The 57671-nt window shown below is 40.3% G+C and carries 50 protein-coding genes (1 of these 50 running past the window's edge); 19 read left to right on the top strand and 31 right to left on the bottom strand.

Going from position 1 to position 57671, the window contains the following annotated elements; translation table 11 throughout:
* On the bottom strand, positions 1-711 hold the 5' portion of the coding sequence (locus E0E36_RS14095; RefSeq protein ID WP_130856484.1) for a hypothetical protein. Its footprint begins 126 nt before the window's first position; 711 of the gene's 837 nt are visible here — the first part of the coding sequence; the start codon lies at positions 709-711; its stop codon lies off the left edge, out of view.
* Between the two features lie 81 nt (positions 712-792).
* Between E0E36_RS14095 and E0E36_RS14090 the strand changes: the two genes are divergently transcribed.
* The 5 genes from E0E36_RS14090 (at position 793) to E0E36_RS14070 (ending at position 11029) form a co-directional block, all read left to right on the top strand.
* Positions 793-2880 (top strand): TonB-dependent receptor, encoded by a 2088-nt coding sequence (locus tag E0E36_RS14090; protein ID WP_130856483.1) that lies wholly within the window; start codon positions 793-795, stop codon positions 2878-2880.
* Positions 2881-3188: 308 nt separating this feature from the next.
* On the top strand, positions 3189-6359 hold the full coding sequence (locus E0E36_RS14085) for a SusC/RagA family TonB-linked outer membrane protein (RefSeq protein ID WP_130856482.1): 3171 nt from the start codon (positions 3189-3191) through the stop codon (positions 6357-6359).
* 11 nt (positions 6360-6370) lie between these two features.
* Positions 6371-7825 (top strand): RagB/SusD family nutrient uptake outer membrane protein, encoded by a 1455-nt coding sequence (locus E0E36_RS14080; protein ID WP_130856481.1) that lies wholly within the window; start codon positions 6371-6373, stop codon positions 7823-7825.
* 50 nt (positions 7826-7875) lie between these two features.
* Entirely contained in the window at positions 7876-9357 is a 1482-nt protein-coding gene (locus E0E36_RS14075; RefSeq protein ID WP_242627216.1) for a sulfatase, read from the top strand.
* 10 nt (positions 9358-9367) lie between these two features.
* Positions 9368-11029: a sialidase family protein gene (locus E0E36_RS14070; RefSeq protein WP_130856480.1), complete on the top strand. Its 1662-nt coding sequence runs from the start codon at positions 9368-9370 to the stop codon at positions 11027-11029.
* A 27-nt stretch (positions 11030-11056) separates the two neighbouring features.
* Here the strand turns inward: E0E36_RS14070 and lpxB are convergent, their stop codons facing one another.
* From lpxB to E0E36_RS14035, 7 genes are all read right to left on the bottom strand, one after another.
* Positions 11057-12196, bottom strand: coding sequence for a lipid-A-disaccharide synthase (lpxB, locus tag E0E36_RS14065; protein WP_130856479.1), 1140 nt, complete (start codon positions 12194-12196; stop codon positions 11057-11059).
* Positions 12197-12214: 18 nt separating this feature from the next.
* Positions 12215-12481 (bottom strand): hypothetical protein, encoded by a 267-nt coding sequence (locus E0E36_RS14060; protein ID WP_013668362.1) that lies wholly within the window; start codon positions 12479-12481, stop codon positions 12215-12217.
* 145 nt (positions 12482-12626) lie between these two features.
* A complete protein-coding gene (surE, locus tag E0E36_RS14055; protein WP_013668363.1) occupies positions 12627-13397 on the bottom strand; it encodes a 5'/3'-nucleotidase SurE in 771 nt (256 codons plus the stop codon).
* A 530-nt stretch (positions 13398-13927) separates the two neighbouring features.
* On the bottom strand, positions 13928-14113 hold the full coding sequence (locus E0E36_RS14050; protein ID WP_013668364.1) for a CsbD family protein: 186 nt from the start codon (positions 14111-14113) through the stop codon (positions 13928-13930).
* A 112-nt stretch (positions 14114-14225) separates the two neighbouring features.
* A complete protein-coding gene (gene acs, locus E0E36_RS14045) occupies positions 14226-16145 on the bottom strand; it encodes an acetate--CoA ligase (RefSeq protein WP_013668365.1) in 1920 nt (639 codons plus the stop codon).
* 258 nt (positions 16146-16403) lie between these two features.
* Complete coding sequence (locus E0E36_RS14040; protein ID WP_130856478.1) at positions 16404-16622, bottom strand: DUF6814 family protein; 219 nt, start codon at positions 16620-16622, stop codon at positions 16404-16406.
* A 24-nt stretch (positions 16623-16646) separates the two neighbouring features.
* Complete coding sequence (locus E0E36_RS14035) at positions 16647-18224, bottom strand: MFS transporter (protein ID WP_130856477.1); 1578 nt, start codon at positions 18222-18224, stop codon at positions 16647-16649.
* 469 nt (positions 18225-18693) lie between these two features.
* On the opposite strand from E0E36_RS14035, the gene rpmB reads away from it, so the two are divergent.
* The 8 genes from rpmB to E0E36_RS13995 all read left to right on the top strand — a co-directional run bounded on the left by rpmB (position 18694) and on the right by E0E36_RS13995 (position 27197).
* Complete coding sequence (gene rpmB / locus E0E36_RS14030) at positions 18694-18927, top strand: 50S ribosomal protein L28 (protein ID WP_013668368.1); 234 nt, start codon at positions 18694-18696, stop codon at positions 18925-18927.
* An 80-nt stretch (positions 18928-19007) separates the two neighbouring features.
* The gene (gene rpmG / locus E0E36_RS14025; protein WP_013668369.1) at positions 19008-19190 is read left to right on the top strand and encodes a 50S ribosomal protein L33; all 183 of its coding nucleotides are present in this window, start codon (positions 19008-19010) and stop codon (positions 19188-19190) included.
* A gap of 44 nt (positions 19191-19234) precedes the next feature.
* Positions 19235-19417: a DUF4295 domain-containing protein gene (locus E0E36_RS14020; RefSeq protein WP_013668370.1), complete on the top strand. Its 183-nt coding sequence runs from the start codon at positions 19235-19237 to the stop codon at positions 19415-19417.
* Between the two features lie 205 nt (positions 19418-19622).
* The gene (gene ftsY, locus E0E36_RS14015) at positions 19623-20585 is read left to right on the top strand and encodes a signal recognition particle-docking protein FtsY (RefSeq protein WP_013668371.1); all 963 of its coding nucleotides are present in this window, start codon (positions 19623-19625) and stop codon (positions 20583-20585) included.
* Positions 20586-20598: 13 nt separating this feature from the next.
* The gene (gene rimO, locus E0E36_RS14010; RefSeq protein WP_130856476.1) at positions 20599-21927 is read left to right on the top strand and encodes a 30S ribosomal protein S12 methylthiotransferase RimO; all 1329 of its coding nucleotides are present in this window, start codon (positions 20599-20601) and stop codon (positions 21925-21927) included.
* Positions 21928-22037: 110 nt separating this feature from the next.
* Positions 22038-23630 carry a bacillithiol biosynthesis cysteine-adding enzyme BshC gene (bshC, locus tag E0E36_RS14005; RefSeq protein ID WP_130856475.1) on the top strand — a complete coding sequence of 531 codons (1593 nt, stop codon included), beginning with the start codon at positions 22038-22040 and terminating at the stop codon, positions 23628-23630.
* A 99-nt stretch (positions 23631-23729) separates the two neighbouring features.
* Positions 23730-24083, top strand: a complete 354-nt coding sequence (locus tag E0E36_RS14000; protein WP_130856474.1) for an MmcQ/YjbR family DNA-binding protein — start codon at positions 23730-23732, stop codon at positions 24081-24083.
* Between the two features lie 87 nt (positions 24084-24170).
* Positions 24171-27197 carry a protein O-mannosyl-transferase family gene (locus E0E36_RS13995; RefSeq protein ID WP_130856473.1) on the top strand — a complete coding sequence of 1009 codons (3027 nt, stop codon included), beginning with the start codon at positions 24171-24173 and terminating at the stop codon, positions 27195-27197.
* A gap of 1 nt (position 27198) precedes the next feature.
* Here E0E36_RS13995 and E0E36_RS13990 read toward each other — a convergent pair whose 3' ends face one another.
* The 21 genes from E0E36_RS13990 to ubiE all read right to left on the bottom strand — a co-directional run bounded on the left by E0E36_RS13990 (position 27199) and on the right by ubiE (position 49067).
* A complete protein-coding gene (locus E0E36_RS13990) occupies positions 27199-27735 on the bottom strand; it encodes a CopD family protein (RefSeq protein WP_130856472.1) in 537 nt (178 codons plus the stop codon).
* 121 nt (positions 27736-27856) lie between these two features.
* Positions 27857-28882 carry a uroporphyrinogen decarboxylase gene (gene hemE / locus E0E36_RS13985; RefSeq protein ID WP_041388786.1) on the bottom strand — a complete coding sequence of 342 codons (1026 nt, stop codon included), beginning with the start codon at positions 28880-28882 and terminating at the stop codon, positions 27857-27859.
* 13 nt (positions 28883-28895) lie between these two features.
* Entirely contained in the window at positions 28896-29408 is a 513-nt protein-coding gene (locus E0E36_RS13980) for a tetratricopeptide repeat protein (RefSeq protein WP_013668378.1), read from the bottom strand.
* Positions 29409-29411: 3 nt separating this feature from the next.
* Positions 29412-30122, bottom strand: a complete 711-nt coding sequence (locus E0E36_RS13975; protein WP_013668379.1) for a response regulator transcription factor — start codon at positions 30120-30122, stop codon at positions 29412-29414.
* Positions 30123-30124: 2 nt separating this feature from the next.
* Positions 30125-30988 (bottom strand): sensor histidine kinase, encoded by an 864-nt coding sequence (locus E0E36_RS13970; RefSeq protein WP_013668380.1) that lies wholly within the window; start codon positions 30986-30988, stop codon positions 30125-30127.
* 84 nt (positions 30989-31072) lie between these two features.
* Entirely contained in the window at positions 31073-32437 is a 1365-nt protein-coding gene (hemL, locus tag E0E36_RS13965) for a glutamate-1-semialdehyde 2,1-aminomutase (protein WP_207303763.1), read from the bottom strand.
* Positions 32438-32570: 133 nt separating this feature from the next.
* Complete coding sequence (gene hemB / locus E0E36_RS13960; RefSeq protein ID WP_130856471.1) at positions 32571-33539, bottom strand: porphobilinogen synthase; 969 nt, start codon at positions 33537-33539, stop codon at positions 32571-32573.
* 165 nt (positions 33540-33704) lie between these two features.
* Complete coding sequence (gene hemC, locus E0E36_RS13955; protein ID WP_013668383.1) at positions 33705-35345, bottom strand: hydroxymethylbilane synthase; 1641 nt, start codon at positions 35343-35345, stop codon at positions 33705-33707.
* Between the two features lie 273 nt (positions 35346-35618).
* Entirely contained in the window at positions 35619-36863 is a 1245-nt protein-coding gene (gene hemA / locus E0E36_RS13950) for a glutamyl-tRNA reductase (protein ID WP_130856470.1), read from the bottom strand.
* 363 nt (positions 36864-37226) lie between these two features.
* Positions 37227-37823 carry an OmpH/Skp family outer membrane protein gene (locus E0E36_RS13945; protein WP_013668385.1) on the bottom strand — a complete coding sequence of 199 codons (597 nt, stop codon included), beginning with the start codon at positions 37821-37823 and terminating at the stop codon, positions 37227-37229.
* 140 nt (positions 37824-37963) lie between these two features.
* Positions 37964-38500, bottom strand: a complete 537-nt coding sequence (locus E0E36_RS13940) for an OmpH/Skp family outer membrane protein (RefSeq protein WP_013668386.1) — start codon at positions 38498-38500, stop codon at positions 37964-37966.
* A gap of 275 nt (positions 38501-38775) precedes the next feature.
* Positions 38776-41343, bottom strand: a complete 2568-nt coding sequence (gene bamA / locus E0E36_RS13935) for an outer membrane protein assembly factor BamA (RefSeq protein ID WP_130856469.1) — start codon at positions 41341-41343, stop codon at positions 38776-38778.
* Between the two features lie 117 nt (positions 41344-41460).
* Positions 41461-42201 (bottom strand): isoprenyl transferase, encoded by a 741-nt coding sequence (locus tag E0E36_RS13930; protein WP_013668388.1) that lies wholly within the window; start codon positions 42199-42201, stop codon positions 41461-41463.
* 6 nt (positions 42202-42207) lie between these two features.
* Positions 42208-43023: a type IX secretion system protein PorG gene (porG, locus tag E0E36_RS13925; protein WP_165446991.1), complete on the bottom strand. Its 816-nt coding sequence runs from the start codon at positions 43021-43023 to the stop codon at positions 42208-42210.
* Positions 43024-43309: 286 nt separating this feature from the next.
* Positions 43310-44200, bottom strand: a complete 891-nt coding sequence (locus tag E0E36_RS13920) for an NAD kinase (protein WP_130856467.1) — start codon at positions 44198-44200, stop codon at positions 43310-43312.
* 88 nt (positions 44201-44288) lie between these two features.
* Positions 44289-44954: a CBS domain-containing protein gene (locus tag E0E36_RS13915; protein ID WP_013668391.1), complete on the bottom strand. Its 666-nt coding sequence runs from the start codon at positions 44952-44954 to the stop codon at positions 44289-44291.
* A gap of 142 nt (positions 44955-45096) precedes the next feature.
* Positions 45097-45858 carry an alpha/beta fold hydrolase gene (locus tag E0E36_RS13910; RefSeq protein ID WP_013668392.1) on the bottom strand — a complete coding sequence of 254 codons (762 nt, stop codon included), beginning with the start codon at positions 45856-45858 and terminating at the stop codon, positions 45097-45099.
* A gap of 58 nt (positions 45859-45916) precedes the next feature.
* The gene (locus E0E36_RS13905; protein WP_130856466.1) at positions 45917-46372 is read right to left on the bottom strand and encodes a GatB/YqeY domain-containing protein; all 456 of its coding nucleotides are present in this window, start codon (positions 46370-46372) and stop codon (positions 45917-45919) included.
* Between the two features lie 226 nt (positions 46373-46598).
* Entirely contained in the window at positions 46599-47366 is a 768-nt protein-coding gene (locus tag E0E36_RS13900) for an SDR family oxidoreductase (protein WP_013668394.1), read from the bottom strand.
* Positions 47367-47508: 142 nt separating this feature from the next.
* On the bottom strand, positions 47509-48336 hold the full coding sequence (locus E0E36_RS13895; RefSeq protein ID WP_013668395.1) for a hypothetical protein: 828 nt from the start codon (positions 48334-48336) through the stop codon (positions 47509-47511).
* The gene (gene ubiE, locus E0E36_RS13890) at positions 48333-49067 is read right to left on the bottom strand and encodes a bifunctional demethylmenaquinone methyltransferase/2-methoxy-6-polyprenyl-1,4-benzoquinol methylase UbiE (protein WP_013668396.1); all 735 of its coding nucleotides are present in this window, start codon (positions 49065-49067) and stop codon (positions 48333-48335) included. The genes E0E36_RS13895 and ubiE overlap by 4 nt, the downstream gene beginning before the upstream one ends.
* A gap of 199 nt (positions 49068-49266) precedes the next feature.
* On the opposite strand from ubiE, the gene yihA reads away from it, so the two are divergent.
* The 6 genes from yihA (at position 49267) to E0E36_RS13865 (ending at position 54391) form a co-directional block, all read left to right on the top strand.
* The gene (gene yihA, locus E0E36_RS13885; RefSeq protein WP_041387796.1) at positions 49267-49869 is read left to right on the top strand and encodes a ribosome biogenesis GTP-binding protein YihA/YsxC; all 603 of its coding nucleotides are present in this window, start codon (positions 49267-49269) and stop codon (positions 49867-49869) included.
* A gap of 63 nt (positions 49870-49932) precedes the next feature.
* On the top strand, positions 49933-50787 hold the full coding sequence (locus tag E0E36_RS13880; RefSeq protein WP_013668398.1) for a UbiA-like polyprenyltransferase: 855 nt from the start codon (positions 49933-49935) through the stop codon (positions 50785-50787).
* A gap of 118 nt (positions 50788-50905) precedes the next feature.
* Positions 50906-51052: a hypothetical protein gene (locus E0E36_RS27930; protein ID WP_013668399.1), complete on the top strand. Its 147-nt coding sequence runs from the start codon at positions 50906-50908 to the stop codon at positions 51050-51052.
* Between the two features lie 146 nt (positions 51053-51198).
* Complete coding sequence (locus E0E36_RS13875; protein ID WP_130856465.1) at positions 51199-52035, top strand: hypothetical protein; 837 nt, start codon at positions 51199-51201, stop codon at positions 52033-52035.
* Between the two features lie 54 nt (positions 52036-52089).
* Positions 52090-53811: a M3 family oligoendopeptidase gene (locus E0E36_RS13870; protein ID WP_130856464.1), complete on the top strand. Its 1722-nt coding sequence runs from the start codon at positions 52090-52092 to the stop codon at positions 53809-53811.
* Positions 53795-54391 carry an LOG family protein gene (locus tag E0E36_RS13865; RefSeq protein WP_013668402.1) on the top strand — a complete coding sequence of 199 codons (597 nt, stop codon included), beginning with the start codon at positions 53795-53797 and terminating at the stop codon, positions 54389-54391. The genes E0E36_RS13870 and E0E36_RS13865 overlap by 17 nt, the downstream gene beginning before the upstream one ends.
* Before the next feature lie 84 nt (positions 54392-54475).
* Here E0E36_RS13865 and E0E36_RS13860 read toward each other — a convergent pair whose 3' ends face one another.
* The gene (locus E0E36_RS13860) at positions 54476-55132 is read right to left on the bottom strand and encodes an HAD family hydrolase (RefSeq protein ID WP_130856463.1); all 657 of its coding nucleotides are present in this window, start codon (positions 55130-55132) and stop codon (positions 54476-54478) included.
* 103 nt (positions 55133-55235) lie between these two features.
* Positions 55236-57293: a dipeptidyl-peptidase 3 family protein gene (locus E0E36_RS13855; protein ID WP_130856462.1), complete on the bottom strand. Its 2058-nt coding sequence runs from the start codon at positions 57291-57293 to the stop codon at positions 55236-55238.
* Positions 57294-57671: the final 378 nt, after the last annotated feature.

Below are 57671 nucleotides of genomic sequence, written 5' to 3'. Positions count from 1 at the left end.
TCTTTTGCTTTTAAAGCTTAAAAGATTGGCAGGGCTTATCCCGAGCTTCGATACTTGATTTACATAAAAATTCTGTTCGAAGACCATTCGTTTCGTTTTTTCGGTTTTATCGTCACGCACATACATTGTTAGATAGCTTCTGAGGGTAAGGGGTGTGTTTTCTTGCGTGTAATTTCTTACTTTAATTTTTCGCATCGCCCCATCAATCGTTGCAAGGTCGACACTTCTATAGCTTGAGTCAGCTATATTTTCATAAAACAAATTAGTGAGTTTCAATTTGGTCTGTTTTATCTTCGAATGAGGTGGTATAAATGTTAAGCTTTGCGGAACAGTTGCCGTACCGGCAAAGGCACCCTCACTTAGTGACGTACGCCAATCATCGAAAGTGCGGTAACTCGAACCGGTAGACAAACTGCGTCCCTTAATAACCAGGTTGTCTCCTACGTAACTGGTTGCTTGGTCACCAACAATCAATGCCGATCGCTGCCAGTCGATATAAAGGGGTTCCTTTAGTTTATTATATACGTCAATGGTAACCGGCGCGTTCTCTCCGAAAAAATTATAAGTAACTTGTACAGAATCGTTTTCAAAAACGAACACACCCGTTTCATCGTTCTTATTTAGATCAGGGCTATTTAATTTACTCACATAATAGGTCGAACAGGAAGAAAACAGAAATGTCAAACCAAGAAGGGAAAACAGTCTATTCATAAAGATACGATTTAATAGTAAGTCTACGATTGCTTATTTGACAAGCTTTTACTACTTTAGTTTAATATCCTGAGACAAAAAATGAAATTTAGTTTTTTTGCATTACTTTTTCTAAGCCTTTGCCTATCATCTATTGAAGAAAGCCGCGCACAAGAAAAAACACCTGATACCTTACGTCAGTTACCTACGGCTTCCGTAAGAGCTTACTTAAGAACACAGCCCTATCTTCAACTGACAAGTTCTGTTGGTCTCATTGATAAAGAATTATTGAATTTGCAACAGGGGACCACCTTGCTACCGGCTTTTAACACAATTCCCGGTGTGCGCATGGAGGAACGCTCGCCCGGTAGCTACCGACTGTCGATCCGAGGGAGCTTACTACGGTCTCCCTTTGGTGTAAGAAACGTTAAAATATACTTAGACGAAGTGCCCTTAACCGATGCCAGTGGCAACACCTATTTGAATTCCATCGACCCATCTACACTTCATAATATTACCATTTTAAAGGGACCAGATGGGAGCTTATTTGGTGCAAACTCAGGCGGAGTAGTTATTATGACACCGAATGGACTGCAAAGTAACCCCTCCACCACATGGGGTATAAGAGAAAGCGCAGGCTCTTATGGATTGTTCCATCATCACCTTACCGGCAATTATGTGGTCAACAACAAGTATAATGTAGGCTTAGATTATGCTTATCAACGATCAGACGGATATCGCGAAAATACCGCCAGTCATCGACACTTTATACAAACTGCCCAACGTTTCAAATATACCGAAAAGAACGAATTACGTTTTATCGGTCTATACTCCAGTATGGCTTACAGAACACCGGGAGGACTTACTGAAGCACAATATGCAGAAAATCCCAAGCAGGCAAGACCAGCCGCAGGCCCTAATCCCGGAGCTACACAACAGCAAGCAGCGATTTACAACAACACCCTTTTGGGAGGTCTTATTCACGATGCCTTCTTAACAAGTCATCTTAAGCACGTATTTTCTGTATTCGGATCGTATACCGATTTTAAAAATCCTTTTATAACGAACTTTGAAAAAAGATATGAACATAATTATGGAGTGCGTTCCTATTTCTCTTATACCGGCCAATTTCACTCAAATTTCACTTGGCAAGCAGATGCAGGCATAGAATGGCAGCAAAGTAAAGCCGATATACTTAATTTCGACAATAATGGAGGTGTGCAGGGAAAGGAACAAGCCGGAGACGCGCTTAAAAATTATCAACACTTTTACTTTGTCCGTTTTTCAGGCGACTTAGCAAAGCGGCTGAATATAGAAGCCGCCTTAAGTCTTAACTATTATAAATATGCTTACAAAGGTCTTTTCCCAGAGACCAATGATCAGTATCAAATAGTGGATTTTAAACCAACGTGGATGCCGAGGGTGGCAGCCTCTTATTTAATTACGCCAGCTATCAGCTGGAGAGCTTCTGTTGGAAGAGGCTTTTCTCCACCTACTGCTGCGGAAGTAAGATCCTCGGATAAAATTATTAACACCGCATTACAGCCGGAGACAGGTTGGAACAAAGAAACCGGCGTCAGATGGCAGAGCAGCAGCAATAGATTCCAATTGGATATTTCAGTGTTCAGCTATCGAATGCAGGATGCGATCGTACGTTTAAGCAATGAAAATGGAGAAGAGTTTTTTACCAATGCAGGAGGCGTTAAACAACGGGGTGTGGAGGCCGCTGTAAGTGCGTGGATCTTACAACCCGATACGCATCGGTTTATTAATGGATTGCGTCTTTCAAGCAACTTTACATGGAGTCACTTTAGGTTTGATGATTACCGCGATAATGGAAATAACTATTCCGGGAATAAACTAACAGGAGTACCCGGAGAGACTGTAGTGAGCGGAATGCACATACTTTTCCCAAAAAAATTCAGTTTTTATCTTCAACATAATTATACCTCTTCCATCCCTTTGAACGATGCCAATACAGCTTATGCAAAAAGATATCACTTAGTACAAAGCAAACTTAGCTGGGAAAAATCAATCTTCGGAACAACCAGACTCCAACTATTTGCTGGAATTGATAATTTATTGAACGAAAATTACAGCTTGGGAAATGACATTAATGCCTTTGGTGGGCGCTATTACAACGCAGCGATGCCACGCAATTATTATATGGGCCTGAATGTACAACTGTAATTGCTTGAGTCTAGGAAATTCGTCATATGCTTGGTAAATGGCGTAATTGTTAACTCTTTCACTTCTTTCTCAAAAAATAAGATCTACACATTTTTTTGTTTTGATCGGATATATCGTATATTTGAAATATGTTCTACATAAGAACTAAAAAACCAGTTATAAGCAATTTTTAATAGACATTCCTTCACTACAAAAAATCCACTTTCGATTTTTTAACAAAAGTTTTGAAATACGGAATTAAGTCTATTATATTTGTTTATATGTTCTACATAATAACCAATTCCAATTAGTAAACTTAACACGATGTTATGAAGGTTCGTTTGTTATTCATTATTTTTTTGTATTGCACTGCTTTTGCAACGCAACTTGCAGTCGCACAAGACAGAAAGGTTACCGGCACTGTCAGTGGGGCTGACGGAAAGCCGTTAGAAGGGGTGACCGTCTCACTTAAGGGTTCGGCTGTAAAAGCCACCACGAATGAAGGCGGTGCATTTCGTATCGACGTTCCCTCTTCAGGTGGAACACTTGTTTTTTCAACCATTGGTTTTGAAACAAAAGAAACTGCAATCCCGGCTTCCAATGAAGTTATCATCACGCTGACCGAGACACATGAAAATTTAGATGAAGTAGTAGTGGTTGGTTATGGTACACAATCCCGCAGAACAATTACTTCGGCGATTACAAAAATTGAAGGAGAAGTTTTGCGAGACATTCCCATCAGCACAGTGGGAGAAGGATTGAGAGGAAAAGTTGCCGGCGCACGGGTGTATCAATCTAACAATACACCGGGAGCAGATGCCGTTTTTCGGATACGTGGGGGCTCGTCCATTAATAAATCAAACGATCCGTTAGTCTTGGTGGATGGAGTAGAACGAGCTTTTTCGGGGATCAATCCCAATGATGTTGAATCAATTGAAGTACTGAAAGATGCTGCTTCGACTGCCATCTATGGATCACGCGCATCCAATGGGGTCGTGCTGATTACTACGAAAAAAGGTTCAGCTTCACAAACGCCACTGATCACTTTTGACGCAAGCCTTGCATATCAGGAGCCGGAAACGCTAATTGACTTCATGAACGCGCGCGACTATATCAATACGGTAAGGCCCGCCGTGGCCTTGAGTCCGACCCCTGAGTACAACAACGCTTCGGGATATTCGGCCAGTTCGGGCAATGATGAAAATTCGCTTTATTCCACTCGATACCTAAGGGAGGGTGAAGCTGTGCCTGCAGGGTATCATTCGATGCCGGATCCATTGGATCCAAGTAAAACTTTAATCTATCAGGATAACGATTACCAATCGCTGATGTTCCGCGAAGCGCTTTGGCAAAATTACTACCTGGGTGTAGATGGCGGTAACGAATTTCTTCGCTATGCAGCGAGCGGAGGTTATACGGATGACGCGGGCGTAGCCTTAGGGACCGGTTATAAACGTTATAGTGCGCGCGCAAAGACTGATGTAAAAATATCCGATCGACTTACGCTGAACACCGTTTTTGACTTCTCATCAACACACTCAAGTCAGTTCGAGAACCAGATGAACGTGATTGCCAGAGGCCTAGCCACTCCCCCTACCCAGAAAGTATACTATGCTGATGGACGGCCAACACCTGGCTATAATGCCAGCTCGCCAAACCCGGTTTGGTGGGACTACACACGGGATGTAGCAAATAAAGACAAACGACTTTCGTTGATTGGAGGATTAAATTACCGGATTTTAGACCAATTAAAGGCCAATGTTCAAGTTTCTAACTATAGCCATGTCACGCAATATGACTATTTTGAGAAAGCTCACGAATTCAGTGGCCTTCGGACCACTAAAGCGGAATTCGGAGAGCTGGAACGAACAAAACTGGATGCCTATCTTTCTTATGACGAGACTTTTGACAGCAAACATACCGTGTCCGGAATGGCAGGTTACTCTTATCAGGTTACAGATAACAAAGGATTTTCCGCCAGCGCCACGGGCGCTAGCTCGGATAAAGTACCCACACTTACTGCCGGGCCGAACAAAACCGGTGCGGACAGTAATTTTGACAAACAGGTCCTTATCGGTTATTTTGGGCGGTTGTCTTACAATTTTAAACAAAAATACCTGCTGATGGCCACCTTCCGAATGGATGGGTCGTCCTTATTTGCAAAAGAAAATCGCTGGGGCTTTTTTCCGGGTGTATCCGGTGGTTGGATTATGTCGGATGAAAATTTCCTAAGAGACAACCGATTGATTAACTACCTAAAGTTGCGGGCAAGTTACGGGCAAACAGGTAATAACTCCATCGGATTATACGATGCCCTGGGTCGCTTCGCCACCGATGCACGATATAACGGAAATGCGGGTATTCTGCCGAATATTATGCAAAACAGAAAACTGACTTGGGAAACCTCTACGCAGTTCGATGCAGGTTTCGATCTGAATGTTGTTAACAGTCGGATTTCAATCAGCGCCGATTATTTCAACAAAATCACGGAAGATCTTCTTTTCAGCATGGAGCTGCCCAATACTTCCGGGTTTAATAATGTGCAAACCAATGTCGGTAAGGTACGGTTCTATGGTTATGATCTTGAATTGTCATCACGAAACATTCAGACGGACGCCTTTTCTTGGGATTCTAAGCTTACCTGGAGCTTTGTTAAGAATAAAGTACTTGAATTGCCCGACAATGGCCGTGATCGGAATCGTATCGGTGGAATCACTTTATCGGATGGAACAGCTTATGGTGGTACGGCTGAAGGGGAACCTTTGTATAGATATTACGGTTATATGGTAGATCATATCCTTCAAAACGCCGAACAAGCGGCAAATGCACGATATGATGAGAGCGCTCGAGGCTGGGATCCTGCAGACGGAAAGAGCGTTCGCGGACGCAAGCTGCCCGGCGACTATGAATGGGTGGATCGTAACGGTGATGGACGAATCAATAATATGGACCAATTTGAGCTAGGCGTAACGGTGCCACACACTACCGGTGGATTGAACAACTCCTTTTCTTACAAAAACTTTAGTCTAAATATCTTTGTGGATTGGGCATTGGGTCATTCCATCAACCATAATGCGTATATGCGCTATTTCATGAATACCTTCGCCAACAATTATACACTTGTGGACAGAGTGAAGGAGACATGGAAGCAAGAAGGTGATGACACGAAATATGCCCGGTTTACGGCGAACGATCCGGATGCCGGTAATTCGAACTTTTCGAGAACGTCTAACGTCTTCAATTACAAAGGAGACTACCTCTGTATCCGGGAAGTAACCCTACAATATCGTCTACCCGAGAGCGTTTTCAGCAAATTGGGGGTAAAAAGCATGGTTCTTACCCTTTCCGGCAATAATCTGCATTATTTCTCCGCCGTGCGGGGCACGGGCATTTCACCGGAAGTAGGCGCTTCTACTACGTATAGTAATGCCAGTGGCAGTGCATATTACAACTATCCTCCAATCAGAAGATTTTCGATTGGCGCTAAAATCACCCTGTAAATCTAAACATTATGAAAATCAAACGATATTATCTAATCTCTATAATGGTCAGCTCGCTCGTAATGCAAGCATGCCATGACAAATTGGATGTTGATCAAAAAAGCGCTATTACAGCGCCCGCCATGTGGGCGGATGAAGGGGATGCCACTGCGGCAATGTATGGCGTGTACAATAAAATGCGTTCCTCTTTTGCGGATGCTTATATTTTCTGGGGAGAGTACCGATCTGGCCTATGGGGAAAGGGTTTGGCCACCAATGCAACTTATAGTGACCCGTTTACCAACCAATTGAACAGTTCACACACGTATGCTAACTGGCAAAACCTGTATACGACAATCAACGATTGCAATCTTATCCTGAAATATACGCCTACCATTTCCTTTGCTGACGAAGCAGACAAGAACAAGGTGCTAGCCAACGCGCTATTTGTTCGCGCGTTTTGTTATTACTGGATTGGCCGCGTTTGGGGAGATGCGCCTGTATTAATCGATGGATTCGAGTCCGGTGAACAAGAAGGCCTCTATCCTTCCCGAGAGCCCGCCGACCGTGTGTTCGAGCCGGTGAAAGTCGACCTGGAAGCAGCTAATTCGCTCATGCCTGAAAACGTGACCGACCGCAATTTAGCATCAAAGGGAGCGATCAATCTATTGCAAGCAGATTACTATTTGTGGATTGCTAAGGTGAGGAACGGAGGTGATGCAGCCTTAAATTCAGCAAAGCAAGCCATTGATGTCGTTTTGAACAACTCCAATTATACATTAATGAATGATTTTTCAAGTGTGTTCAAAAACAAACTTAACCAAGAAATCATATTTGCATGGAGCTTTGTAATGGATGAGTATACAGGCGGCTATCCTGCGGATCACCTAGTACCTTTACAATACATATCGGCACAATACATAGAAAATCCGATTAAGGTAGGTAGTCATCAACAATGGATTTTCTTAACGGATGAATATAAGGACTTCCTGTCGGAAAATGCAGATGATCAACGGACAAACGTAAGTTTTGAAACTTTTTTTGATGAACCGAAGAATGCAACTTTTCAATGGATCAATAAGTATGCGGGTAGCTGGCAGAATCAAACTCGCGTTTTTGATTCGGACATTATCGTTTACCGATACGCGGATGCCTTACTGATGAGTGCCGAAATTGAAAACGCTTTGGGTAATTCGGCCCTGGCGATTGAACGGCTTAACGCCGTTAGCCTACGAGCTTATGGTATAACTAATTTTTATCCTACTATATTATCAAAACAGCAAGTAGATTGGGCGATTCTGGACGAACGGAAGAAAGAGTTCGTAGCTGAAGGGAAAATCTGGTGGGATCTGATTCGATTTGGTGTTGTGTTCAGCGATGTTCCTAGTTTAGTAGGTCGCGAAAACGAACAGAATATTCTCCTTTGGCCGGTTCACAACAACTCGATTAACACGAATCCCAACATTATCCAAACACCTGGCTATTAATACAAGTATAAAAATAATCTACTTTTGAGTTAATCGCTAAATTAGAGGGTATGATGTCCGAGATCAAGAAAATGACTACAGTTATCATTACTATGCTGGTATTGATGGTAGTTCCAAATCTTTATGCACAAATATTACCGCGGTCGACAACTGCTAAAAAAGTCAATGTTTTATTTATAGCCGTTGATGATCTAAGAAATCAGTTGGGATGTTATGGTGATTCAGTGATCATAACGCCTAACATTGACCGTTTAGCAAAAAATGGCATTGTTTTTAACAATGCCTATTGCCAACAAGCTGTTTGCGGGCCTTCGCGTGCCTCTTTATTAACTGGACGACGGCCTGATGTAACGAAAGTTTGGGACTTAGAGACCCACTTCCGCAAGGCCCTTCCAAATGCAGTTACACTACCGCAATATTTTAAAGAAAACGGCTATCAATCGCTGTGTGTTGGTAAAATTTATCATGATCCTGCAGCTTCGCAAGATTCGATTTCATGGTCGGCTCCTGAGATCATGGCAGTAACGGGTACTGTTGGACATAAATATGTGCTTAAAAAAAACAGCAAAGCCAAGGGGAAAGCGGCAGCTGTCGAATGTGTAAATGTACCTGATAGTGCATACGTTGATGGTATGGTATGTAATGCTGCCATAAAAGTTCTTAGAGAGATTAAAGATAAACCCTTTTTTCTAGCGGTAGGATTTCGCAGGCCGCATTTACCTTTCACGGCTCCAAAAAAATATTGGGATTATTATAAACGAGATGAAATCCCTATGCCAAAACAGCCTGCACCTCCTCAAAATGTACCTGAAATTGCCTTACATAATTCCACAGAACTGAGAGGTTATACAGACGTTCCGGACGAAGGACCAATACCTCCGGATAAAATTCGTCAATTACGCCATGGCTATTATGCCAGCGTCACGTATACCGATATGCAAATCGGTAGACTGTTAGATGAACTGAACAAGCAAGGTTTAATGGATAACACGATCATTGTGCTTTGGAGCGACCACGGTTATCACTTGGGTGAACTCGGTCTTTGGTGCAAAAGCACAAATTTTGAGTCGGATACCCGCATCCCATTGATCATTTCCGCACCTAATATCAAAAATAAAGGTGTATATACCGATGGCATTGTGGAGTCGGTCGACCTGTACCCCACCTTAGCTCAACTGGCAGGTTTGTCCATTCCCGACGAATTAGACGGGCTCAGCATGGTTCCATTAATGGAAGCTCCGGAAAGACCTTGGAAAAAGGCGGCCTTTAGCCAATTTCCACGCCCCTGGATGTATAAAAACCTACCTAGGGTGATGGGTTATTCGGTACGTACAAAAGATTTTCGTTATACCGAATGGCGTAATTTTAAAAATGGCACGATTGAATTCACAGAACTTTATCGTTATCAAGCAAATGGCCGATTAGAAGAAAAAAACTTAGCGGCAATGAAGCAATACGATAACATAAAGATTACACTGAAACAGTTGTTAGATGACGGATGGCAGAAAGCACTTCCGGTTAAAAATCGATAGATTAAGAACCATGAGTATTTACAAAATATCATTACTAATTTATGTGTTTGGCATTTTTTTCCATCTGTCTATAGCTAAACCGGTTATCCAAATTGAACAGACACAATTTCAAGTTCCAATTTTAATTGGAAAACCGGTAAACCCGGTACTTCGGATCAAAATTACCATAGAGGGCACAAAACCGCATCAGCTTAAAGCTCTCTCCTTGCAAACACAAGGCACAACAGCTATTCAAGATTTAAATACTGTAGAGGTATACTATACAGGCAAAGACACGCTGTTGAACAAAATGTCGACAGCACTGAAGCTCTTCGGTAAAAAAGCCAATCCTAAAGCCAATATAACCCTAGAGGGTGATACGGAACTAAATCCGGGAATACATTATCTTTGGGTCACCTGTCGTCTTACTGATCAAGCCAATTTGCTACATAAAATAGCTTTCCAATTAGAAGATGTACACTTTAATGAATCCACCGATGTGAGAATAACCGACCGTCCAATAATGGAACAACGCATCGGCATTGCCATACATCAGCGCATGGAAAATGGCATACATACCGCACGCATTCCTGGTTTGGCCGTCACTCCCAAAGGGACTTTGCTTGCCATTTTTGATGCCCGCAGAGAAAGCTCTCGCGACTTACAAGGAGATATAGATATCGGTCTCCGTCGAAGTACCAATGGTGGACAAACCTGGGAGCCTCTAACAATTGCAATGGATATGGGCAAATGGGGAGGCTTACCGGAAAAATTTAATGGTGTATCAGATGCATGCATACTTGTTGACAAAAACTCAAATACCATTTACATTGCAGCATTGTGGATGCACGGTATTATCGACAAAGATGGACAGTGGGTAAAAGGTTTAAAGGAAAACAGCGACCATTGGAACCATCAATGGAAAAACAAGGGCTCTCAACCTGGATTCGGGATAAAGCAAACATCACAATTTATGCTGGTTAAAAGTACCGATGACGGTAAAACTTGGAGCAAACCGCTGAACATTACAAAAATGTGTAAAAAGAAAGATTGGTGGCTCTTTGCTCCGGCACCTGGTAATGGCATTGTATTGAACGATGGTACACTGGTTTTTCCCACTCAGGGTCGTGATTCTTTAGGCACGCCATTTTCAACCATCACATATAGTAAGGATAGCGGAAAAACATGGCAAACCGCCAAAAGAGCCTTAAATGAGGTAGCGACGACTGAATGCGCCGTTGTACAACTTGCAGACCGATCGCTTATGCTCAATATGCGGGCTAATAAAAACAAAGGCGAGATAGGCTCCAACAACGGCCGGGCCGTTTGTGTAACCCGTGATATGGGCAAGACATGGACTCAACACCCAAGCGCTTTTCATGCACTGCCCGAACCGGTTTGTATGGCGAGCTTGTATAAACATTCGTTTATGGATCCAGGAAAACAACGGCATCTTTTACTGTTTTCCAATCCAAACTCAAAAACGGATAGAGATCACTTAACGATTAAAGTTAGCACTAATGACGGCCAAACATGGCCACAAAAATACTGGGTGCTTTTGGATGAATGGAAAGGCAGAGGATATTCGTGTATTGCCGCTGTGGATGAACAACATATTGGTATTTTATATGAAAGTAGTCAAGCCGATATGGTCTTTCAAAAAATAGCTGTAAGCGAATGGCCTGAAAAATAGCCATCATCACGTTAAAAATCGTGAATTTTAATGAGAATCCCTCTTAGGTGTGCCTTGCTGAAGATATCGCAATATGTGCTGTGCTACTTTTGGTGATGCGCCAGGCAGGCCCATCCGTTCATGCAGCGACTTGTATTGCGCAAGCATCTCTTCCCGATAAGCCTTATTGTTCAGTAATTGATCCAACTCTTCGGCAATGGTATGATGATTAGCTTCCTTTTGTATCAATTCTTTAACGATCTCTTTATTCATGATCAGATTAACCAAAGAAATATAATCGACTTTGATCACCATCCGCCCGATGGCGATGGACAACGCATTTGCTTTATATACAACAACTTGCGGAACGTTTAGCAGAGCCGTTTCTAACGTCGCCGTTCCACTGGCAACAACTGCTGCTTCTGCATGCTGCAATAAATCATATGTCTGTCCGAAAACGAGCGGTATATTATCATTATCTAGAAATTGCCTGTAAAAATGAGTATTTAAGTTAGGGGCACCCGCTATTACAAATTGGTGCCCCGGAAAAAGTTTAGCGAGCTTCACCATTTCAGGAAGTAGCTTGCTTATCTCCATTTTTCTACTTCCAGGTAGCAGTGCAATTATTTTTTTACCTTCCAATCCATAACGCGCTTTAAATGTCGTGTCCGGATGATGTAAGGTGACCGCATCTAATAGCGGATTCCCTACATAATCAACGTGCATATTCCAGTGTTTATAGAAATCGACTTCAAAAGGGAGGATACAGAACATATGATCAACGATACGTTTGATCTTTTTTACCCTACCTGTATTCCAGGCCCAAACTTTCGGCGAGATATAATAGAAAACCTTTATATTATGTTGCTTAGCAAAGGACGCGATCTTCAAATTAAATCCGGGAAAATCAATCAGAACCAAGGCGTCAGGACGGTATGCGAGGAGGTCTTTTTTAACAATTTTTAAGTTTTTAAGAATACTTTTTAAGTTCAACAACACTTCAACAAAACCCATAAAGGACATGTCCCGCACATGTAAAACGGCTTTTTGTTGGCTCGCTTGCTCCATACGATCTCCCCCCACAACCCTAAATTGGACATCTGAGCCCTGTTGTTTCGCTAATTCGCGGATCAGATTAGCTCCATGTAAATCACCGGAGCTCTCGCCCGCGATAATATAATATTTCATATCAATCGTGTATCCTATTTAAACCTTTATGCCACCTTTGAAATATAAAATCAATATCAAACCAATAAAGGTGATCCCCATAACACTTCCACCTGTTTTCGAGGCCTGCTGTTTATAACAATACCTGACTATAAGTAAATTTACTGCCCCCGCAATGGCATACAATGTCAGCGGTTTGTCTGCAAATTTACTACCTAAGCTTGTATATTCATTAAATAAAAAAGCAATTAAAGGAGCAATAGCACCTAACAAAATGCCAAGCAGTGGGTTATTCTTTTTTAACATATTTATTCAGCTATCAGCTGCTCGTTAGTCAGTCTCAGTTATGGCTACGGGTCCATCGGCCCATCATCACATTGGCTCATGAACTCCTCAACTATTGTCCTACTTAATAGCTCATTAATAGCTCAACTGTTTAACTTCAACAAAGCTACACATCAAACGACCACGAATTCAGTTGAGGGATAGCATGGTGCGCAGTCATATCAAATTGCACAGGTACCAAAGACGCAAAGTTATGCTTCAGCGCCCATACGTCCGTATCTTCTCCCCTATCGTTCAACACGAACTTACCGGTAAGCCAATAATACGGCCGATGATAGGGATCGATACGTTCTTCAAATTCCTCCGCCCATTTTGCATCAGCTTGTCTACATACCTTCACTCCTTTAATCGCGCCTTGAGGAAAATTTACATTCAACAACGTTCCCAACTGAAGCCCGTTCTTTAAGACTTGACTTGCAATTTCCCGTACAAATGGCCTGCAATTTTCAAAATCGGCATCTAAATTATGATCGTCATAAGAAAACCCGACAGACGGTATACCTTCTATAGCGCCCTCAACGGCTGCTGACATGGTTCCGCTATATAATACGTTGATTGAATTATTTAGTCCATGGTTAATACCTGATACACAAAGATCCGGCTTACGTCCTTTGAAAATCTTGTTGACCGCTAACTTCACACAGTCTACGGGCGTTCCAGAGCATCGATACATCTCAACATGAGGATATATATTTACCGGATCAACACGGAGTGGTTTACCTATGGTTATGGCATGTCCCATTCCCGACTGAGGGCTTTCAGGCGCAACAACTGTTACCTTTCCCAACATTTGCATTTCTTCCATTAACACCTTAATGCCGGGTGCCGTAATCCCATCATCGTTTACTACCAATATTGTTGGCTTTTGCTTTGTCATGTTGCGAAGATACTAAACCTTGGTTTATAAATATAACCAAAGCTGGTTGATTCCAGATTTTGCCGATCTCATAATAAGGTAAAATGAACTATTTTTTTAGTCACTTTTATTCGTTGCGGGAGTGCATCAACATGCAAGCCGCAAATTTCTAGGCGATATTTAAAGAGCTTTTACGTTTAATCGGACGTATTATCTTTAGCGGAATGTGCCCCTGTGTGCCGGAAGAATGACCTTGGAGGATACCGACGCAACGAGCAGCAAAGCATGTGCACAATCGTTCACCTTGCAATATCCAAGCGGATTGAGGAAGTGAAACGGCTCCAATATGCGCCGTAAATGCTTTTGCAATCAGTTGCAAGGTAGCCTACATAGCCTTGGCTTTTGTTCAACTTTTTGCCAAGAAAAAGTTGATTAAAAAAATAGTTCCTTTATTAGGAACGAATACGGAATCCAACATCTGGCTATATATAACAAGAGAGGATGACATCTATTGCCATCCTCTCTCTTATTTAAAGTACTGAACGTAAAGCCTACAGGTTATTCAACCAATCCACCACCTGATCTCTTGTTTTTCCGGTCTTCTTCTGCAAACGTCCTATTAACTCATCTTCTTTCCCCTCTTCATACAATAAATCATCATCGGTTAAATCGGCATAAGCCTGTTTTGCTTTACCCTTAACTTCGTTCCACATTCCTTTTAGCTTCAAATTGCTCATTTCGACTAGTTTTTAATAAGTAAATAATTTTATTCTTTTCTAGTTAAACAAGCATAGAAACAAATTGTTTTAGCAACTTCAAAAGTCGTTGCTTAAAAATACGGTTATTGACCTATCCACGTAAGGCTTCCGCACCTTTCTTTATTTCTTCAACTACTTCCGGATCTAACAAAGTAGTCGTATCACCGAGATTTGAAGTGTCACCTTCCGCAATTTTGCGAAGGATCCGTCGCATGATCTTCCCTGATCTGGTCTTTGGCAACCCGGTAACAAACTGGATTTTTTCCGGTTTAGCGATGGCTCCAATGATACGGGAAACGGTTTTATTAATATCTCCCCGCATTAAATCAGCATCTTTTAAATGATCTCCTGCAACGACAAAGGCATATATTCCTTGTCCTTTAATTGCATGCGGATACCCCACAACGGCTGATTCCACTACATCGCTGTGACGGTTTATGGCATCTTCTACCTCCGCCGTTCCGATACGATGTCCCGAAACATTCAGTACGTCATCCACACGGCCGGTAATACGGTAGTACCCATCCTTATCCCGCAAACAACCATCCCCTGTAAAGTACATATTTTCGTAAGTAGCAAAATAGGTTTTTCTACAACGTTCATGATCGCCGTATGTTGTTCGCAACATGCCCGGCCAAGGGAATTTAACGCATAGATTACCGCTAACATCATTCCCTTCTATTTCCCTCCCATTTTCGTCCATTAAGGCCAATTGTATACCCGGTTGCGGAAACATGGCGTAACTCGGTACCGTTGGTGTAATTCCTGCGATCGGACTAATAATAAAACCTCCCGTCTCCGTTTGCCAATAGGTATCTACGATAGGCGCTTTTCCATGACCTACTTTTTCATCGAACCATTTCCAGGCTTCTTCATTAATGGGCTCACCGACCGATCCCAGGGTTTTAATGCTGCTCAGGTCTTTACCCTCCACATATTCGTCTCCGAAACCCATCAATGAACGGATAGCAGTTGGCGCCGTGTATACAATATTAACCCTGTGCTTTTCAACAATATCCCAAAGACGTCCCGCATCCGGATAGGTGGGAATTCCCTCAAACATTAAGGAGGTGGCACCCTGCGACAAAGGGCCATACACGATATAGGAGTGTCCGGTAATCCAGCCTATGTCCGCCGTACAGAAATACACGTCTCCCCTTTCATACTGAAAAGTATTTGCAAAAGTATAGCCGGTATAAACCATATAGCCGCCGCATGTATGTACCACCCCTTTCGGGCTTCCCGTTGAACCGGATGTATACAATATGAACAACATATCTTCTGCATCCATCTCCTCTGCCGGAAAATGGGGGTTGCCCTGTGTCTCCACTTTTTTAATCTCGTCTTCCCACCATACATCACGGCCTTTTATCATCGAAACGGGCGTGCGTGTTCGCGTCAGAACGATCACTCTTTCCACTGATTTACATTGTCCCAAGGCATCATCTACAATATCTTTTAACTCAATTACTTTTGTGCCTCTAAAACTGCCATCTGCGGTAATCACCAATTTACATTGCGCATCATTGATCCGATCAGCAATAGATTGAGCAGAAAATCCACCAAAAACAACCGAATGAACTGCTCCAATACGAGCACACGCCAATACGGCAATTGCTAGCTCAGGCACCATAGGGAGGTAGATACAGACGCGATCGCCCTTAACAATGTCGTTGTTTTTTAATACGTTGGCAAACTGCTCAACATTGAAAAGTAATTGTTTATAACTTAATATACGATAATTTTCGTTCGGATCGTTCGGTTCCCAAATAATAGCGGGTTTATCTCCCAACTCTTGGATATGACGATCCAAACAGTTCTCGGTAATATTCAATTTCCCACCTTCAAACCACCTAACATCCGGACCTTTAAAATCCCAGCTTAATACTTTATCCCACTTTTTACGCCATTTAAACTCTTCTGCTATGCCTGACCAAAATTCCTCCGGCCGCTCGACGCTCTTTTTGTACGTTTCCTTGTAATCCTCAAATGACCTAACTTTTAAATTCATTGGTTATTAATTTAGTTTAGTTTATCGTTTATTCCCTTAGTGCGTGATTAGAATGGAAAGAATCAGGAACTACCTTTTGCATTCTAAACGGTTAGCTTTTTAAATATATTTGATTTTTTGCACCCAAGTTAATAATCTTTGTTGCCCTTTCCAAGGGACTATGTACAATTTAATCAAGCAGTTATCCGATTCGGCCAATTATTATTTATATTCAGCCAAGCACATTTTGAAATAACAGAAAAGGGAAAAACGAGCCGACTAATCGTCGTACTCTCCGAGTAAGGCGTACCATCCGAACACAAGCAATCCACCACTTATAATCGGCATTAACACAAAGGTATAAACAATCGCCGGCACCAAGTCTTCGGGTTTTTCACTTTGAAATTGGGGGATAGCCTGACTTACTATTAAATAATAGCCCGAAACAACGGCAAGCACGATCCAAAGAACACCTAAATATTTTTTTATGTAACGCATAGCTAATTAGATTAACAAAAACAACTACTCGGTCTTTTTATTCGATAAATAGACAATCCCAATAAGGAAGCTCACTCCTATGATAATAATAGGATACCAAAGTCCTTCTAAATACGGTTTGTCAAAAGGCAATGCTTTTCCGGCTGCCTGCGCAGCATCGTTAGCAGATTGAGCTTTCGCAACCAGATAAGTCGCGACAGTAGGCATCAATCCACCAAAAACACCATTTCCTATATGATAAGGTAAAGACATGGAGGTATAGCGGATTTTTACAGGAAACATCTCCACCAAAAAGGCAGCGATTGGACCATATACCATGGTAACATATAAAACCTGCAAAAATATGAGTCCAATCGCTATCCACATATCCTTTGTGACCAATTTAATAGAAACAACATCCTCTCGATGAATAATATGGCCATCGATAGGATCCACGTACTGTCTGCTAATTTCATCCTTCTGTGTGCCATCCTCATACACTCTGTGTATTGTAGTAACCAACCTCTCTTTTGCGCCGAAATCCCCATCCGGTACAGGCTCTCTCTTCATTGTATTTTTCAACGCATCTATTTGTTCCTTTTTTTCTCCTACATCTGCTAACTGATACAATTTATCGAAAATTGGCCGATAGGTAAGAATAGCCAGTAGCATCCCGGTCATCATTACAATCTTTCGACCAATTTTATCGGATAACCAACCAAAAAAGATAAAGAGTCCTGTACCTAAAAAAATAGCGATACCTAATATATAGTTTGTTTGGTCAAAATCGACGTGGCAAACTCTTTGCAAAAATGAAAGTGTATAAAATTGTCCGGTATAAAATACCACACCCTGCCCCATCGCTGCTCCAAACAGCGCCAAAAGCACAAATTTAAAGTTGTATCGGTGACCAAAAGACTCTTTAAGTGGGTTTTTAGAAGTTTTACCTTCCGCCTTTACCTTTTTGAATAAGGGCGATTCATCCATATTCTTTCGGATAAAGTAGCTCACAATAACCATTAATATCGAGATCAAAAAGGGTATCCGCCAGCCCCAGTCCATAAACGCTTCATTGGACATGCATTTGCGGGTTAGCAAAATAACAGCAAGGGAAATAAATAAGCCGAAAGAAGCTGTTGTCTGTATCCAGGATGTCCTTTCTCCCCTCCGATGTGGCTCGGCATGTTCCGCGACATAAGTAGCTGCTCCACCATACTCACCGCCAAGTGCCAAACCCTGTAAAAGTCTAAGTAGTAAAATTAAAATGGGGGCTAAAAATCCAATGGTTTTATATTCGGGGATTAATCCAATAGCCACGGTCGATAAGCCCATCACCAGCAGTGTTACCATAAAGGTATACTTCCTACCGATCATATCGCCTAACCTACCAAAAAAGAGAGCCCCGAAAGGTCTGACAACAAACCCCGCTGCAAAGGTCGCTAATGTCGATAGGAAAGCCGCCGTTGGATTATCTGCCGGAAAAAATTTCGTCGAGATAATAACGGCCAAACTGCCAAAGATGTAAAAATCATACCATTCGATAAGTGTTCCCAGTGAAGAGGCTCCAATAACTTTCCATAAGCCTTTGGTAGTAGTCGGTTTAACCGATAACGGTTCGTTCATAATTCAATAATGGTTTAAAATAAGGTTTTATTTCCTAGGCATTGCCCTTTCGCAAAGTAATAATAATACCGGAAATAATTACTTTCAGTAAGCGTTTTTTTGTTTAGAATTTATCGGCGTAAACAGGATCGTGTTGTTCGATTACTGAACTTCATAGCGATTATTTATGTATCTTTTTATGTAAGGCAGAAAATAGTTAGCAGGCGACATTATCAATCTGTTGAATATTTGGATTTTATTCAATAACTTCACGTTACCGTATGATAGCTATGGTGCTAATACCTATAAAATACGGGTAGCCGACGAATCTCTTCATATCCTAATGCAATCATCTATTTGGACGGTGGCAATGATGAACTGCTTTTTTTATAATCCTTTAAAAAACACTTGCATAAGAAAAAACATTTTCAGATATTTGCAAACTCTTTGAGAAAATTGTTTTTTAAAATAGAACGAACATCATATAGTCATGTCAAGAATTTGTGATTTAACCGGTAAAGCAGCAATGAATGGATATAACGTTTCTAACTCAAACGTTAAAACCAAACGTAAATTTTACCCAAACCTTCAAACTAAAAGGTTCTTTATCCCGGAAGAAAACCGTTGGATTACGTTGAAAGTTTCAACTTCTGCAATCAAAACCATCAACAAAAATGGTATTACTGCAGTTATTAATAAGTTCATAAAAAAAGGATACGTTTAGTTCCTACGTTATCACGCATAGTGATCTATCGATCCTGTTAAAAAATATCCCGCAGAATTGCGGCATTAAGACAAATAACAATGGCTAAAAAAGGTAATAGAGTTCAAGTAATCTTAGAGTGCACTGAACATAAAGAAAGTGGTTTACCGGGAATGTCTCGTTATATTTCCACCAAGAATAAGAAAAACACTACTGAACGCTTAGAGTTGAAAAAATACAACCCTGTACTTAAAAAAGTAACCGTTCATAAAGAGATTAAATAAATCTTTGATAACAACAGCTCGAAAGAGCATAAAAATAAAAGAAAATGGCTAAGAAAACCGTTGCAACCCTTAAAACCGGTAAAGGTAAAGATTACACGAAAGTAATTACTGCGGTTAGATCACCGAAAACAGGTGCTTATACTTTTAAAGAATTAATTGCTCACAACGATCATATCAAGGATGCAGTGGAAGCTGCAAAAGAGATTGTTGCCGAAAGCAACGCTTAATTTATTAAGTTGAGAAATAAAAAAGCCGTTCCGATAACATATTGGAAGGGCTTTTTTTGTTACCGTCCTTTATCAATGATGGGCTATTGGCCGGCACGTCATCACCATTTAGCGGAAAGCTGAGATCTTGATACTGAGCAAACAATAAATTACGGTCAATTTAGTACCTTTACCAACAAAAACTAGATTCTGGCATCTTAATATTATGGGATTATTCGATTTTTTCAAGAAGAAAGAGCAGACCCCGGAAGCGCAGGAAGCGCTGGATAAAGGCTTAGAAAAAACCAAGGAGGGTTTCTTTACGAAAATCACAAAAGCAGTGGTAGGGAAATCAACCGTTGATGAAGAAGTATTGGACGATCTGGAAGAAGTGCTAGTTACCTCAGATGTAGGTGTTACCACCACCTTGAAAATAATCGAGCGCATTGAAGACCGGGTAGCCCGCGATAAATACATCAATACTTCGGAACTAAACGGAATTCTACGGGAAGAAATACAAGAGTTATTAGCCGAAAACAACAGCAACGATTTCGAGAATTTTGAATACGGCAACCATAAGCCTTATGTTATTATGGTTGTTGGTGTAAATGGTGTTGGTAAAACTACAACCATTGGAAAACTCGCACATAAACTGAAACAAGCAGGGAATAAGGTCGTCTTGGGTGCTGCCGATACCTTTAGGGCGGCCGCAGTCGATCAAATAAAACTGTGGGGAGAAAGAGTGGGCGTTCGCGTCGTTGCACAGGCCATGGGCTCTGATCCCGCTTCCGTGGCTTTTGACACCATCCAATCAGCGGTAGCAAATCAAGAGGATGTCGCTATTATTGATACTGCCGGGCGTTTGCATAATAAGCTTGCCTTAATGAATGAGCTGACGAAGATCAAAAACGTGATGAAAAAAGTGGTACCGGGTGCACCGCACGAAATACTACTTGTACTTGACGCATCCACCGGGCAAAATGCCATCGAACAATGCAAACAATTTACCCAAGCAACTGATGTCAACGCATTAGCATTGACAAAACTTGATGGAACTGCCAAAGGCGGCGTTGTCATCGGGATTTCGGATCAATTTAAAATACCGGTAAAATACATCGGTGTCGGCGAAGGAATAAACGATTTGCAATTATTTAATAAAAAAGAATTTGTGGATTCCCTTTTTAAATAGGGATAGTAGAAGAATGAGAACAAAAAAAATAAACAACTTAACATCAAAACCACGTGTCAATGTCATCACACTGGGTTGTTCAAAAAACATTCACGATAGTGAAGTGCTTATGGGGCAACTTCGTAGTAATCAGATGGAAGTTGTGCATGAGGCTAATAATATTTCTAAAAACGACATTGTCGTTATCAATACTTGTGGATTTATCGATAATGCCAAACAAGAATCTATCGATACCATTCTGCAATACAGTGCGTTGAAGGAAGAAGGCAAGCTGGAAAAAGTGATTGTAACGGGCTGCTTGTCAGAACGGTATAAACCTGAACTGGAAACGGAAATCCCGAATGTGGATGCCTATTTCGGAACCAACGATTTACAGCAGCTATTAGCAAGTGTAGGCGCCGATTATAAGCACGAGCTATTGGGTGAGCGGATGTTAACAACCCCTTCGCATTATGCCTATTTTAAAATCGCCGAAGGTTGTAATCGCCCCTGCTCCTTTTGTGCTATTCCTTTAATGCGTGGAAAACATATATCGAAACCCATCGAGGATTTAGTTAGCGAAGCGAAACACCTGGCAAAAAACGGCACAAAAGAGCTTATACTAATCGCGCAAGATTTGACCTATTATGGTTTGGACTTATACGGAAAAAGAAACTTAGCGGATCTCTTAAGAAACTTATCCGATGTGGAAGGTATTGAATGGATACGTTTGCAATACGCCTATCCGTCAGGTTTTCCGATGGATGTATTGGATGTGATGAATGAAAGGCAAAATATTTGCAATTACTTAGATATGCCTTTGCAACACATTGCTGATAATATGCTAAAATCCATGCGCAGGGGAATTACCAAACAAAAAACGATCGACTTGGTAAATGCAATTCGCGACAAAGTACCGAATATTGCGCTTCGTACCACGTTAATCTGTGGCTACCCGGGAGAAACAGAACAAGATTTTGCTGAAATGATGGAATGGGTCGAACGTACTCGATTCGATCGTTTAGGCTGCTTTACCTACTCTCATGAGGAAAAAACGCATGCTTTCTCTTTAGTTGATGATGTACCTCAGGAAGAAAAGGAATCGCGAGTGGAGCAAATTATGGAAATTCAACAGGGTATATCTTACGAAATTAACCAAGAGAAAGTCGGAAATACGTATAAGGTCCTGATCGACCGAGTAGAAGAGGGATATTTCATTGGCCGCACAGAATATGACTCGCCGGAAGTAGACAACGAAGTATTGATTGCAGCAAATAACAATTATGCGGCTGTGGGGAGATTTGTTGATGTTCACATCGATAGAGCTGAGGACTTTGATCTTTACGGAACCGTCAAATCCTAAGGATTTATTAAATTGACGATAAAAGGACGAAAACAATCGGTTTTATAAGTTATTATTGTAGCTATATTATGTGATTGCCGACGGCTGATTGCTGAAAGCCTATATAAAACATGAAAGCAAGTTATATTAATTACAGCGATACCAATAGTTTTTCCGAAACGCTCTTAGCGTATATAGCACAAGATAAAAAACTAACACCCTTCTTGGGCAACAGTCCGGATATTGCTGGTTTTGAAAAGCAAATTAATCAGAAGAAAGCGAATCGGACTAACCGCAAGGTATTGGTAAATACACTCAGAGATCAATATAGCGCTTTCCACAATCTTCCATTAGAAGTTAAAAACAACATCAACCTACTGGAAGAAGCGAACACTTTTACGATAACCACCGGACATCAGCTAAACATTTTCACCGGTCCTTTGTACTTTATCTTCAAAATTGTCAGTACGATCAAGTTGTGCAAGCAATTAAAAGAAAAGTTCCCTGACTACCATTTTGTTCCTATTTATTGGATGGCGACAGAAGACCACGACTTCGCTGAGATTAACCACACCCAATTGCAGGGCGAATTGATTAAATGGGACATCCCTGCTCAGGCTGCCACGGGTCGAATGGAAACACTATCCATGGCACGTACCGTGAAGAAATACCAAAAATTACTTGGCTTAAGTCACAATTCAGATAAGCTAGCCAGGCTGGTTGAAGAAGCGTACTTGCAACATACCAACTTGGCTGACGCTACCCGCTATTTAGTGAACGGTTTGTTCGGAAAACACGGGCTGGTTGTAATGGATGCTGATCATCGCGACTTAAAAACGCTTTTCGCTCCCTATATCAAAGAAGATATTCTAGAACAACGTAGTTACCACAATATTACACGTACAACGGAAGCCTTAGAGAAAGCTGGTTTCGAAACGCAAGTTCATGCCCGAGAGATTAATTTTTTTTACTTGACGGAAGAGTACCGGGAACGGATCGTTCAAACAACATCAGGCGATTTTGAGGTATTGCACCATAATTTATTTTTCTCAAAGGAAGAATTAGTAAAAGAAATTGAAAACCACCCTGAGCGTTTCAGCCCAAACGTGGTGATGCGGCCGCTCTATCAGGAAGTTGTTTTGCCTAATCTCTGTTATATCGGCGGCGGTGCAGAAATTGTGTACTGGTTGCAATTAAAGAGTAATTTCGATCATTATAAGGTGGACTTTCCCATTCTACTTCCTCGTAACTCTGCAATCGTATCTAATGAGCATCTCGACTATAAAATTTTTAGGCTCAATTTAACATTTAAAAGTCTCTTTCGCGACGCAAACGAGTTAAAAAGAGAATATGTACGTATACATTCAAAACATCGCCTTAATTTAAATGATGAGTGGCTTGAGATGGAAGCTATATTTGAACGTATTAAAGAAAGAGCCACTAAGATTGATCCTACCTTACGTCCCAGTGCAGAGGCTATAAAAACCAGGTTATGTAAAGCAATCAATAACCTCGAAAAGAAATTTGTTAAAGCAGATAAACTGAACTTTGAAGACGCTGTATCACAGATAGACAAAATAAAGGAGAAATTTTTTCCAAATGGTGGACTTCAAGAGCGGGTGGAGAATTTTGGATTACTCTATGTGAAATACGGTGACGAGCTCATAAACGATCTACTCAAATTCTTCAACCCGCTGGATATGAAGTTTACGATATTGTATTAGTTATTGGTTATTAGGTGTTAGGTGTTAGGTGTTAGGTGTTAACCTAAATTTTTGAATTTTGAATTTTGAATTTTGAATTTTGAATTTTTACTTAAAAAAATGAACATCGAAGAACTAAGGACATATTGCCTAAGCAAAAGAGGAGTGACGGAAGGATTCCCCTTTGGTCCGGACACGCTAGTTTTTAAAGTCGGAGAAAAAGTCTTTCTTTTGACTGGCCTTGATGCACAACCATTATCTTTTAACGTAAAATGTGATCCCGAACGAGCTATTGAGTTACGAGAACAGTATCCCTCAAGTGTTCTTCCCGGTTATCATATGAATAAAAAACACTGGAACACAGTACAAGCAAACGGGGAGCTCTCCTTTAAGCAGCTTACAGAACTCATCGACCATAGTTACGAACTCGTTTATAACAGCCTTCCACAACGAATCAAAGAGACGTTATCGTAACAAAAACGTATACATTCATATATTTAACATTTCGCCCGACACTTTTAACATTTTCTCCGTTAATTTTAGCTAACAAAACGCCTTATTATGGAGAAGACCTACAAAAAGTTGAACGATCTTATTGGTTGGCTATGCGCATTTATTGCGACCTTCATCTACTTTCTTACTAAAGAGCCAACCGTTAGTTTTTGGGATTGTGGCGAATTTATCGCCGCTGCTTATAAACTGGAGATTGTACACCAGTCTGGAGCACCCCTCTTCCTAATGTTGCAAAATATTTTTTCCAACCTTGCATTGGGCGACAAAACATCACTGGCTTACTGGATGAATACAGGTTCTGCTGTTTGCAGCGGCCTTACGGTGTTGTTCTTGTTCTGGACTATTACCTCATTGGCGAAAAAAATACTTGTTACTGAAGACCATTCACTATCTCTGCTAATCACAGTCAAGCTTTTAGGAGCTGGTATAGTAGGTTCTCTGGCCTTTGCTTTTTCAGACAGCTTCTGGTTTTCGGCGGTGGAAAGCGAAGTATATGCTTTGTCTTCTTTATGCACGGCGATTTTGTTCTGGCTTATTTTGAAGTGGGAAAACCACGCACATGAAGTAAGGTCATCAAAGTGGATTGTCTTAATCGCCTATATTATTGGGCTATCCATCGGAGTACATTTACTAAACTTATTAACTATTCCCGTACTTACCCTGGTAATTTACTTCAAGAACGCAAAGCAAATTACGACAAGAGGAATTATTAAACAGCTCGGTATTAGCTTTCTTCTACTAGGCGCTATTTTATGGGGTGTCATACAATATTTAATTAAAGCGGTCGCACAATTTGATGTTTTCTTCGTCAACACCTTAGGACTTGGGTTCGGAAGTGGCATCTTCACCTTTATTATATTATTGGTTACAGCAATCATTCTTGGCATTCGCTATTCCATTAAATACAATAAGGCTCAACTAAATTTGATACTACTTTGTTTTTGCTTTGTGCTCTTTGGATATAGCTCCTTCGTTATGGTATTTGTTAGAGGGACAGCCAATCCTTCGCTCAATAATAATCATCCCGACAACATTTTCTCCTTCCTAGAATACGTAACGCGTGATCAATACCCTCGCAGCCCATTAATCGTAGGTCAGTATTTTGATTCCAACCCGATCGCCGTAGAAAACGGAGCACCGATTTATAGAAAAGACGCCGAGAAATACACCATTGTAGGACATAAATCAGAATATACCTATGATCGCACGACATTATTCCCACGCGTGCACAGCCAAAAGGATAGCGATTTTTACAAACATTGGCTTCGTTTAGCAGAAAATGAACGTCCAACGTTTTGGAGCAATTTGCAGTTTTTCACAAGCTATCAAGCAGGCGTTATGTTCTGGCGTTATTTTATGTGGAATTTTGTTGGAAGGCAAAACGACGAATCGGGACAATTCGGCAATCTTACGGATGGAAATTGGCTGAGCGGAATTAAAGCGATCGATCATATGCGTTTAGGAGGCCAATATGATTTACCGTCATCTGTTAAGCAAGATCCGTCTCGCAATCACTTTTATTTTCTTCCACTACTACTGGGCTTAATTGGTTTAGGGTGGCACTATCAGCATAATAGAAAAGATATGAGTATCGTATTGCTTCTTTTCTTTTTCACTGGATTGGCAATCGTTCTTTATTTAAACGACACACCTCTGCAACCACGCGAACGTGATTATGCTTATGTAGGGGCTTTCTACGCTTTCGCTATCTGGATTGGCCTTGGCGTTATTGCATTGACTAGTCTAGCTAAGAAACGATCGTTGGTTTTCTCAACAACGCTCCTCTGTCTACTCGCCGTTCCGTTTTTATTATTATACCAGGGCTGGGATGATCACGATCGATCGGAAAAGTATACAACTAGAGATCTATATGCGCGCAATTATCTTGCATCTTGTGAACCAAATGCCATTTTATTTACTTATGGTGATAACGACACCTTCCCTATTTGGTATGCACAAGAGGTAGAAGGAATTCGTCCGGATGTCAGGATCGTTAATATTGGCTATCTGAATTCTGATTGGTATTTAAAGCAGATGCGCAAAAGGATCAACAATTCAGCGCCCTTGCCTATAGACATCGAACCCGCAAAAGTAGATAAAGGTGTAAGGGACTATCTGGTATACGAGGATTACCATATTGACAAGCCGGTGGAAATTAAAGATTTATTAGACATTATGTTGTCGGACCATCCCGACGACAAATCTGATCGCACCGGAGAAAATTTTCTACCTACCAAGAAGATGAAGCTGATGGTAAATAAGGAAGATGTAATGAAAAACAAGGTGGTACCAAAAGCTTGGCAAGACTTCATAACCGATAGCATGGAATGGGATTTCAATCGTAACTATATCACCCGTGGTGACTTAGCAATTTTGGATCTTTTGAAAAATAATGCGTGGAAGCGTCCCATTTATTTTGTCAAAATTCCACCAAGTGAAACCCTGGGATTGGACAAATACCTCGTAAACGAAGGACTGTTATACCGATTAATGCCGGTAGACTTAGCTAAAACCAACACCAAAGCAACTGCCAAGGCTCCGGTCGATACGCAGCACACCAATAGGTGGGCTATGTATCATAACTTGATGCATCGATATAACTGGGCGAATGTGAATAAGTTAAATTACTTAGATCCCCTTACCCGGAACATCGTTCCGCAATACACGAACAATTTTAATATTTTATCTCGAGAGCTCCTGGAAGTTGATCAAAAAGCAAAAGCCAAAGATGTCGTCAATAAGTGTCTAGAGGTACTTCCAAAACAGGTTTTAAGTATGAATCAAGCGATTGACTATTATTTTATATCGGATACCTTATATGAAGTAAACGAAAAAAATAAAGCAAATGAGCTTATGAAAAGAAATGGCGACTATATTATAGAGCAGCTCAATTATAATTTAGCAATCGCAAAAGATAAACCAAATGTTATAGACGAACGTAATATTCGCTTAGGCATGGGCCTCTTGAATGCTATGCTAGACAATTCCAAAAAATACAAACAGATGGATATGGAAAAATACTTAGGTAACCAGTACGCCATGCTCGAAAGAAAAATAGCAGCAATTAGCCAATAGGCTAATTGCTCTTTTCCCGTATCTTCTTGTAGATCTTAACAGCTATCATCAGCATGACAGCAAATAGTACCAGACCTACCACGCCATATATCCAGTTTATAGCGCTTTTTAGCACCACCGTAAAAACGATAGCAAATAATAAAACCGTTGCTAATTCATTCCATAATCTAAGTTTAATGGAGGTCCACTTGCTCGTTTCTCCCGCCAGCTGAAACATAATTCGTTGGCAAATAAAATGATAGACAATCAATCCTAAAACAAAAGTAAGTTTGACATGCATCCACGGTTGAGACCACCAAGCCGGATTCAGGTGCATCATCACCGCTGCAGCAATAATGGTTAAATACATAGATGGAGTAGCGATAATCCACCACAACTTGCGTTCCATCAAAACGAACTGCTTATGTAAAATGCGGTACTCATTTTCAGACTGCTGTTTTGCTTCTGTATGGTAAATAAATAGCCTGACCATATAAAATAGGCCCGCCATCCAGCAGACAACAAAGATAATATGTACAGCCTTTGCGTATAAATACATTTTTCCGTTATTAGTTGTTAGTTATTAGTTGTTAGAAATGTATGTCTTTTATGATAATGATTAAACCAGAATATCAAATCTAGGACGAATAACAAATAACCAACAACAGACAACAAAAAACTTAATACCTAAACTCCTTTACTACATCAATTGCATACTTTACGTTATCAAAAGGAATATCCGGCATGATGCCATGTCCTAAATTGAAGATAAAACCTTCTTCACCACGCATACGTTCGAAGAGATGTAAAATTTTTTTCTTTATTACCGCTTTGTCAGCATATAAGATAAAGGGATCTAAGTTACCCTGTACGGCTATTCCTTTCGGCAAATTGTTTTTTATTTGTTTCAAGTCTGCGTTCCAGTCGACCGAGATCACATCCGGTTTCGCCTCGGCCATAAGTGGTGCAAACACCGAACTTCCCTTACAGAAAGAAATAACCGGTATATCTTTTCGATCAAGTTGCGCAATAATTCCAGCATTATATTGGTGAGAAAATTCGCTATAATCATCCCATGATAATGCAAGTGCCCAACTGTCAAATAGCTGCAACGCATTCACTCCGGCCTTTATCTGCATGTTCAGATAAGTAACCGTCACATCAGCAATCTTCTTTAATAATTTGTGGGCTAATTCCGGCTGGTTGTTCAAAAAAAGCTTAGTAAGCTTAAAATCTTTGGATGATCCACCCTCGATTAAATAACTTAGAACCGTAAAAGGGGCCCCGGCAAAGCCTATTAAAGGAATTGCTCCATTAAGTCGTTGTTGGATAACCTGAATAGCATCAGCTACATATTGTAGTTTATCCGCGACGTCGGTTTGCAAGGCATCGATATCGCTTTCATTTCGTACCGGATTTGCAAATTTAGGCCCCACTCCCTGCGTAAAACTCAATTCACCGCCCATCGCTTCCGCCGTTACCAATATATCTGAAAAAAGAATAGCTGCATCAATTCCCAACAAATCGACAGGCAGCATGGTTACATCCGCCGCTATTTCAGGCGTCTTACACATTTCCAAGAAAGAATATTTATTTTTTATATCCCAGTATTCTTTCATAAATCTGCCCGCTTGCCGCATCATCCATACCGGGGGGCGTTCTGTTGGCTGCGAAAAAGCAGCTCTGATAAATAAACTATCTTTTATAGCTGTGGTCACGTTATTTTGGTATTTCGTTTTCTATTCTATTTACAATCTGGGCAATTCGACTACTCACTTCCAATTCCTTCACCTTTTCCAGATACGTCTTCACCCGATCATAGTCTTTCTTCATTAAGTTGATATTCGCCAGGTTTACAAAAATCAGTGCCTTATCACTTTTCCGTCGAAAAGGCAATCTACTGGCAATTTGGAAATGTCTTTCCGCGCTATCATAATTAAGTAATTGCAGATCCAAGCTACCGCTGATAAATTCATAGTAATTTCGTCTCCTCTTCCGCAGATGATCAGGATTCTTGATATCGGCCAAAAGGTTACGCGCTAAATCATATTGTTTCTTCTTAAAAGCCTCAGAAGCCAAGAGTACAGTACCTTCTCTATAGTAACTCCATATCGTATAGCCGATCAAACAAACCATTAAGGCTGTCAATTGGTATGTCTTTGCATACACCGTATAGGCTAATAGCAATAAAGCAAGCACGATAACACCTAGTCGAGCTTTTGAAGTCATCATAGGCTAATGTGTCTTGTTATCGGTAAACTTATAACCAACACCTCTGATCGAGTGGAAATAGATCGGGTTTTTCTGATCTGGCTCAAAATACTTACGGAAGGTCAAAATAAAGTTATCGATAGTGCGTGTTGAAGGATACACATCGTAATTCCAAACGGTTTCTAAAATCTGCTCGCGGGACACGGCTTCATTTCTTCGCTCGATTAATAACTTAAGGAGCATCGTTTCTTTTTTTGTTAAAGCGGTAATCGTTCCGTCGGCGTGGTGTAACTCGAACGAGTTGAAATAAATCGTTTTGTCGCCGATTTGATAAGAATTTAACTCTTTCAGGTCGTCACCTTTCATGCCTCTTCTCACTAAATTGCCCACTCGAAGGATAAGTTCTTCCAGGTTAAAAGGTTTAACTAGATAATCATCAGCACCTTTTTTTAAACCGGTAATACGATCTTCGCTTGTATTCTTGGCCGTGAGGAACATAATGGGCACTTCTGTATTTTCCAGTCGAATAGTCTCAGCAACTTGGAATCCATCAATTTCCGGTATCATGACATCAAGGATGATCAAATTAAATCGTTCTTCCTTGAACTTTTTAAGTGCCTTTTTTCCATCTGTAGCAGTAGTTACTTTATATCCTTCCAATTCAAGATTCAACTTGATGGCTTCGAGCAAGTGCTCTTCATCTTCTACGAGAAGTATGCGTTGTTTTGCTTGCATAATCAATTAAATGTTACATCAAAAATGCTCCCTGTAGGAGTGTTATTTAATACTTTAATTTGGGCGTTGTGTTTATCTAATACTGATTTTACAATGTATAACCCTAATCCCGTACCTTTAGTTTTACGGGTATCTTCACTCCCTACACGATAAAATTTATTAAAAATACGTTTTTTTTCCTCATCATTAATGCCTATTCCTAAATCAGCCACTGAGAACCGTATCTGCCCATCTTGTTTATACAGTCGCACATTAACATGTGCACACGGTGGCGAATATTTGATAGCATTCTCAATTAAATTGGTGACAACTGAAGTGATAGCCAGCTTATCACCGACAAAAAAAATGTTTGGCTGAATATCCGTTTTAATAATCTGGGAGGTGCAGGAATGTACCTGCAATCGATCAGCTATTCGTCCGGTCAGCTCAGAAAAATCAAATTCCTCTTTTGGAATACTTTTGCCTACACTTTCCAGTTTAGTTGCTAGCAGCACATTTTCCACTAAATCGTCTAGACGCTCAATATCTTTTAGAGAATTTGATAGGAATTGATCCCGTTGCTCTTTATTCAGATCACGTTTTAATATGGTTTGTATATACAATTTAATTGAAGCTAAGGGCGACTTTAGCTCGTGTGTAACGGAAAGAAGAAAGTTATGTTGTTGTTTATGTGTTTTATGCTCGTGTACGAAAGCTCTTTTCAGCTTAATAGCACCCACCAAAAAGATGGTCATAAAAATAAACCCCTCACCTATCACCATGCCTTTTCGTAATGGCTCCAGTTCCATTAAAAGCATTCCCCACCATACAATCTGCGCTATTGCATAGAAGACAAGAAAATAAAATAAAAACAATGGCTTTCGCATACCTAATTAGTTGTTAGTTGTTAGTTGTTAGTTGTTAGCTAATTCAAGCTTATAAGCTAAAAGCTAATACCTAAGTCCTAACACCTACTTAAACACCACATCCAAGCTTTCAAATATAGCCCTTTTCGCTTTCTCTAGTTCTATTTTCGAATGGGCAGCCGAAACAAAACCAACCTCATAGCCCGAAGGTCCGAGGTAGACACCTCTATTCAGCAATTCCCGATGCATTACCTTATATTTATCCATGCTTTCTGCTTCAATATCAGATGCGGCCTGGATATTATCTTTATCAGTAAAGGCAATCCAAAATATAGACCCTACGTTAAACACACGTACCTTATAATTTTTTGCGCTTGCATATCGTTGTATGGAAGCTGAAAATTCAGCTGCCTTCTTATTTAATTCTTTATAAAATCCGGGTTTATTCAGTTCGCTTAGCTGTGCAATCCCCGCAGCCATCGCAACTGGATTGCCGGATAAGGTGCCTGCCTGGTAAACGCCGCCGTCCGGTGAAATATAGCCCATAATTTCCTCCGAGGATCCATAAGCGCCAACAGGCATCCCTCCCCCAATTATTTTTCCGTAGGTTATAATATCCGGATGCACGTCGTAATAAGCCGCTGCGCCTTCAAATCCCAGACGAAAACCGGTAATCACTTCATCAAAAATAAGTAAACTCCCGTGATCGCTTGTTATCTTACGCAGAAATTCGATATATTCTTTATTCTGCATCAATAAGCCGTTATTTGCAGGGATTCCCTCAATAATAACAGCTGCAATTTCTTCTTTAAATTCAGCAAAAGCACGTTCCAAAGCCTCTTTATCGTTCAAGCCGATTACCACTGTTTCATCGGCAAATGCTTTAGGCACACCTAAAGAGGAAGTCTCACCAAAAGTTACCAATCCAGAGCCAGCTTTTACCAATAAAGAATCCGAATGCCCATGGTAACAGCCCTCAAATTTAATGATCTTATCCCTTTTGGTATAGCCCCTAGCCAAACGGATGGCCGACATAACAGCCTCTGTACCGGAACTGACAAATCGTAGCTTTTGGATATATTTATTATTTTTAAGAATTAACTCTGCTAATTCATTTTCCAAGGCTGTTGGTGCTCCAAAACTCAGCCCATGCTGGAGTGTAGAAATGACGGCTTCCCTTATTTTGGGATGATTATGGCCAAGAATAAGCGGACCCCAAGAGCAACAGAAATCTATAAACTGATTTCCATCAGCGTCCCACAAAAAACATCCATTGCCTTTCTCAATGAATAAAGGGGTGCCGTATACCGATTTAAAAGCCCGCACAGGCGAATTTACGCCACCTGGAAAGTACTTTTTTGCTTTCTCAAACAAAATTGCAGACTTCTCGCGCGATATGTCTGCTTTAGACCCGGCCACCCGTACCTCTTCCTCATTTCCCGAAAACATTTTTTTTATGGAATCTAACATGTTCGTTATTTGTTGAAACGTTAAATAGTTGAGTTGTCTAGACGTTAAGTAGTAGAGTCGTTAAAACGTTAAGTGGGGTATTCATCATTCTTAACCACTTAACTACTTCCCTATTTAACTACTCAACATTCCATTAAATCCACTGCTGCTCTACCATATCTCTAATATGATAAGTGGTAATTATACGAGCACCCGCACGAGCAAAAGCATACATGGTTTCCATTACAATTTTTTGCTCGTCTATCCAGCCGTTTTGCGCAGCTGCTTTAACCATTGCAAATTCGCCTGAAACATTATAGCATGCCAAAGGCAAAGTGGTTTCATCCTTGATCCTACTAATAACATCCAGATAAGCTAAAGCCGGTTTAATCATTAGCACATCAGCGCCCTCTTGCTCATCTAAAAAGGCTTCTCTTAATGCCTCATTAGGATTTCTGAAATCCATCTGATAAGCCTTTCGATCTCCTTTGCTTGGAGCACAATCTGCTGCTTCCCTGAATGGACCATAATAAGAGGAAGCAAATTTTGTTGCATGCGACATAATCGCTACGTTTACCTGGTTATTTTCATCCAGTGCCTTTCTGATTGCACTAATTCTGCCGTCCATCATATCGGAAGGAGCTAACATATCCGCCCCGGCCTCCGCATGCGCAAGTGACATTTTTGTTAACACGTCGATGGTGGCATCATTCTGAACATAATCATGTTCTAAAATCCCACAGTGTCCGTGTGTCGTGTAAGAACATACACAGACATCCGTTACAATATATAGATCTTCACCAAAAGCTTCTCGAAGTGCTCTGATGGCTTTAGGAACCAGCCCATGGCGATCATAAGCCGTGTGTGCATCCGCACTCTTCTCTTCTCCAACCCCAAAAAGCATGATTTTATTAACGCCCAGTTTCAATCCAATTGCTACGTCCTCTATCAGTTTATCAATAGAAAAATGGTGTATACCCGGTAAGGAGGGCAAGGCATGTTTTATTTGATTTCCTGGAACGATAAAATAAGGATATATAAACATATCCTTTGACAGATGAGTTTCTGCCACCATCTCCCTCACAATTGGATTTTTACGTAATCTACGTTGTCGATAAATCATTTTCTTTTTTTTAATCTTAATCTCTCAAGACAAATCTCGTAGCTTTACAAGCTAAACACCAGGTATTTTCGAAAGAAAAAGGGAGGTGCTCGTACACGAAGCTTTTGAGATTTTTCTTGTTACAAAGATAAGCATGAAAATGTGCGATTGAAGTAGCAAAACATATTATAGCAATGGGGTGACAGTTCCTGATGAATCATTTTTCGTCGGCTTTCCCTTACTGTAATTCAGTGCAAAAACTGCTTCTGCCAACCCCAGCTCGTCAGGTGAGAAAGGCAATGTGTATTGAACTCCTATCTCCTCGAGCTTTTTTCCTGTAGAGTTACCGATACTGATCACTTTCTGCCCCGGCTCTACCAAGTTATCTTTAAAGTAGGCTTCAACATTGGTTGGACTAGTAAAGATTAGGACATCCGCTCCCGAGCCTTCTACCTGTTCATCAATACGCGTTTCATAAACCGGTAAATCAATAACCTTCGTATCGGCAGTTAGCCGACTTTGAATGGTTTGCAGCGAGCCTTTTGCGCGAGGAAATAGTACTGTAGAACCTGCTGCTACTTGGGCGAAGGCATCTCCCACTTTTTCCATTTCAATCCCCTCGGCTTCTCCAGTGAACGCAGGTATAATCCCATGGCTTCTTAAAGCTTCTTCGGAACCCCGACCAACTACGGCATATTGCACATGTTTACTAAGTCTCGGTTTAAGCTTGAAAAAATTTTCGATTCCATTTTTACTACTAAAAAATACCCATCGAACATATTTGAGTATATATGGATCCAAGGTATTTATAATGGAAAAAATTTTAATGAGCGATCGCCCTTCAACTTTTATATGATGTTGTTCCAAGGACCGCTTCAGAAAAGAGGTGTCAGCAAGTTCACGGGTGATAAAAACGGAACTTGGCAATTTCCTATCCGGATCAAATTTCTCTACAATCTCTTCTGCCAAGCCAGCAGCACTTTCCGCTTTAAGATATAAACGTGTAGGAAAGCTTTCTCCGTCTTTAGCTTTTGCAGTCCAAACTTCATAACCGGTTGTAGTTTTCCGACAGTAACAACCTAATGGCATATGACATCCTCCTTCAAAAAGGTTAAGGACTTTACGCTCTACTCCTATAGTTTCAGCCACATCTTTTTGATGCAGTTTTTGCAAAACTTCATACAATGTATGATCGGATTCACGAATTTGAATAGCTAAAACTCCCTGAGCGGGAGCCGGAATAATTTCCGTTGGAGGTATGATTTCCACATGAAACTCGCTTAAATCTAATTTCAAACGTTCAACACCCGCTTTTGCCAACATGATAGCATCATATTTTTCATCACGCAACTTTTGTAAACGAGTATTTACATTACCTCGTAAATCTTCGATTTCCAAATCCGGTCTGAAAGCCAACAACTGTGCTTTCCGCCGATTGGAGGAAGTGCCAACAATGGCGTTATGTTTAACGGATAATCTTTTCTTAAGATCAACGCAATCTTTCAGAATAATCAATAATTCTGAAGGATCTTCTCTTTCAGATACCGCTGCAATTCTTAATCCGGGTGGATTTGCAGTAGGAAGATCTTTGTGCGAATGTACGGCAATGTCGATTTTTTCAGCAAGCAGTTCTTCTTCCAATTCTTTCGTAAAAAAACCCTTGCCTTCTAATTTATCTAAACGAAGATGCTGTATATTATCTCCCTGTGTTTTAATAACTTTAAGCTCTGCTTGTACGCCAATTGTAGCTAAACGATCTTTCACATGGTTAGCTTGCCACAAAGCCAAATCGCTACCTCTTGTTCCAATAATAAGCGTTCTGTCCACCTTTATAATATATGTTGCAATTGTAAATAATCCATTTTCTAACCCTCATTACCCAACTCAACTTTTATTCCGCCCTTGGAATACTCCCTTTATTCGTCCGCTATCTATTCATTGAATCCATTCAGCGCAGCTAGAGTCCGATGCTTCAACTAAAACACTTCACTAAATGCCAAAAAAGATGGTGTATTGTTAGATAACCATCTTTAATTGCTATAAAAATAAAAAAAATAATGTGATAAGCTAAAAGCAATGTGTAGAAAGAAACCCTACCCTCTAATTTTCTGCCGCCTCTTTGCTTTTTGCGATTAATATTTCCTTTGCAAGCACCATCGGACCGCTGATATATTTTTTCTCCATATAGTTAATAACCTTTTCCAAAACCTCTCTGGAACTGGCATCCAAGGAATTAAGCTCGTTAGCAAATACCGTATTCAATGCAAAAGATTTTATTTCCTTCACTCTTTCGGGTACCTGGCGCATGGCTATTTCTACCTTTCGTTGTTTTAAAATAGGTAAAAACTCGGCAACATTGCTTTCAATAATTCTTTCCGCGTGGATAAGTTCGTTATAACGTTCCTGAAGATTCTTATTCGCAATTGCTTGCAAGCCGCTAACTTCTATGTAGTGTATTGCGTTTTCAGCAAGTACCTCCTCCGAAACATCGTTCGGGATTGCCAAATCAACGACTATCTTCTTGGATGTCTCCCCATTTAGCAAACTGGCATAAATAGACGATGTAATAACGGGTTCTGTAGAACCTGTACAGGTAATCAGTATATCAAATCCTTCCTTATAGTGCCTTAACTCGCTTAATGGAAAGGCTCGGCCATTTAACTCTTTCGCTAAACGTTCCGCTTTATCCATTGTACGGTTGAATACTACGAAGTTTGAAAATTTATGTTTTTGTAGGTATTTTGAGATATTTTGGTTGGTTTCACCTGCGCCTACTAATAAGATACGGGGATTATCAGTGAACTTGAGATCTCTTAATTTACGATAGGCTAATGATACAACGGACACCGGATTACGGGAGATCATGGTATGCGTATAAACCTCCTTAGCCGTCTTCACCAAACTGTTCATCATTAAGCGCATAAAATCACCCGTTAATCCCCCTTTACGACATCTTTCATAAGCTCGTCGAACCTGCGCTAATATTTCCTTTTCTCCGACAACTAAACTCTCCAAAGAACAGGACATCCTAAATAAATGATGTAAAGCATCCAGTCCTTCATAAGTAGTCACCTGATTAAGAAATTGATCAAATTGTTCATCAGGCACACAAAAATTCAATCCACGCAAAAAGTTCTTCACGAACTCACTTGTTAAGGTATGTTTTCCATGAAAAACGAATTCAACCCGATTGCATGTGCCTACGTAAAAAATCTCTTCGATGTCAAAATTGTTTTTGACGTTAATCAATCGGCTTTCAAGCTCTTCATTACAAATAACCAAATTGCCTAAATCTTTTAGGTCAACGTGCTTGTGTGTAAATGCTATTACTTTAAGATGCTCCAAGGTCTCTTTACCCTCTCTATATTATACTGTCGACAAAAGTACATCTATACGCTTGTTACAGTGTCAAAACTTTGTCAAACACAGCTATTTAGAATGTTTTTAAATAATAGGGATTTCAAGAATTTAGCTTCTGAGGCCCAGCATCTAATCACACCTTATACCTCACTACTTACACCTTAAACCTTAAACCTTACACCCTATACCTTAAACCTTATACCCTATACCTTACACCTTATACCCTATACCTTATACCCTACTCCTTACACCCTACTCCTTACACCCTACTCCTCTCTTCTCACCCTCCTCATAAAACAAAAAAACCGTTCCTATAAATAGAAACGGTTTTCCTTACCTTTAGATCACTTATTTTGTTGCTGGAGTGGTAGTAGTAGGCGTCGTGGCTGCCGGTGCTACCGGTTTCGCATTTGGATCGATTCCTAACTTCGTTTTTACTGCAGCACTAATATCATCTCCTCCCTCAAAATATAAAACAGATTGTTGTGCAATATCTAAAATATAGGCATAACCTTTTTCCTTTGCCACCGCTTGAATAGCCTTTTCTGCTTTTTCAAAAACCGGTTGGAACACCTCTTCTCTTTTCGCACCTACTTCCTGTTCTGCCTTCTGCTGCACCTCTCCCATACGTCCTTCCATCTGCTGGATTTCTGTACTTAAGGTTTGCAATTCTTTATCTACTGTTTCTTTATTAGCTTCGCTTCTGGTTTTTTGCTTGTCCATAAATGCTGTGATCTTTTTTTGACGCTCAGCATCCATTTGTTGAATCTCAGTACGTTTAGTACCTACAAAAGTTTCCAATGTTTGATTGGCTGTTTTGTACTCCGGCATTAGAAGCAAAATCTCCTGTGAATTCACGTGTCCAATTTTTTGTTGTGCACTCACAGCGCCAACTGTTAAAAATAATCCTGCAGCTACTAAAACCGACTTAAATAAATGTTTCATTCGCAATTTTAATTTTGTTGACTCAACAGAGCCGTCTATAATTTTTGTTTAAGTTAATTACATTTTACACAACACAATCCGTAGTAGGCAAAAGCTCAGCTACGGATTTGAAAATTGGTGCAATTTTAAGCAAGTATTCTCTATTTTGCAAGTGCCTCCGGTTTATAACCCAAGCGAGTGATTACATCATTGCTTTTATCCAACCTCGGATTAGAGTACAAGAATGTCACTTCACTTCCTTTATCGAGTACCACGTCTAGATTTTGGCTTTCGGCAACCGCTTGTATGGCTTTGGAAACACGCTCTTGTATCGGCTTGATTAGTTTAAGGCGTTCCTTGTACAGATCACCTTCAAAGCCAAAAATTTTCTTTTGAAACTCTTTAGTCTCACGTTCCTTCTGCACAATCTCGTCCTCTCTTTTCTTTCTCATCTCATCGCTCAACATCACCTGATCTTGTTGATAAGCCTTATACATTCTTTCTATGCTGCTGTATCGAGCATCCACTTCCTTTTGCCATTTTTCGGACATATCTTCCAGTTGCTTCTGCGCAGAAACATATTCCGGAATGTGCTTTAATATGTATTCACTATCTACATAAGCAAAGCGTTGAGCGAATGCAGAAGCGCCGGCAATAAATATAAAAGCTAACGTTAAGAATATTTTTTTAGTGTTCATATGATCATTTCTTTATGTTCTTTCAGACTCGACTTTTCAGCCAAGGTTTAACCTGACTAATCGGGATGAAAGACCTCATCTTTTCTTAATGAATGCCAAATATAATACCATTCCTATATTTTAGATATAAAATTTAACATTTTTTAGCAATTCTTTTGGCATCAAGATATCAGTATCAAGACTAAAGCATCAGGTATCAGAACTAACATCAGGTTATTTTTCTGCTACCCTATATTATTATCTTATGTCCAGACACTTATGTCTTATATCTATTATTAATTAAACCCTCCCATCTGTTGCATAATGCTGAACGTGAATGGTTGGCGCCATTGGCTTCTATCAACCCCCGGTATAGGATCGAAGGCATGTCCATAATCAATTCCTAATAAACCAAATATTGGAAGGAAAATGCGCGCCCCTATACCCACCGAACGACGCACCTTAAACGGATTGAAATCTTTAAAGGCATCCCAGGTATTACCCGCGTCAGCGAATCCAAGCAAGAAGACCTTCGCCTGCTCATTCATCATGACAGGGTAACGCAACTCCATCTGATAACGTGTATAAATCGGGCTACCGGAGTTTCTTGCAATTTGAATATCCTGGCTGTTTGTTTTCGTTTCCGGTATCACGTAACCATTGGCATAACCGCGCATGGCAACTACTTCAGAACCTTGTAGAAAGTCGAAGCCCATCATACCATCTCCCCCTAACTTAAAGCGCTCAAAGGCCGAGGTACCGGTAACTTTACTATAAGAGCCAATAAATCCAAATTGAGCTTGAGCTTTAAATACCAGTTTACCCACAACCGTTTGAAACCACTGCGAATCAAATTTCCATTTGTGATATTCTACCCAACGATAACGGATATGATCCGGTGCCGTAGGGTAATTGATGTTATTAAACAAAGAATAAGGAGGCGTTGCTTGTACCGTGAAGCGCAAATTCGATCCGGAGGTAGGGAAAATCGGATCGCTCAGCGAGTTCCGGCTTATCTCTTGCGTTAAGTTAATATTATAAGATGTACCATTTCTAAACAGGAAGTAAGCATCGTAATTACGCAACTTATATTGTTGTAAGTTTAACGAATAGTTTACCTGAAAATAATAGTCGGGCCATTTTAAACGCTTACCTAAGCTAACCGTTACACCGTTCATCCGGATTTTGGGGGTACTCTCCGTAACGTTCTCGCGGCCGGTATAATAATCGTAACCGCCATAGGCCGACATAGAAGTAAAGGCACTTATACCAAAATAAATCGGTTTCTTCCCCCCTAGCCAAGGTTCAGAAAAAGAGAAACTATAGGATTGATACGATTTACCACTCGTTTGGCCTCTCAAGCTTAGCTTTTGCCCGTCTCCACGAGGAAGCGGTTTCCAAGCTTTTTTATTAAATAGATTTTTGGTAGAGAAGTTATTGAACGTTAAACCTAAGGTACCGATAATACGTCCCGCTCCGAAACCTCCAGACAATTCCACTTGATCGGAAGGTTTTTCAGCCACCGTATATTCAATATCGACCGTTCCATCGGCTGGGTTTGGCTTCGGCACCGGTGAAGTCTTGGATTCGTCAAAATTACCTAAGGTGGCAATTTCACGGATATCCCGCATGATATTCGTCTTGGAGAATTTTTGTCCCGGTTTCGTTTGTAATTGACGCCGAACCACTTTATCGTTTGTCACGTCGTTTCCTTTTAGCACAATCCGATTGACATCATACTGTGGTCCTTCATACATACGCATTTCCAAATCAATGGTATCCCCATAGATTTTTGTCTGCACAGGATCTACCTGGAAGGTCAAATAACCATCATCCATATAATAGGCAGAAACATCGGCTCCTGTTTTGGATGGGCCTAACAATTTGGTATTCAATTTCTCTTCACTGAATACCTCTCCCTTTTCTATCCCCAAGATCTTGCTAAGTGTTTCGTCGGTATATTTTGCGTTACCCGACCAGGTTATGTCACCAAAGTAATACTTTGGCCCTTCATACACATCAATGTCAATGCGAACATTTTTTCGATTCAACTGGGTAACAGAATCCCGAACAATGGTTGCATCGCGATAACCTTTACTGCGCATCTTCGAAATAAGCGCCTCTTTACCCTCAGCATATTTTTCATAGTTAAATTTACCGGGGCCCCAAAACCGCCACCACCTCTTTTGCTTCACTTTTTTCAGGTATTTATGCATTTTCGCATCGGAAAATTCTTTATTACCGGTGAAGTTAATTTCTTTCGCTTTTACTTTTTTATTTTTCTTAACTGCGACTTTTAGAATTTGGTTATTTGCTTCTGTTGTATCTTTTACTTGCGAAATGTTAATATCAGGATATAAATAGCCCTTTTCCCTAAGGTAACGTTTAATCGTATTTCGGGTGGTATTCAGTAAGTTTTCGTTAATGATTTTCCCCGTATTTTCGTTTAGTCGCTTTCTAACCTCCTCTGTTTGACTTTTACTCAAACCATCCAGGTCGATACGCGTTAAACGCGGTCGTTCTACCACGTCAATATTAAAAAATACTGTATCACCCCGAACCTGGTCTATGGTAAGTTCAATATTATCAAAAAGCCCTTGCGACCATAGGTTCTTGATTGCGTTGGAAGTTGCTTCTCCGGGTACTTCAATACGATCACCGACAGAAAGTTTCGAAATCGTCAATAATACATCGTTATCTAAAAACTTAGTACCACTTATTGTAACACCTCCAATAATATAATCCTTTGGATTCAGGTAGCCAGACCCACCCGTTTGCCTAGACGAATTACCTACTCGAAGTTGTGCTGAAGCAATTTGCGCTCCTATCAAACAAAAACCTATTAAAAGAAAAAGTCGCTTCATTGAATTTATTTATCGCCGCTAAAGTAAAATAAACAGTTGTTAATTTTTGTTAAACTATTTTTTTTCAAATTTTGAACGTTAGCTTTTGATATTTTGATATATATAAAGTTAAAATACTTATTTTAATTGTTCGCTGGTTAAGCCGAATCTGCGCTCTCGATTTTGAAACTCAACAATAGCGGCATACAGGTCATCCCTTCTAAAATCCGGCCATAATTTACTGGTAAAATACAATTCAGCGTAAGCTAATTGCCATAGTAAGTAATTACTGATGCGCTGTTCTCCGCTTGTGCGGATCATAAGTTCGGGATCAGGTAGAGGATAAGAATTAAGATGCTGAGCAAACAGGGCTTCGTCGATATCGTCAGCTTTCAATAAACCCTGTTGAACAGACTGTGCTATTTTTTTTGCTGCGTCTGCAATCTCCCAGCGGGAACTGTAGCTCAAGGCCAGCGTCAACGTACATTTGGTATTGGACGCCGTTTCTTCCATACACTGTTTCAAGTGCGCTAACGCTTTAGCAGGCAACAGATCGAGATTTCCGATCGCGTTTAGCTTCACGCCATTTGCCATCAATCGTTTTGTTTCTTTACCAATTGAAGACACTAACAACTCCATAAGGGCGGCCACCTCCAATTTCGGGCGGTTCCAGTTTTCAGCAGAAAATGTATATAGGGTTAAATAAGGCACACCGATTTCCACAGCACCTTCTAAAACATCTCGCACCGAGTCCACACCACGTTTATGGCCAAACACTCTCAACTTACCGCGTTCTTTTGCCCAGCGTCCATTTCCATCCATAATGATGGCTATATGTCGCGGCAACTTACTGCGATCTATCAGTTCAACATTAGTCATCGTAAGCTAATTCTTCTTTATATAAACAGGACATCCTGCCCTAAATATCGCATATGTTACCGTAAAGGTGGCTAACATATACGTGTCTTTTTGTCGGCCATCACCTCGCTGCGTTCCCACGAGCATTTGCTGCGATGGATCAATAAAATACAGCCGTTGATTGAGCTCTTCATCCCCCAACCTGTTTCTTCCCGGCACCCAATCAAATCCATTTATGTAATCTCCACTTATATCATCTATGTAATCGGTAAATGCTATGCGATATCCCAACTCCACTCCAATTGTCCAGGGCCCGCGCAGATTATAACGAAACCCTACGCCAAAGGGAATACTAAGCGCATACCTTTTGTAATCAACACCTTCCGTTTGATAATCGTGTAGATTTACTAATTCTCCGTCAAAATTATAGTTCTTTGGCTGAAAATGAAAACCTCCAATACCCGCAAACAGATAAGGAGTATAAGAAACCCGACCATATGACGGTTCAAATTTAAAAAAATTAAACTCACCTACTAGCGATGCCTCATATATTGGTGATTTAAAATACAGTTGCTGCTGTCTTACAAATTCGTTGGAATTGGAAGCTCCATCACCCTGTGTATTGGCGCGAAGAAAATTAAACCGCACTGCCCAATTTCTGCTTAGGTTTTTTCTCACGAGTAAACCAAGCGTCCAGTCATTTAACTTAAGCGGATTAGTAGGATTCAATTCTCCCATATAACCTGACATGCCCCCACTAAGCCCAAACTCCCAGTCCTGAGATCTTCCTACATTTGTCACAAGAAGCATAACCGCAACTAGCAGCGATGTATTTTTTAGCATAACGTGCATGCATCTCCAATAAAGGTGGTAAAGATAAGAGAAATTTTATATAAGCGGTTAGGTTTTAGCTATTAGTTATTGAGTGGTTATTAGTTATTGAGTGGTCCATGACATCTTCAGTCTTCGGCAATCGGCACTGCCTGTTTTAGTTACCCATGGTACTTATTCCCCATTGGCTCATTAACCGGCTGTCAGCTTTCGTTCGCATTGGACCCTCATTATCACATTAGTAATTATCATATTGACTAATTAATAAGTTTCTTACTCAACTACGTTACTATTTTCACTAATAGTTCCTCGTGTCCAGCCCCCACAAAAGTTTATGGCGTATGGTACTAAAAAAACTTTCTTGCTTTAGCCGAATCAGATTAACAGCATAATCGGCCTTCCGTATATGGATCGCTGTCCCGGTATTGACCGTTTCAGTTGTTGAATCATAAGAAAACAAAAAAGAGTCGCTTCTGCTTTCGACTTCGATACGGATCGTGCTACTGTCTGATACCACGATAGGTCTGACATTTAGGTTATGAGGTGAAATAGGTGTAATGATAAAGTTTCCCGAGCCGGGCATTACAATTGGCCCACCGCAGCTCAATGAATATGCAGTAGAACCCGTCGGGGTCGCGATGATAAGTCCATCCGCCCAATAAGCATTTAACAGTTCGTTATTTACATAAGCATGAACCGTTATCATAGCAGAGCTATCTTTTTTAATGATTGTAATATCATTTAAAGCAAAAGCTAATTGCCTCGCATCCGGTTCCGGCCCATTACCTTTATAGGTAGCGAGCAAGACCCTCTTTTCGATATCATAATTCCCGCTAAGCAGTTGGGCAAGCGCATGTTCAATTTTGTCTTTATTGATACTTGCCAAAAAACCAAGTCGCCCAAAATTTATACCGGTCACCGGAATACCGCTATCACCGATAATGGAAACGGCTGCCAACATGGTTCCGTCACCGCCAAGGCTCAACATAAACCGGGTATCACCGGGAAGGTCTGTATAAGAATAAAAGGAGTGGGTTTCCTTCCTCCAAGCTATTTTATCGGCTAAAAATTCATTGAAAGGTTGATATACCCATATTTCGATATCTTCTGCTGCTAAAAGATCGAACAACGCTTGTACATATTGAATGACAGCATTCTGAAACTCTCTTCCGTATATAGCTATTTTCATTAAAATAATTTATTCTTAACGGAGATGAAGCTTTGATCGCATGAGGCGGTCGGCTGTGTCATATCGTCTGTCTGTTTCATCCGTAAAATCATAAATCCAGGTACCTCATTAACTGATCATACCGATCCCGGGTAGAGTCGTAGCCTCTCTTATCATTATAAATTCCCTTGACGATATAATCGTGCCTTAAAAACGCTGCCACAATAGAAGATATATCCGTTCTATTTAATTTCAATGTGATTTCAAGCCGCGTTGAGTCAGGAAAGCTTCTGACACTTGAACTGAGAATCTGGGTATTATCTGATTCGATAATTTGTGATATATGGGACAATGAGTTATCTCTATTTCCTATTTCCAACACAATGATTCCGCCTTCTGCATCGGACGCCATGTTTTCTGCCAGGAAATCTGTTAGATTTTTCAACGTAATCACACCTTTGTACTGCTGTTGTTCATCCACAATCGGCAATATATCTAAGCTATGTGCATGAAAAAGACGTAGCGCGTCATAAACGTGTTGATTTTCGAAGGCAAAAATCAGTTTTAAGGCATGCTTGGATGCAACCGCTTCCAAGCGCATCTCTCCCACATGCTCCAAAAGATCATCTTCAATAACCAAACCCAAGTAAGCGTTATTCTGCACTACAGGAAGTTGCGACACTTTATATTCAGTCATTCTATCCAAAAGAAATTGTAAGGTATCTTCCGGGCGGACTGGAAATATGTCGTTTTTTATGATTTCACCTGTAGTCATCGTTGCTTTTACTTTTTTAGTTAATCGGGTAATGAGTGCTGCAATTTCTCATCGCGCGAGTCATCAATAACTATTTATATATACGATAAAAACAACGTTTGGTTTAATCCCTTATCAAAAAAGAGGTCTTTTTTGATAATACCTATGCATCCAGTTTATTCAAAAATGCTTTTAAGTGTTGATTAAACTGCAAAGGTTGTTCCATCATTGGAGCATGGCCACACTGATCGATCCAGGTCAATTCAGCATTGGGCAGTTTTTCTAAAAATTCCTCAGCTACTTCCGGCGGCGTAATTTTATCATTTTTCCCCCAAATTAAGCCTACTCGGATTTTAATATTTGGCAATTCCTTGGCCATATTATGCCGAATTGCCGATTTAGCCATAGCGATTGTTTTAATGACTCGCTCTTTATTATTTACGGTTTCGAAAACTTCATCTACTAGTTCCTTAGTAGCTATTTTTGGATCGTAAAAGGTAAACTCTACCTTTTCCTTTATATAATCGTAGCTTTCCCTTCTGGGAAATGAGCCGCCAAATGAATTTTCATATAATCCTGAGCTTCCCGTCAATACCAGCGCTTTCACTTTATTTTGGTGCTCCGCGACATACATGAGAGCCACATGGCCTCCTAAAGAATTACCGATTAGTACAAAATTGTTTAACTTGAGGTGGTTAACAAATTTTTCAAACCATTTTGTTAAACTTTTAACACCCGTTGAGATTATCGGCATATCGTATATCGGCAACATGGGGATGATCACTCTATGGGTCTCTTTCAATTCGCTAACTGTATCTTCCCAGTTACTTAAGGCTCCCATTAAACCATGGAGCATAAGCACCACTTCTCCTGTACCTTCATCTATATATTTAAAACCCTTATCTTCCTTAATGGTCAACTCCATATAATAATTCCTAGTATCTATATAACTTTTGATGAAATGCAATCATATTTAGCACCTCCTATAAGGCACTTAACTGCTCCTTAACTACTTCTGCTATCGTCTTTCCATCAGCTTTGCCTGCTAAACGCTGATTAATAAGGCCCATTACTTTACCCATATCTTTGACGCTTGTTGCACCCACCTCTTGTATTACACGTTGTACCTCTGCAACGATCTCTTCCCTACTGAGCTGTTTGGGTAAGTATTCTTCTATAACGTCCTGTTCTTCTTTTTCTATTTGATAAAGATCCTGTCTGTTTTGTTGCAAATAAATCTCAGCAGATTCTTTGCGCTGCTTAACGAGTTTTTGTAGGACTTTTACCTCTGTTTCCTCTGTTAACGTTTCGGTTGCTCCTTTTTCTGTCTTCGCTAGTAAAAGAGCAGATTTAATTGCTCTCAATCCTCTCAACCGAGCCTCGTCTTTGGCTAACATAGCCGCTTTAATATCCTGATTTATCGTGTTCTCAAGAGCCATATTCATTTTATATTATGCACCTTTATGATGCGAATTATTTAACGTTTGGGATTGTTCCCTATATTATAAGCTACCGCGACATTACTTTTTGGGCAAAACTAATTATTTTACACATAAAACAGGTAAACAGGAACAAGTATTTACTTAAGATTTACCTTTCCTGCTAATCGATCAGTCTCAAAATAACCACAAAATAGCATACAATCCAAGTTTCGATAAAAATATTTTATGGCTCCTTATGGAAAAGAGTGCCGGTTGCCTGAGCCGTTGGCATTAGCAATAAATCATTTACATTTACATGGGGTGGACGGGAAGCTGCGAACCAAATAGCTTCTGCAACGTCCTCGGCAGACAAGGGAGTAAAACCTTCATATACTTTTTTAGCTCTCTCTCTATCACCTTTAAACCGAACAACGGAAAACTCAGTTTCGACTGCTCCCGGATCAACACTTGTGACCTTTATATTATACGGCAACAAATCGATTCGCATCGCTTTCGTCAAGGCATCTACTGCATGCTTTGTTGAACAGTACACGTTTCCATTTGGATAAACTTCCTTCCCGGCAATCGAACCGATATTGATGATATGTCCTGTCTTTCTCTCTTGCATAGCAGGAGCTACGGCTCTCGTAACATAAAGTAAGCCCTTCAAATTAGTATCAATCATGCGATCCCAATCGTCAGTGTTGCCTTCTTGTATGGGTTCCAATCCCTGACTCAAACCTGCATTGTTGATTAAAACATCAATAACCTTCCAATTTTCAGGCAATTCATCCCATACCTTTTGTACTAGGTTCTTATCCCGTACATCTAAACCTATTGCATGAATCTGAACGCCATATTTATTTTGTAGATCAGTAGCCATGGCATGCAACCGGTCTACCCGGCGGGATGCCAATAAAAGGTTGTACTTTTCCCTTGCAAATATTTCCGCGCAGGCAAAACCAATTCCCGAGCTTGCACCTGTTATAAAGACCGTCTTCATTCCTAACATGTTATTTTTATCGTGTTATACTGCTCAAGGTAAACACGATATTTTTAAATGAATTCCTTCTGTTTTGTTCTTTTATCTATGTAAGCCCATCTCCTTTTATGCTTTCTGAAATCACTCCCTCATAAAAGACTCGTTCAGCTAACTACTCAAATATCAAACTGAATTGGATACTTCTTAGCGATAGTTTATCAAGTGGTTCCATAAAAGGATTGGGTAAGTTCTTCCATTTTTTATCGAGAATGCTATTCATGGTTTGCGACCATTTTAACTCTGCCGACATCTTGAAGTACTCAAAAAACAAATCGACACCTACCCCCGCTTCATATGAAAAATAATAAGGTTTTACAATAAGGGGCATGAATTCCGGACGATTTTCTGTAAGCTCGTTATAGTATTTGTTCCGTCCTATATTTCTACTGAATTTTGCACCTCCAACAAGGTAGCCCCGATATTTATCTTCGCCGTAGATCTTTTTCATATCCGATTTAAACTTAAATAGAACAGGCATTTCAAATGCAAAAAAGTTCTTATCTAAGCTGTTGCCGCTTGCATTAGGGTTGGGTTCCTCTTTATGATATTTAGATATCGTAACCCGTTCGCCTGTGGCTTCGTCCAAAAACGTATAGTCCAACGACTGGTTAGCGAATATCAAATATGTGGGCCTGACAATAAAATTTGCATTCCCACCAATCCGTACATCAATTGGGATGCCGAAGCCTACTCCGCCCATGGCGGCAGGCGTTTTTAACCCTACCAACCTTCTTCCCGGAACACCACCATTGGATGATTGCCAATGGGCATTTTTTGTGGCCTTATAATAAGAAGTCTGATAGGTAAAGAAAAAGCCGAGATGAAGTATCTGATCTTCATCGTACTCGCCGCTAAAAGGTAAAGTCATTCTTTTTTGCGCACTCGCAACAAAAGAAAAAACGAGCATAACGCCCAATGCAATACCTTTTTTTATCATCATTTTGTGCCTATATAAATGCTACAAATACCGAAAGTTTGCGGTCTACATACTGTTTTTGAAAAACCTACTCGATCAAGAATTGTTGTAAACCGCTCTCCATCCGGAAATTGTACAACTGACTCCGGCAAATAGCTATAAGCTTCCCGATCTTTGGAGAACAATCTTCCGAAGAAAGGCATGAGTGTCCTGGAATAAACACTGTAAAGTTGCTTCATGGGAAAAGTTTTTGGATTTGAAAATTCCAATATAACCGCTTTCCCTCCCGGCCTTAACACGCGACAAATATCAGCAAGACCTTTTTCCAGGTTTTCAAAATTGCGAACGCCAAAAGCGACCGTAACGGCATCGAATGATCCATCATCAAAAGGTAAACCCTCCGAATCTCCCAACACTACTTCAAATTTATTGCCCACACCTCGCTTTGCGATTTTCTCCTTGGCAACCGCTAACATCCCTTCAGAAATATCAACTCCGACTATTTTATCAGGCTTCAGTATATTAATAGCCTCAAAGGCAAAATCACCCGTCCCGGTAGCTACATCCAATATTTTTTTAGGTTGCAATTGGCGGAGCGACCTAATCGCCTTTTTTCGCCATATGATATCAATACCAAAAGATAAAAAGTGATTGAGGAAATCGTAGGTCTTCGATATATTATTGAACATGGTAGCGACCTGTTGTTTCTTGCCTACCTTGTCATCTTTATATGGGGTAATTGTGTTTGAATCCATGCGTACGCAAACTTATACAAAATTGCGTTCTTCGCCAAGGGTCTCTATGTAATAATCGTTGTGAGTGGTCGACTAGCGTTGCAGACATAATTTGTCATGTCTTATGCCGAGTATCCTATCCCTTGTCTTTTATCAACCATTTCCCTACTCAACTATTTACGGCTTAAAACGTACAACTAAAATGCTATCTTTGCCTATTATGATCATAAAAAGTGCTGAATTTGTTTGTAGCAACACAAGGATAGATAAGCTTCCTCCTCCTACGATTCCTGAATACGCCTTTATAGGACGTTCAAATGTGGGAAAATCTTCATTGATCAATGCGTTAACTCAGCATAAAGGTTTAGCAAAAACTTCGCAAACACCCGGAAAAACGCAGTTAATAAACCATTTTTTAGTTAACAAGGAGTGGTTTTTGGTAGATTTACCGGGGTACGGTTATGCAAAAACCTCTAAAACAAATCGCAGCGAATGGGAAAAATTTATAAAAAAATACCTATTTAACCGGGAGAATCTACAATGTGTGTTCGTACTGATAGACAGCAGATTAACACCACAAAAAAATGATTTGGATTTTTGCTGTTTGTTGGGAGAAAAAGGCATTCCTTTTATTCTTATTTTTACCAAGGCTGATAAACAGTCTAAAATAAAATCGGAACATAATATAGAACTGTTTCGTAAGGCTCTTTTAACTTGGTTTGAAGAAGTTCCACCACATATACTCACCTCGTCCGAAACCCGAAATGGGTGCGACGAAGTACTTGGTTTAATTGACGAAGTTAATCAGAGATTCACCGTTTAATATCATCGATATAAACATAAGCTGACATCAGCCGGTGCGTAGCACGCCGTTACAATTACACAAATGAAAAAATATCTATCGCTTGTTCTTTTTGCACATAGCATTTTTGCGATGCCCTTTGCTTTTATTGGTTTCTTTTTAGCCATTCACACAACCAATTATACGTTCAATTGGTTGTTACTGTTACTGATGTTGATCTGTATGGTTTCAGCGCGTAATGCCGCTATGGCCTTTAATCGTTATCTAGACAGGGATATTGATGCGCTTAATCCCCGCACAGCTATGCGTGATATTCCAGCAGGCCGTATAAGTGCAAAGAGCGCACTAATTTTCACCACCATAAACTGCATTATTTTTGTAATAGCCACCTATTTTATTAATCCTGTTTGCTTTTACCTCTCGCCTGTAGCACTATTTGTTGTATTGTTTTATAGCTATACCAAACGTATAACGCCTCTGTGCCATTTGGTATTGGGATTAGGTCTAGGTTTAGCTCCTCTCGGTGCTTATTTGGTTGTAACGGGCAGCTTCAATATCGTACCGGTGTTATATGCGTTCTCTGTACTCTTCTGGGTAAGTGGTTTTGACATTATCTACGCTTTACAGGATGAAGAATTTGATCGAAGCCATCATTTAAACTCGATACCGGCTTACTTTGGCAAGAAGGGTGCATTACGTATATCCGAAGTTTTACATATACTATCGGCTTGTTGCGTAATCATCCCTATGTTTTATCTACATTTAAGTTGGTTCTATATTATAGGTGTTCTTTTTTATTGTTCACTACTCGTCTATCAACATCTTATCGTAAGTCCTACCGACTTACGACGAGTTAATCGGGCGTTTATGACCACCAATGGGATTGCCTCCGTTATTTTTGCTATGTTCTTTTTATTGGATATTTATTTCTTTGGTTAAGCCTTTACTAAAAAGGTGCTATTATTAATATGACAGTAGACACAATGGAAAAAGAGTAAGTGTTTGCACTACTCGATGCTTTTCCAGTCAAAAGCAAATAAAAGCCCTGCTTAAATAGATGTCCTGGGAGATCCCTTTTTCATCCGTCTTCCATTCCTATGATATTCCTGTAACATCCGTACTATATACGTTCTATAGAAAAGCAATGAAATACGGATGGATAGCGGAGGTATACCGAATGATAGGTGGATATGACGTGGACTAAAGGTGGATTTCACGTGGACTTGACGTGGATTCAAACATTGAAAAAATCTGATGTAATAATTGAAATCAGGAAGCTTTTACGTGTTGGTAGGAATACTTTGCAAATTTACGAAAAATATTGTAAAATGCCGGCTAATTGGTAATACTATGGCAAAACAAACAAGTGATATTACCCTTAGCGGAAAATTAGGTGATCATGTTCATTATCATCGTAACGGCAAGCACTTTACAAAAAGGGCCTCCACTAAGCCCCATAATTTTTCACCGGGAAGTGTTGCGGCCCAAGAAACTTTCGGTTTGGGCAGCGCCGTAGGGAAGCAGTTAAAAATAGCTTTAAAGCCTGTTTTAGATGAATATAAATATGATGGTATACACAATAGATTAACTGAGGTTTGCAAACAAATTTTCAGAAAGGGGCCGATACATCCATCAGAAACTAAAAGATTCGAAGACTATAATATTAAAATGCTGCTCGGTTTGAACTTAAACAGGCACACAGCTATTGAATCACTGATATATAAAAACCCGTTAGAACTCCTTTATAGCCCTACAGGAGAAATAAAGATCATGGTAAATGAGCATAATCCAACGGAGGTTTTTCCGAACCATTTAAAGATGTATGCAGCTTCAATCAGATTTCTTTTTTTAATCATTGACTTAGAAAAACCATCTCATACCCACCATCAAACACAGGAGATCATAATCCCGTTAAATCAATCGCACTTTGCGAAAATACAGGGAAGTGTACACCTAGGATCAGTGGATAATAAACTGTTAATGTGTTGTACACAACTTAGATATTATGGCAATGCAGACTGCCATTCCTATTCAAACAATAAAAAGTTGGTCGCTGCAGCGATTACAGCCATTGAATACATTAAAAACGGAGCTTTTGTCTCCTATCCTCCATTTAATCAACATGAAGCTAAGCCTTTAGCCAATAAGGGCGTACCGCTTAATACAATCGCTATAAAATGGGAATAAGGGACAAAGAAATTAATGTCCTTTCCACTTCAAACGTTATTCATAAAAAGATATATGCAGACACCAAATAAAATTAACCGTCGATTTGTATCACAAGATTTGCCCATCTTATGGGAAAATCTGAATCCTTTGTTTCAAGACTTACAAAATCGATCCATTGATTCCAAAGAGGCATTGGAACAATGGATGCTTGACCGTAGTGAATTAGAAGCAGTTTTGGAAGAAGATTTCGCTTGGCGTTATATCCGTATGACATGCGATACAACAGATGAGAAATTACTTCAAGATTTTCAATATTTCGCTACCGAGATTGAGCCGAAAATAGCACCCATTGCCAATTTATTAAATAAAAAACTTATAGAATCCCCCTTTGTAAAGGAATTGGATCAAGAAAAGTATTTTATCTATTTGAGGGGGGTTAAGAAAGCGTTGGAAATATTTAGAGAGGAAAACATCCCACTTTTAACCGAATTGCAGGTGGAACAGCAAAAATATCAATCCATCACCGGAAATATGGAGGTGGAAGTTGATGGCAAAAGTTATACGCTTCCCCAAGCGGCCACATTTTTAAAGGCTACTAACCGGCAAAAACGGGTAGAGGTTTGGCAGCGTATAAACAACAGGCGCCTACAAGATAAAGATCAGTTGAATAGTCTTTTTAACCGTTTACTGAAGCTAAGACACCAAGTAGCGCTGAATGCCGGTTTTGAAAATTATCGCGATTATATGTTTCAGTCCCTAGGTCGTTTTGACTATACTCCTCAAGACTGTTATGCCTTCCATGCAGCAATCGAAAAAGAAGTGGTTCCGCTTTTGCTAGAAAAAGCAGAAATACGTAGAAATGCGCTTCAGATTAACGAGCTAAAGCCGTGGGATCTGGAAGTGGATATTACGGGAAAACCAGCGCTTAAACCTTTTGATAACGGACAAGAACTGATCGAAAAAACCGCTGCTTGTTTCAACCGATTAGATCCATCTATCGGCAAATACATCGAAATTATGCAAGCACGTGAACTTTTTGATGTGGAAAGCAGAAAAGGGAAAGCTCCCGGTGGCTATAACTATCCCTTAGCGGAAAGCGGTGCTCCGTTTATTTTTATGAATTCGGCCAACACATTCAGAGATTTAACAACTATGGTCCATGAGGGGGGGCATGCTTTGCATACCTTTCTAACTGCCGACTTAGAACTGAACGACTTCAAGCACCTTACCAGTGAGATTGCCGAACTAGCATCCATGAGCATGGAGCTCATTTCGATGGATTACTGGGATTCGTTCTTCGAAAACCATGAGGATCTCGTACGCGCCAAACGAGAACAACTAGAAGATGTATTGAAAACCTTACCTTGGGTGGCTACCGTTGATCAATTCCAGCATTGGCTCTATACTAATCCCGACCATACAGAGGAACAACGGGCTATCGCATGGAATGAGATTTTTGATCGCTTTGGCCATAATTTCGCGAACTGGGACGGCCAAGAGGAGGCAAAATCGTTCCTTTGGCAAAAGCAGCTGCATATCTACGAGGTACCGTTCTATTATATTGAATATGGTATGGCTCAATTGGGAGCGATTGCTGTATGGAAAAATTATAAGGAAAACCCTGAATTAGGTTTAAGGCAATACATAGATGCCCTTAAACTGGGGTACACGAAAACAATTCCCGAAATTTATCAAACGGCTGGAATTGCCTTCGATTTCAGCCAAACTTACATAAAAGAGCTGATACAATTTGTGAAAGCAGAATTGGAAAAATTATATGAAGAACAACATTAAGAGTATTACCGTATTTTGCGGATCTAGTAACGGACTGAAAAGCAGTTACATGGAACAAGCCTTTTTACTTGGCGAAACGTTAGCGCAAAAGGGTATTCAACTTGTATATGGTGGCGCTAAAGTAGGCTTAATGGGAGCCGTTGCGGATGGCGCGTTGAGCAAGAAGGGCAGAGTCGTCGGTATCATACCTGATTTTCTAAAAAAGAAGGAGTTGGCACATGGAGGTATTACCGAACTGCATATCGTTGAAACCATGCATCAACGTAAAACAAAGATGCATGATCTGTCTGATGGTTTTATAGCGTTGCCGGGAGGTTTTGGAACCATGGAAGAGCTGTTTGAAATTATTACCTGGGCCCAACTTGGCCTACATAAAAAGCCCATCGGGCTGCTCAACACAGATAGCTTTTATGACCACCTCGTCTTATTGCTCGATCAAATGGTCAATAACGGCCTCTTAAAGGAAAGCAATCGTAATATGTTATTGGTTAATCAGGATATTGATACGCTGATTGAGCAGATGTATTCGTATGAAGCTCCCGCTGTAGGCAAGTGGATCAGCAGTGAGGAAGAAGTGTAGTTAAATGTAGCAGCGGCACGAACTGTAGCAACATCAATAAGAGAGAGCGTGCTCGTGCTGCTGCCACTGTTACTATTTAACAAGCTAGCGAAATAACCGATCGAGAGTCTCCAGGTCAATATCGTGGTAATTGCGGATATAGTAGTCACAGGGTGGTAGTTCTTCTTTGGTATGAGAAGAAAGAACTCCAACAACCTTCATGCCTGCATTGACCGCTGCCGTCACGCCCGAAAATGAATCTTCAAAAACAACACAGCCCGTTGGTAATACCTGCAAATTTTTCGCCGATTTTAAATATACTTCGGGATTAGGCTTATGCTTTTCTACATCCTCGCTGCTTAATACCGATTCCATTTGAGGCGCGAATGCTAACTTGTCCAAAATAAGCTCGAGATTTAAGTAAGGCGCCGAAGTAGCCACCCCGGTTTTATATCCTGCATCTTTCAAGCTCGACAAAAAACTCAGAAATCCTGGTATAGGGTCAATATGATTGGCATAAATGGTTCTGAATAACAATTCCTTTTCGTCCTCCAGTTCTTTCACCTCCTCATCACTAAGCTCTTTTTTTAGAAAATACTTCATGATATAGCTATTATGCTTACCATATATATGATCTATGAATTCCTGTTCGGTATACGGAATTGATCTTTTATCAAAAAATTGCTTAAACGCTTCTGCATGATATGGGTTGGTATGACAAATGACTCCATCCATATCGAAAATTACGGCTCGATGATTCATGTCGCAAAGATAGTGATAAAGGTATAAGGTGAAAAGCCTAATCCTTACACCCCATACTGTACTCCCTAGACCTTACACCCTATACCGTACTTCTCGCACCGTTCTAATTCTTTATCGGTAAGAAGCCATACGTTTTCCCATATTCCAACATTTGTTCGTAAAAAGAAGTGGGATATTCGATTTTAACATCCGTTATTCGTCCATCTTCTTCTATTGCAATCAATTTTGGCTGTATGAAGCCCTTGTACGGCTTGAGATTTAATTTCGCATACCGCTCCAACACTTCTTTATGCAGCGCTTGATCAACCTTCACGCCGTAGTTTTCAACGAGATTTTTACCCGCTTCATAATCACCTTCGGATTTAATGCGTTGGATTTCTCTTAGCAGCTCGCCAAACAAAGTACGCAATTTTTCATAATCATTGATCTGCACATAGGTTTTACCGTTAGCTTTGATGAATTCAACAACTTTATCATTCTTCCCGCGCTCATATACCCAGTAAGCATTCAACGCGCGATTGCGCATGTGGGCTTCTTCTATATTATCACCTAACTTTAGCCGTGTCAACTGCGTCATTAAACCGTTCATCATATAGTTATCGTATTCGGCTTTCCCGACCTCTAAAGAAGGCATAACGCCTATTTCAACTAATTTAGGATCCATCACATAGTACAAGGCAACGAGATCAGCGCGAGCTTCTTCTAAGCACGAAGCATAGCTTTTCAAGGTTTTATCCGGAGTTCCAACGCCCGAATTTATCTGGCCCGAAGCGTGACCTATACATTCATGCATATCGGTATGCAAATCGCTTCCCAGGTTCCCAAATTGTTTCATACGCTCCAATTTTTTCGGATTATTAACAAACTCATCCAAGAACCCGCTGCTGGCACTACTTTCATTATAAGCATGTATGATATTGCTCAAAGACACTGACTTTGAGCCATACTCTTTGCGTAACCAGTCAGAGTTCGGTAAATTAATTCCGATAGGAGTACTAGGAGCGGCATCACCTGCTTCTACAATTGCCGTGATAGCTTTGGCACTGATTCCTTTTACTTTTTTCTTCTTGTGCTCTGCTATCAATGGTGAATTGTCTTCGAACCATTGCGCCTGATCCGCGATGGCTTTAATTCGTTTGGTACTTTCGAAATCCTTTAGGGAAAGAACGGCTTCATAGCTACCTTTCATGCCGATGGCATCGTTATAAACTTCGATAAAACCATTCGCAAAATCAATGGTAGCGGTGGTATCTTGCACCCATGCAATATTGTATTCATCCCATTTTTTTAAGTCGCCCGTTCTATAATAATCTACGAGCAACGACAGCGATTTTTTCTGTTGGTCATTTTCCGCTAATGGAATAGCTTTCTCAATCCAATGCACCATCTGCTTGATGGCTGCATCATACATGCCGCCCATTTTCCAAACACGTTCAATCAACTTGCCCGATTCTTTGGTAACTTTACTATTCAGGCCCCATTCCGGATCTTGCCCTGTATGTGGAAATGAATTGTAAAAATTTTCGACTTCCTGTTGTGTAACACCTTCATAAAAATTGTTAGACGACTGCGCGACGTGATCAATACCCTCTGTCAAGTTAACCATTTTAGACTCAAACGACGGATCAAAGATGATCTCTTTCATTTTTGCCAAAAAGGCTTCTACGGTCTCGCCTTCATTTAACGGGAGCGACTTTTCGTCGCAAGCCTTCACCAATTTAGCAAAGTAGTCAAAAGTGCAAGTAGGCACAAATTTATCGTTTGAATAATGATGATGATTCCCGTTACTGAACCAAAATTGTCCTGAATAAACCTTAAATTTCTCCCATTCATCTCCGGATTGCTCCGTTTTAGGGTTATGCCAAATGGCTTCTAACGTCTTCCTAATTGTTAAATTATACTTTCCTCTTTGATCATAGATAATATCACGACCCGAAAGTGCCGCTTGATAGAGATAATACGCGAAAGTCTTTTGTTTTAATGTAAGTTGTTCCCAGCCTGGTACCTGATAACGTAAGATTTCGAGGTCTGTGAAGGAATCGACGGAAACTTTAAACGTGTCCTTAACTGAAGTTTGCTTTTCAGAAGTATTGCAAGCGGGTAAAAGTGCGACTGCTAGTACACTAAAGAGCCAAATGCTCCGATTTTTTTTCTTCATCATATTGTGGTTCTAATTTAGCTTGTAAAGGTACTAGTTTAGGAAATAGTTAGTAGGGAAATTGTTAAGTAGTTGATTAGCCGATGAGCCAATGTGATGATGAGCTTATTGCGGGCTTAAAGCGTACTGCTTATGGCTTAGAGCATGGGCAATGGTTGAGTAGGGAAATTGTTAAGTAGTTGATGAGCCGATGAGCCAATGTGATAATGAGCTTATTGCGGGCTTAAAGCGTACTGCTTATGGCTTAGAGCATCGGCAATGGTTGAGTAGGGAAATTGTTAAGTAGTTGATGAGCCGATGAGCCAATGTGATGATGAGCTTATTGCGGGCTTAAAGCGTACTGCTTATGGCTTAGAGCATCGGCAATGGTTGAGTAGGGAA

Origin of the sequence: Olivibacter jilunii (assembly GCF_900607235.1) — a bacterium.
Lineage (GTDB): Bacteria > Bacteroidota > Bacteroidia > Sphingobacteriales > Sphingobacteriaceae > Olivibacter > Olivibacter oleidegradans.
Note: the sequence above shows the minus strand (reverse complement) of the source record. Positions and strands in the feature narration are given on the sequence as shown.

Bases quoted from the DNA above. Each gene is read 5' to 3' on its own strand.
- E0E36_RS14035 (WP_130856477.1), bottom strand. From the start codon at position 18,224: ATGAACGAACCGTTATCGGTTAAACCGACTACTACCAAAGGCTTATGG.
- E0E36_RS13875 (WP_130856465.1), top strand. From the start codon at position 51,199: ATGGCAAAACAAACAAGTGATATTACCCTTAGCGGAAAATTAGGTGAT.
- yihA (WP_041387796.1), top strand. From the start codon at position 49,267: ATGATCATAAAAAGTGCTGAATTTGTTTGTAGCAACACAAGGATAGAT.
- E0E36_RS13905 (WP_130856466.1), bottom strand. From the start codon at position 46,372: ATGGCTCTTGAGAACACGATAAATCAGGATATTAAAGCGGCTATGTTA.
- E0E36_RS14060 (WP_013668362.1), bottom strand. From the start codon at position 12,481: ATGTTAAAAAAGAATAACCCACTGCTTGGCATTTTGTTAGGTGCTATT.
- E0E36_RS13870 (WP_130856464.1), top strand. From the start codon at position 52,090: ATGCAGACACCAAATAAAATTAACCGTCGATTTGTATCACAAGATTTG.
- rpmB (WP_013668368.1), top strand. From the start codon at position 18,694: ATGTCAAGAATTTGTGATTTAACCGGTAAAGCAGCAATGAATGGATAT.
- E0E36_RS13990 (WP_130856472.1), bottom strand. From the start codon at position 27,735: ATGTATTTATACGCAAAGGCTGTACATATTATCTTTGTTGTCTGCTGG.
- E0E36_RS13915 (WP_013668391.1), bottom strand. From the start codon at position 44,954: ATGACTACAGGTGAAATCATAAAAAACGACATATTTCCAGTCCGCCCG.
- lpxB (WP_130856479.1), bottom strand. From the start codon at position 12,196: ATGAAATATTATATTATCGCGGGCGAGAGCTCCGGTGATTTACATGGA.
- E0E36_RS14075 (WP_242627216.1), top strand. From the start codon at position 7,876: ATGATGTCCGAGATCAAGAAAATGACTACAGTTATCATTACTATGCTG.
- E0E36_RS14000 (WP_130856474.1), top strand. From the start codon at position 23,730: ATGAACATCGAAGAACTAAGGACATATTGCCTAAGCAAAAGAGGAGTG.
- E0E36_RS13930 (WP_013668388.1), bottom strand. From the start codon at position 42,201: ATGACTAATGTTGAACTGATAGATCGCAGTAAGTTGCCGCGACATATA.
- acs (WP_013668365.1), bottom strand. From the start codon at position 16,145: ATGAATTTAAAAGTTAGGTCATTTGAGGATTACAAGGAAACGTACAAA.
- E0E36_RS14050 (WP_013668364.1), bottom strand. From the start codon at position 14,113: ATGAGCAATTTGAAGCTAAAAGGAATGTGGAACGAAGTTAAGGGTAAA.
- hemB (WP_130856471.1), bottom strand. From the start codon at position 33,539: ATGATTTATCGACAACGTAGATTACGTAAAAATCCAATTGTGAGGGAG.
- porG (WP_165446991.1), bottom strand. From the start codon at position 43,023: ATGCTAAAAAATACATCGCTGCTAGTTGCGGTTATGCTTCTTGTGACA.
- E0E36_RS14040 (WP_130856478.1), bottom strand. From the start codon at position 16,622: ATGCGTTACATAAAAAAATATTTAGGTGTTCTTTGGATCGTGCTTGCC.
- E0E36_RS13940 (WP_013668386.1), bottom strand. From the start codon at position 38,500: ATGAACACTAAAAAAATATTCTTAACGTTAGCTTTTATATTTATTGCC.
- ftsY (WP_013668371.1), top strand. From the start codon at position 19,623: ATGGGATTATTCGATTTTTTCAAGAAGAAAGAGCAGACCCCGGAAGCG.
- E0E36_RS14080 (WP_130856481.1), top strand. From the start codon at position 6,371: ATGAAAATCAAACGATATTATCTAATCTCTATAATGGTCAGCTCGCTC.
- E0E36_RS14085 (WP_130856482.1), top strand. From the start codon at position 3,189: ATGAAGGTTCGTTTGTTATTCATTATTTTTTTGTATTGCACTGCTTTT.
- bshC (WP_130856475.1), top strand. From the start codon at position 22,038: ATGAAAGCAAGTTATATTAATTACAGCGATACCAATAGTTTTTCCGAA.
- rpmG (WP_013668369.1), top strand. From the start codon at position 19,008: ATGGCTAAAAAAGGTAATAGAGTTCAAGTAATCTTAGAGTGCACTGAA.
- E0E36_RS13975 (WP_013668379.1), bottom strand. From the start codon at position 30,122: ATGCAAGCAAAACAACGCATACTTCTCGTAGAAGATGAAGAGCACTTG.
- E0E36_RS13920 (WP_130856467.1), bottom strand. From the start codon at position 44,200: ATGAAAATAGCTATATACGGAAGAGAGTTTCAGAATGCTGTCATTCAA.
- bamA (WP_130856469.1), bottom strand. From the start codon at position 41,343: ATGAAGCGACTTTTTCTTTTAATAGGTTTTTGTTTGATAGGAGCGCAA.
- hemL (WP_207303763.1), bottom strand. From the start codon at position 32,437: ATGTTAGATTCCATAAAAAAAATGTTTTCGGGAAATGAGGAAGAGGTA.
- E0E36_RS13860 (WP_130856463.1), bottom strand. From the start codon at position 55,132: ATGAATCATCGAGCCGTAATTTTCGATATGGATGGAGTCATTTGTCAT.
- E0E36_RS14070 (WP_130856480.1), top strand. From the start codon at position 9,368: ATGAGTATTTACAAAATATCATTACTAATTTATGTGTTTGGCATTTTT.
- E0E36_RS13880 (WP_013668398.1), top strand. From the start codon at position 49,933: ATGAAAAAATATCTATCGCTTGTTCTTTTTGCACATAGCATTTTTGCG.
- E0E36_RS13980 (WP_013668378.1), bottom strand. From the start codon at position 29,408: ATGATGACTTCAAAAGCTCGACTAGGTGTTATCGTGCTTGCTTTATTG.
- E0E36_RS13995 (WP_130856473.1), top strand. From the start codon at position 24,171: ATGGAGAAGACCTACAAAAAGTTGAACGATCTTATTGGTTGGCTATGC.
- E0E36_RS14020 (WP_013668370.1), top strand. From the start codon at position 19,235: ATGGCTAAGAAAACCGTTGCAACCCTTAAAACCGGTAAAGGTAAAGAT.
- E0E36_RS13855 (WP_130856462.1), bottom strand. From the start codon at position 57,293: ATGATGAAGAAAAAAAATCGGAGCATTTGGCTCTTTAGTGTACTAGCA.
- E0E36_RS27930 (WP_013668399.1), top strand. From the start codon at position 50,906: ATGTCCTGGGAGATCCCTTTTTCATCCGTCTTCCATTCCTATGATATT.
- E0E36_RS13970 (WP_013668380.1), bottom strand. From the start codon at position 30,988: ATGCGAAAGCCATTGTTTTTATTTTATTTTCTTGTCTTCTATGCAATA.
- surE (WP_013668363.1), bottom strand. From the start codon at position 13,397: ATGACAAAGCAAAAGCCAACAATATTGGTAGTAAACGATGATGGGATT.
- E0E36_RS13865 (WP_013668402.1), top strand. From the start codon at position 53,795: ATGAAGAACAACATTAAGAGTATTACCGTATTTTGCGGATCTAGTAAC.
- ubiE (WP_013668396.1), bottom strand. From the start codon at position 49,067: ATGGATTCAAACACAATTACCCCATATAAAGATGACAAGGTAGGCAAG.
- E0E36_RS14090 (WP_130856483.1), top strand. From the start codon at position 793: ATGAAATTTAGTTTTTTTGCATTACTTTTTCTAAGCCTTTGCCTATCA.
- E0E36_RS13895 (WP_013668395.1), bottom strand. From the start codon at position 48,336: ATGATGATAAAAAAAGGTATTGCATTGGGCGTTATGCTCGTTTTTTCT.
- E0E36_RS13945 (WP_013668385.1), bottom strand. From the start codon at position 37,823: ATGAAACATTTATTTAAGTCGGTTTTAGTAGCTGCAGGATTATTTTTA.
- rimO (WP_130856476.1), top strand. From the start codon at position 20,599: ATGAGAACAAAAAAAATAAACAACTTAACATCAAAACCACGTGTCAAT.
- E0E36_RS13900 (WP_013668394.1), bottom strand. From the start codon at position 47,366: ATGTTAGGAATGAAGACGGTCTTTATAACAGGTGCAAGCTCGGGAATT.
- E0E36_RS13910 (WP_013668392.1), bottom strand. From the start codon at position 45,858: ATGGAGTTGACCATTAAGGAAGATAAGGGTTTTAAATATATAGATGAA.